Here is a 57671-nt window from a genome sequence, read left to right as displayed (position 1 = left end):
AGGCCATCGTGGAGGTCGGCAGGCACATCGAACCCGGCGTCACCACCGACCAGCTGGACCGGGTGGGCCATGAGTTCCTGCTGGACCACAACGCGTACCCCTCCACCCTCGGATACCGGGGCTTTCCGAAGTCCCTGTGTTCGTCCCTCAACGAGGTCATCTGCCACGGCATCCCGGACAGCACGGTGGTCCGGGACGGCGACATCCTCAACATCGACATCACGGCCTTCATTGGCGGCGTCCATGGCGACACCAACTACACCTTCCTGGTCGGCGACGTCGACGAGGAATCCCGCCTCCTCGTCGAGCGCACCCGGGAATCGCTTAACCGCGCCATCCGGGCCGTGGCTCCCGGACGCGAAATCAACGTGATCGGCAGGACCATCGAGTCCTACGCAAAGCGCTTCGGCTACGGGGTGGTCCGCGACTTTACCGGGCACGGAGTTGGCGAAGCCTTCCACACCGGGCTGATCATTCCGCACTATGACGCGGCGCCGGCATACAACACCACCATGGAAACCGGTATGGTGTTCACGATCGAGCCAATGCTGACCCTGGGCACCGTTGACTGGGACATGTGGGCCGATGACTGGACCGTCGTGACCCGCGACCGCAAGCGCACCGCCCAGTTCGAGCACACCCTGCTCGTGACGGAGTCCGGTGCCGAGGTCCTCACGCTGCCCTGACCGCCGGCTCCACACGCTAGTTCCCGGAACCACCCCGCTCTTTCACCACCGGCCTTGCCCGGTCACTACAGCCCGCCCCTGCCACGAACGGAACGACATTGGCCAAGAAGGACGAAAAGTCGAAGAAGAACGCCCCCCTGATCGGCATTGACATCGGTGGCACCGGAATCAAGGGCGGGATCGTGGACCTGAAGAAGGGGAAGCTGATCGGTGACCGCGTGCGCTTCCCGACGCCGCAGCCCTCCACCCCTGAGTCCGTGGCCGAAGTCGTCGCGCAGGTTGTCGCCGAGCTCTCTGCCCGTTCCGATGCCCCCGACGCCAGCAGCCCCGTGGGAGTCACCTTCCCCGGCATCATCCAGCACGGCGTGGTCCATTCGGCCGCGAATGTAGACAAGTCGTGGCTGGAAGCCGACATCGATGCCATGCTCACGGCGCGTCTCGGCCGCCCGGTGGAGGTCATCAACGACGCCGACGCGGCCGGACTCGCCGAGGCCCGCTTCGGTGCCGGCGAGGGAGTCGCCGGCACGGTGCTGGTGATCACCCTTGGCACCGGCATCGGTTCTGCGTTCATCTTCGACGGCAAGCTGGTTCCCAACGCCGAACTCGGACACCTGGAGATTGACGGCTTCGACGCCGAGACCAAGGCCTCAGCCGTGGCCCGTGAGCGCGAGGGCCTCAGCTGGGAACAGTACAGCGTCCTGCTGCAGCGCTACTTCTCCCATGTTGAATTCCTGTTCTCCCCCGAGCTCTTCATTGTAGGCGGCGGCATCTCCAAGCGTGCGGACGAGTACCTGCCGCGCTTGAAGCTGCGCACGCCGATCGTCCCGGCCGAGCTGAAGAACGACGCCGGGATCGTGGGCGCGGCCATCGAGATTGCCCTCAAGCACAAGCTGGCAAAATAAAGGCCCATCACGCCGCAAAAACCAATTGAGCTATCACTCCGGGTCGTTCTGAACGCTGGGAACGACCCGGAGTGATAGCTCAATTTCTTTGTGGAGCGGTTAAGTGGAGCCGGTGGTGGCTGCGGCTTCCCCTCCGCTGCCACCACCGGAGTCTGTGGTGGATCCCGGGACGCAGTCACCAGGACAATCAGGACATTTACGACGGCGCCTGGAGCGGCCGCTTGTCCGGGCTCTTGCCGTCCCGGCCCTTGGTCTCGGCCTCATGGCGAAGCAGGGAAATCGCCGATTCGAAGTCCTCGAGCGATTCGAAGGCCTGGTAGACGCTGGCGAACCGCAGGTAGGCGACCTCGTCGAGACGCTGCAGCGGCTCCAGGATCGCCAGCCCGACTTCGTGGGCCTCGATTTCGGCGGCGCCGGATCCCCGGATCGCCTCCTCGACTTCCTGCGCCAGCAGGGCGAGGTCGTCTTCGGTGACCGGGCGGCCCTGGCAGGCCTTGCGCACGCCGTTGATGACCTTGCTGCGGCTGAACGGCTCGCCGACCCCGGAGCGCTTGATGACGGTCAGGCTCGTGGTTTCCACGGTGGTGAACCGGCGGCCGCATTCGGGGCACTGCCGGCGGCGCCGGATGGCGGAGCCGTCATCGGCGATCCGGCTGTCCACGACGCGCGAATCAGGGTTACGGCAGAACGGGCAATACATGTCGGTTCCTCCCCTGTCGCAATCCGGTGTGACCTCAGTTTACGACTAGATGTAGCAGAATAACAAGCCTGTAATTACTACATGTAGTGGTCTGGGTCCTGAACTACCGGGCGGCGAACCGCACCGTGACGGCCTCGCCGTGCGCCGGCAGGTCCTCCGCGCCGGAGAGGCTGACGATGTGGCCGCTGACCTGCTCCAACGCGGACCGGGTGTAGTTGATGACCTGGATGGCACGCAGAAACGTGGTCACGTTCAGTCCGGAGGAGAAGGCAGCGGTGCCGCTGGTGGGCAGCACGTGGTTGGAGCCCGCGCAATAGTCCCCCAGGCTCACGGGGCTGTAGTCCCCCACGAAGATCGCACCGGCGCTGCGGATCCGGCGGGCCACCCGGGCGGCGTCGGCGGTCATGATTTCAAGGTGTTCCGCGGCGTACGCGTCGCAGGCGGCAATGCCCTGCTCCAGGTCCTCGACCAGCACCACCCCGGACTGCGGGCCCGAGAGTGCCTCGCGGACGCGGCTGGAGTGCTTGGTGGCAGCGGCCTGCCGCTCAAGCTCCACGCGGACCTCGGCGGCGAGGGCCTCGGAGTCGGTGAACAGCACCGATGCAGCCTTGGGGTCGTGCTCGGCCTGGCTGATGAGGTCCGCGGCCACGAGCGCCGGACTGGCGGTGGCGTCCGCGAGGATCGCGATCTCCGTGGTGCCGGCCTCGGAATCGATCCCGACAACGCCTTTGACCAGGCGCTTGGCGGTGGCCACGAAGATATTGCCCGGACCGGTGACGACATCCACGGGCTCGATCCCGGGGAGGTGGCCGCCGTCGGACGCGTCGGCCGGGATGCCGTAGGCGAAGGCCGCGATGGCCTGCGCCCCGCCGATCGCGTAGACCTCCTCGATGCCCAGCAGGCAGGCCGCAGCCAGGATCGTGGGGTGCGGGAGGCCGCCGAAGTTCTTTTGCGGCGGCGAGGCCAGGGCAATCGATTCGACGCCGGCGGCCAGGGCCGGGACCACGTTCATGATCACCGAGGACGGGTAGACCGCCAGGCCGCCGGGGACATAGAGCCCCACGCGCGCCACCGGCACCCAGTTCTGGCTGACGACGGCGCCCTCGCCGAGTTCGACGTCGATGTTCGCCGGGCGCTGGGCGTCGGCGAAGGCGCGGGCCCGCTTGATGGATTCTTCCAGGGCCGCGCGGACGGCGGGATCCAGGTTCTCAAGGGCTGCACGCAGCGCCTCGGCAGGGACGCGGGGATGCGCCTGCTCAACGCCGTCGAAAGCAAGTGCCAGCTCCTGCAGTGCGCCAAAGCCCCGGGCGCGGACGGCGGAGATGATATCCAGGACCTTGCCCTCGGCGTCGGCCATCGTCCCGGACTGTGCCCGGGGCACGGCTGCGCGGAGTCCGGCGAGAGACAGGTGCGCACCGCGCACGTCCACCGTGCGGAAGTTAAGGGCGGCGGTCATCGGGGTCACGGGGCTGTCAGGAGTTAGGCTCACCCGATCATTTTACGTGCCCCGCCGCGGCGGGGTTTGCCCCCGTTGCCCGGGAAGAGGCTGTTCAGGAAGATGGCCAGGGCGATCGCTGCCGGCCAGATGGCGAGGACCGCATAGGAGCGCAGGGAGAAGGCGACGCTGGCGCTGGCCGAAGTATCCGCCGGCGCTCCCCACCATTGGGCGCTGAGCACGCCGGTTCCCCACGCGATGAGCGCACCGGCTGCGCCGGCGAGGACCACGAGGACAACGGTGACGGGGCCGGGCTGCTGGTGCTTGTTGCCGGCGACGAACGACCCGGCAACGCACCCTGCGAGCAGGCACAGCCCCGCCAGCACAAGGTCCCTGGGCAGCCAGGTGGCGGTGTTGGTGCCGGCGGCGAGGTCAGGGTTTCCGGTCAGGATATTGAGGCCCGACGGCGCCAGAAGCCACCAGAGCAGCCCCACCGGGATGCCGGCGGCCGCGATGACCGTGGCCTTCCGCCATGTCCGCCCGGGACCTGGCTGCCCCTCGGGATGCCGCTCGGGCTGTGCGGGCTCCCCGGAGTGGTGGACGGGGCCGTCTACTGCGGACTGTGTCATGCAACAAACCGTAACAAGGATTGCCGCGGCGCATGACGCCGGCCGGCAGCACATGACGGGAGACGTAAAGAAAATGCCGCACTCGATTCCCCTGCGCAATACGCTGGCAGAGTATAAGTACGACACGCACGTGCAGCAGGGAGTTGGATCGCAGTGGCCACAGATGAAGGTATTTTCGAGGGAACATTCAGGGAAATGTTCCGCCGGCACGCGGCGGGCGTGGCCATCATCACGGCCAACCACAACGGCGTCCCGTTCGGATTCACGGCGACCTCTGTGGCCTCACTGTCCGCCAAGCCGCCGCGCTTTACATTCAACATGGCCAGGACCTCCAGCTCGTGGCCGGCCGTGGCGAACACGACCTACATTGGCGTGCACATGCTCGGGCTGGAAAACCAGGAGCTCGCCGACCGTTTCGCCCGGGCCGGCAACCGGTTCGACGGCGACCACTGGGAGCTCGGCCCCCACGAGGTGCCCGTGCTCAAGGGGGTCAGCGGCTGGCTGATCGGCAAGGTCCAGATGCGGCTCTCCTTCGAGAACAACGCCGTCGTGGTCGTCGAGGTGGTGGAGGGCCAGGTCGGCGACGACGGCGTTCCCCTGCTCTACCACTCCGGGGGCTACAGCCAGCCCGTTCCACTCGACTACGAGATCTAGCCGCCGGCCGGCCGGCCGTTCCAGTGCCCGGGGCCGGTAGCCCGCCCTAGTTATCCAGGCACGTCGGGCCGAGCAGCACCTTCAAGTCGCCGAACAGTGACGGGCTCGGGTTGACGCGCAGGTGCACCGGCAGCCCCATGACCTCCACCCGGGTGTCGCCCTGCAGGTGCAGGCGGACCTCCGAATTTCCGCGGTGGGTGCGCAGCACGTCGCCCAGTTCGGTGACCACGGCTTCGGTGGCCTTGTGCGTGGCCATGGTGATCACCACGGGCCCGTTCTGGCTGTCGCTGAGGTCCGGTACGGAGAGTTCCATGCAGTTCAAGGTGACGGCGCCGTCGTCGCGCCGCTGCAGCCGGCCCTTGACCACCACGATCAGGTCCTCCGCGAGCACCGAGGCGATGGGGCCGTAGACCTGGCCGAAGAACATGACCTCCATGGAACCGGCGAGGTCCTCGATTTCGGCCCGGGCGTAGGCGTTGCCGCTGGCCTTGGCGATCCGTCGGCTGAGCGAGGTGATCATGCCGGCGATGGTCACGATCGAGCCGTCCGGCGGGCCGTCTTCGGCGATGATCGAGGTGATCGACCGGTCGGCGTGCTGGCTCAGGAGCCCTTCCAGTCCTTGCAGCGGATGGTCGGAGACGTAGAGGCCGAGCATGTCGCGCTCGAACGCCAGTTTGTCCTTCTTCTCCCATTCCGGCAGGTCCGGGATCTCGGTGCTGAGCGACGCCTCGGGCTCCTGGTCCTCAAAGCCGGCGAAGAGGTCGAACTGGCCGATCGCCTCGTTGCGCTTGAGGGTGATGACGGAGTCGATCGCTTCTTCATGGATCATGGCCAGGGCCCGGCGGGGGTGGCCGAGCGAGTCGAAGGCGCCGGCCTTGATCAGGGATTCGATGGTGCGCTTGTTGCAGACCACTGCCGGGACCTTCAGGAGGTAGTCCTTGAAGGAGGTGTAGGCGCCTTCTTTTTCGCGCGCCGCCACCATGGCTTCGACGGCGTTCACGCCGACGTTGCGGATGGCGCCCATGCCGAAGCGGATGTCGGTGCCCACAGGGGTGAAGTTAAGGGCTGACTCGTTAACGTCCGGCGGCAGCACCGTGATGCCCATGCGCCGGCATTCGTTGAGGTAGATCGCCGACTTGTCCTTGTCGTCACCCACCGAGGTCAGCAGGGCAGCCATGTACTCCGGCGCGTAGTGCGCCTTCAGGTACGCGGTCCAGTAGGAGATCACGCCGTAGGCGGCCGAGTGCGCCTTGTTGAAGGCGTAGTCCGAGAACGGCAGGAGGATGTCCCAGAGGGTCTTGACCGCGGCCATGGAATAGCCGTTGTCCTGCATGCCCTGGGAGAAGCCGGCGAACTGCTTGTCCAGCTCGGATTTCTTCTTCTTGCCCATGGCGCGGCGCAGGATATCGGCCTGGCCCAGGGTATAGCCGGCGAGCTTCTGCGCCACGGCCATGACCTGCTCCTGGTACACGATCAGCCCGTAGGTCCCGCCGAGGATTTCGGACAGCGGTTCCTCGAGTTCCGGGTGGATCGGGATGACTTCCTGGATCTTGTTCTTGCGCAGCGCGTAGTCGGTGTGCGCGTTGGCGCCCATGGGTCCGGGCCGGTAGAGGGCCAGCACGGCGGAGATGTCTTCGAAGTTGTCGGGCTTCATCAGCTTGAGCAGGGACCGCATGGGTCCGCCGTCGAGCTGGAAGACGCCCAGTGTGTCTCCGCGGGCGAGCAGCTCGTAGGACGCCGTGTCATCCAGCTCGAGCGTTTCGAGGTCGAGCTCGATGCCGCGGTTCATTTTGATGTTTTCCAGGGCATCGGAAATGATCGTCAGGTTTCGCAGCCCGAGGAAGTCCATCTTGATCAGGCCGAGGCCTTCGGACGTCGGGTAGTCGAACTGGGTGATGACCTGGCCGTCCTGGAAGCGGCGCATGATCGGGATCACGTCGATGATGGGGTCCGAGGACATGATGACGCCGGCGGCGTGCACGCCCCATTGCCGCTTCAGGCCCTCGATGCCCAGCGCCGTCTCGAAGACCTTGGCGGCCTCCGGGTCGGTGCTGATGAGCTGGCGGAAGTCGCCGGCCTCGCTGTAGCGCTTGGACTGGGGGTTCTGAATGTCGGCCAGCGGGATGTCCTTGGCCATGACCGCCGGCGGCAGCGCCTTGGTCAGCTGTTCGCCCATGCTGAACGGGTAGCCCAGCACGCGCGAAGAGTCCTTGAGGGCCTGCTTGGTCTTGATGGTGCCGTAGGTGACGATCATCGCCACGCGTTCGTCGCCGTATTTGCGTGTGACGTAGTCGATCACTTCGGAACGGCGCCGGTCATCGAAGTCGACGTCGAAGTCAGGCATGGAGACGCGGTCCGGGTTGAGGAAGCGCTCGAAGATCAGGCCGTGGTGCAGCGGGTCCAGGTCGGTGATGCGCATGGCGTAGGCCACCATGGAGCCAGCACCGGAGCCACGCCCGGGACCGACCCGGATGCCGTTGTTCTTGGCCCAGTTGATGAAGTCGGCGACGACGAGGAAGTAGCCCGGGAAGCCCATCGAGGTGATGACTTCGAGCTCATAGTCGGCCTGCTTGCGGACCTTGTCCGGGATGCCTCCGGGATAACGGTAGTGGAGTCCCTTGTCGACCTCCTTGACCAGCCAGGACGTTTCGTCCTCCCCCTCCGGGCAGGGGAACCGGGGCATGTAGTTGGCGCCGGTGTTGAAGGAGACTTCGCAGCGTTCGGCGATCAGGAGCGTGTTGTCGCACGCCTCGGGGTGGTCGCGGAACAGTTCGCGCATTTCCTGCGGCGACTTCAGGTAGTAGCCGCTGCCGGAGAAGGCGAAGCGCGAGCCGCCGTTGTCGTAGGTCGGCTCCAGGAGGGTGGAACCGGACTGGATGGCCAGCAGGGCCTCATGCGCCTTGGCGTCGTGCTCGTGCGTGTAGTGCAGGTCGTTGGTGGCCACCAGCGGCAGGTTCAGGTCCTTGGCCAGGCGCAGGAGGTCACCGGTGACGCGCCGCTCGATGTCCAGGCCGTGGTCCATGAGCTCACAGAAGTAGTTCTCCGCACCGAAGATGTCGCGGAACTCCGCCGCGGCCTCCAGGGCTTCGCGGTACTGGCCGAGCCGCAGCCGGGTCTGGACCTCGCCGGACGGGCAGCCGGTGGTGGCGATGAGCCCTTCCGAGTAGGTGTTCAGCAGCTCACGGTCCAGCCGGGGCCATTTGCCGAAGACCGAGTCGAGCGAGGCGATCGAGGAGGCCCGGAAAAGGTTCCGCATGCCCACGTTGTTGTAGCTGAGCAGGGTCATGTGCGTGTACGAGCCGCCGCCGGAGATGTCGTCCTTGCGCTGGTGCTCCTCGCCCCAGCGCACACGGGTCTTGTCCGTGCGGGCGGTCCCGGGAGTCACATAGGCTTCGACGCCGATGATGGGCCTGATGCCCTGGTCTGTTGCGCGCTTCCAGAAGTCGAAGGCGCCGAACAGGTAGCCATGGTCGGTCGTGGCGAGGGCCGGCATGCCGAGCCGTTCGGTTTCGTCGAACAGCTCACCGAGCCGGGCGGCACCGTCCAGCATCGAGTACTCGGTGTGGTTGTGGAGATGGACAAACGAGTCGTTGCTGGAAGTCACCGCACCATTCTAGTGCCGTGCCACGACGGCGGCGTGCAGCCACGGCGGTTGGCACCGAACGGCGGCAGCGGGCGGCCCGGCAGAACCCCGTGGATTCAGGCCGCCCGTGCCGTGCGGCTCAGGCGTTTCCGGACTCCAGGACCGTCAGCGCGTACTGCAGGTCCTGCGGGTACTCGCTGGCGACGGTAACCCGCTCCCCTGTCCGCGGGTGGTCGAAGGACAGTTCCCGGGCGTGCAGCCACTGCCGGGTGAGGCCGAGGGTGGCGGCCAGCCTCGGGTCCGCACCGTAGGTGAGGTCACCGGCGCAGGGGTGGCGCAGGGCCGAGAAATGCACGCGGATCTGGTGGGTGCGGCCCGTCTCGAGGTGCACCTCCACGAGTGAGGCTTTCCCGAAAGCTTCCAGGACCTCATAGTGCGTCACCGAATCACGGCCGTCCTCGGTCACGGCAAACCGCCAGTCATGGCCCGGGTGCCGGCCGATGGGCGCGTCGATGGTGCCCGCCAGCGGATCGGGAAGGCCCTGGACGACGGCGTGATATACCTTGTCCACGGTGCGCTCCTTGAAGGCCCGCTTGAGCACGGTGTAGGCATTTTCGGTCTTGGCCACCACCATGACACCGGACGTGCCGACATCGAGCCGGTGGACGATGCCGGCGCGCTCCGGGGCGCCCGACGTCGAAATCCGGTAGCCGAGCCCGGCGAGGCCTCCCACCACCGTGGGTCCCACCCAGCCGGGCGAAGGGTGCGCGGCCACACCGACCGGTTTGTCGATGACCACAAATTCGTCATCGTCCAGCAGGATCAACAGGTCGTCCACTACTTCCTCCACGATTTCCAGGGGGTCCCTGCGGTCCGGCACCACGACCTCGAGCACTGTGCCCAGGGTGAGTTTGAGGGACTTTCCGACCTTCCCTGCGTTGCTGGTGACGTTGCCTTCGGCGATCAGGACTGCGGCCTGGGAGCGGGAGATGTCCATCAGCCTGGCCAGTCCGGCGTCCACGCGGGAACCGGCGAGGTCCTCCGTGACGGTGAAGCGGTGGTGCCCGGCGGGTGCGGTGCCGGCTTCGGCGGCCATATCGGCCGCCATGTCAGCGGCGTTTCCTGAGGCAGTGTCAGACATCGTTAGCCACCGTATCCTTCGTGTGGCGCGAGCCGTCCAGGGAGATTCCGCGGAGCGTGAGCAGGCAGATGATCACGACGGCGGAGACGACGGCGGAGTCGGCGATGTTGAAGATCGCGAAGTTTGGCAGCTGGATGAAGTCCACCACATGGCCCATCGCGAAGGACGGCTCGCGGAACAGCCGGTCCGTCAGGTTCCCGAGTGCGCCGCCGAGCAGCAGTCCCAGCGCCAGGGCCCACCAGAGCGAACCGAGCTTGCGCAGCTGCAGCAGGATCGCGACAGACACGGCCGCCATGATGATCGTGAACACCCAGGTGACGTTCTCGCCGATTGAGAACGCCGCCCCCGAGTTGCGGATGTAGAACCAGTGCAGCAGCGGGGGAAGCACGGGGATCCGCTCACCCTCGGTCATGGTGGTCGTGACCCAGAGCTTGGTGAGCTGGTCGAACACGTAGGCGAAGACCGCGAAGGCAGCGAAAAGGACAAACAGCTTTGCCCGCCGCGGCCGGGCGCGCACGGGCTGTGCCGCCTCGACAGGCTGCATGGCGTCTGGTGATGGTGCGTCAGTCATAGGGCTTTCGATCGGGAGCCAGTGCGGGGACCGGGTTCAGGTACCGGCAAGCGCCGGGCACCTGGGCCGGTGCCGGCACGTTGCGGGAAAAGGGAAAAGCCGGCGGCCGAGGAATCCTCAGCCACCGGCTTTCAGAATACTTGCTTTTTGCCCTAGCTGGCTTCGCCAACCTCGGGGGCCGCGACGGAGCCGCGGGCGTCCAGGTCGCGGAGCTGGCCTTCGATGTAGGCCTTCAGGCGTGAGCGGTAGTCGCGCTCGAAGCCGCGAAGCTGCTCGACCTTGCGTTCCAGGACGGAGCGCTGCTGCTCGAGGGCACCGAGGATCTTGCGGGACTTTTCCTGCGCATCGTTGACGAGGCTGCTGGCCTCGATCTGGGCTTCAGCGATGATCTTGTCCCGCTGCTGCTCGCCGTCTGCGACGTGCTTGTCGTGCATCTGCTGCGCCATGGCGAGCAGGCCGGCGGCGGACTCCGACGCGGGGGTGGCGGCGCTGCGTGCCGGCTCGACAACCTGGGCGGCCTTGGCGGCCTGCTCGGCTTCCTTCTTCTTGGCGGCTTCTGCGGCCGCCTTTGCCTTGGCCTCGGCCTCGGCCTTGGCGGTGTCTTCCTTCTCGGCCTTGACGGGTGCCGGGACCTTTTCCACCACGGGTGCGGCGGCTGCGGAGCTGGCAGGCGTGCCGGCGCCGGATTCGGCGAGCTTCTTGCGCAGCTCGTCGTTCTCCTGGTTCAGGCGCCGAAGTTCGACGACGATCTCGTCCAGGAAGTCGTCAACCTCGTCCTGGTCGTAGCCTTCGCGGAACTTGGTCGGCTGAAAGCGCTTGTTGACAACGTCTTCTGGCGTCAAAGCCATCTGGTCACCTCGTTGGTCTAGTTAGTCAGTAGGCCTTCCGGCCGTCAAACTACGGTACCTAAATATGGTCTGGTTCCTCTAATTCAACACCGCAGTGTCAAACCGGAGTTTACTTTCGGTTTGGGCCGGGGCCGGGCAGGTCGCTGCCCGGCTGCGGCCGCGGCCTATGCTGCGATCGGCTGGGCGTACACCAGGCCCTTGACGATCCACATCGCCACACTCACGGCCACGAACAGCAGCAGGAAGCCGATGTCAAGCGACATTCCGCCCAACCGCAGCGGCGGGATGAGCCGGCGGAGCAGTTTGAGGGGCTTGTCCGTGACCGAATACACAGCATGGGCGGTCACTAGTGCCAAACCGCGCGGCCGCCAGCTTCGGGCAAACATCTGCACCCAGTCGTAGACCAGGCGGATGATCAATGCCACGAAAAAAAGCAACAGAGCGATATAGACGAGCCCCAAAACAATTCCCATGAGCTAACTCATATCTCCATGTTCATTCCGGATACCGAAGTGTCCTAAGGAAAGTGTCACTTCTATTTCAACACGGATAATTCCGCACGGATGCCAGGCAGGTGTCCCCGCCTGGCATCAGTACCGAATATTCGGGCCTAGCTCTGGTTGAAGAAACTTGCCTGCGTCTCGCTGACCTTCTTGTCGTCGCCAATGACTTCGATGTACGACGGCGAGAGCAGGAAGACCTTGTTGGTCACCCGTTCGATGCTGCCGCGGAGGCCGAAAACAAGACCGGCGGAGAAGTCCACGAGGCGCTTGGCGTCAGCCTCGCCCATGTCGGTGACGTTCATGATGACGGGGATGCCGTCGCGGAAGCTTTCGCCGATGAGCTTGGCGTCGTTGTACGACCGCGGATGGATGGTCGTGATTTGCCGGAGTCCGGTGGTCTCTTCGCGGCTCGATGCCGCACGCTTGATGGGTGTCACAGGTGCGCGATATTCCTCTTCAGCGGCGTGGGGCTCTTCCCGGGGGACCTCGCGGACGGGCGCCGGAGCACGTCGTTCCTCGCGGTCCTGCTCCATGGATTCGTCCTCATCCTTGTGCGGTGTGGGGTGCTCAGACTCGTAGTGTTCGTCGCCGTCGGCGAGCCCAAGATAGATCATTGTCTTGCGCAGAGCGCCAGCCATGGTCGACTCCTAATCTTGTCCGTAAGCGGGCCGCTTAGTGACTAGACAGCCTTGGAATCCCCGCCATTACCTTCCAATATGTCGAACTTACCGCAGGGCCGGACGCGGACCGAGAATATCGGAGCCAATGCGCAGGTGTGTCGCCCCGAAGCGGACGGCCTCTTCGAGGTCCTGGCTCATGCCGGCGGATATTCCCGTGGCGTACGGAAATTGTTCGGCCAGCCGCCCGGAAATGCCCGCCAGCTTTTCGAAAGCAGCCCCCGGGTCCGCCCCGAGCGGGGCAACGGCCATGACGCCGGCGAGCCTCAGCCCGCCGGCACCGGCGACCTGTTCGGCCAGCGCGGGGACTTCGCCGGGCGCCGCGCCTCCGCGGTGTGCCCCTGCTGCATCGCCGGCCTGCTCGGCCAGGCTGACCTGGATGAAACAGTCCAGGGGCGGGCGTCCGGTGCGGTCGGTTTCGACGGCCATCGCCTTGGCCAGGGCCGAGGCGACGGCTTCCCGGTCCACGGAGTGCACGGACGCGGCGTACTTCACCACGGATTTGGCCTTCTTGCTTTGGAGCTGGCCGATAAAGTGCCAGCTCAGGCCAAGGTCCTGAAGCTGCGCCGCCTTTTCCGCGGCCTCCTGGTCCCGGTTCTCCCCGACGTCGGTGACCCCCAGCGACGCCAGCCGCCGGACGTCCTGCGCAGGATGGAACTTGGTGACGACGATCAGGCGCGGTGGCGCCGCCTGCCGGCCCGCGGCGGCCACGGCGGCGTCGATCCGGCGGCGGACGGCCCCGAGGTTCGCCTCCAGCTGGGCCAGTCGGGGGCCTTCCAGCGCGTCCGTTCGGTTCTCATGATTCTCCCCCGGCGCCGTGACGGGCTGGCCGGCGTGTGCGTCGGGGCGCTGCGCCGGTTCAGTCATGGCCCTGCGCCCTATTCCCGTCAGTCCCGTCAGTCCCGTGGATGCCGTCCGTCCAAGCGAGCCCGGCGAAGCGGCCGGCGTGGCTGTTCCGGCGGTAGGAGAAGAGGGTGTCGTCCTCGAGGGTGCATCCCCCGGAGTATTCGATCGCGACGCCCGCAGCTTCCAGCTGGCTCCGCACTCCGGCCGGCAGGTCCAGGCCAGGGGTGCCGGTAGAGGTGGTGCACCAGGTGGCAGGCACGGCCGCGGCAACGTCCGCGCGCAGGCTGTCGGGGACCTCATAGCAGCGCCCGCAGACCGAGGGGCCCACCCAGGCGCTGATGCGGTCCGCACCGAGCTCCCGGAGGCGGGCCACGGCGGCTGGCACAACCCCGGCGGCGACGCCTGGCCGTCCGGCGTGGACGACGCCCAGCACCGGCGCCCCGGCCGGATCCTCGCCGACCAGCACCACCGGCACGCAGTCCGCCACCAGGACGGCCAGCGGCTCAGCCAGGGAGACCATGGCATCGGCCGTGGGCGCGGCCGGACCTTCGCCAGCGGAGTCCGCGGCCGTGGACCCGACGATGGTGGCGACGTCACTGCCGTGGACCTGGTTCATGTACCGGAAGGAGCGCCCGCCGAGCCCGGCGGCCGCTTCGAGATCCGCGCGCCGGCGGCGCACCGCCACGGGGTCGTCACCGACATGCAGTGCCAGGTTCCCGGCTCCGGCGTCGGTGAAAGCCACCCATACGCCCGCCCGGACTTCAGCCCGCCAGCAAAACAATCACAACACCGCCATCAACATGTCCGGAATACCTGCGTTCATATAATCCACCGTAACCCGCCGCAATGCAGCATGGCACCGCCGGACGGCGGTGCCATGCAGGAGCGGAACTATTTACTTCAGGAAGTCCGGGACATCCAGGTCATCGGAGTGCCGGCCGGACAGGTCCGGCTCCACGACGGCCGGAAGGTCGACGTCGAAGCCCGAATCGGCCGGTACGGCAGAGGGACGCTGCTGGCCCCAGCCGCCGTAGCCGGAGGCGCCGACGGTGGCGTGCAGCGGCTGGACCGGGGCGGAGGCGGGTGCCTGCGCCGGGGCGGGGGCGGCGGACGCGGGACGCGGCGGCGCGGCCGGCAGGGACTGGTCCATGGACGGCGAGGTGGCCTTGACGTCGTCGAAGCCGGCGGCGATGACGGTGACGCGTGCCTCGTCGCCGAGGGCGTCGTCGATCACGGCGCCGAAGATGATGTTGGCCTCCGGGTGGGCGACTTCCTGGACCAGGCGGGCTGCCTCGTTGATTTCGAACAGGCCAAGGTCCGAGCCGCCCTGGATGGACAGCAGCACGCCGTGCGCGCCGTCGATCGATGCTTCCAGCAGCGGGGAGGCGATGGCCAGCTCCGCGGCCTTCACGGCGCGGTCTTCGCCGCGGGCAGAACCGATGCCCATCAGCGCGGAACCGGCACCCTGCATGACGGACTTGACGTCGGCGAAGTCGAGGTTGATCAGGCCGGGGGTGGTGATGAGGTCCGTGATCCCCTGGACACCGGAGAGCAGGACCTGGTCGGCGGAACGGAACGCGTCCAGGACCGAGACGTTGCGGTCGCTGATGGAGAGCAGGCGGTCGTTCGGGATCACGATCAGGGTGTCGACTTCATCGCGCAGGGCGTCGATGCCGGCCTCGGCGGAGCCGGCACGGCGGCGGCCTTCGAACGTGAAGGGGCGCGTCACGACGCCGATGGTCAGGGCGCCAAGGGACCGGGCGATCCGGGCGACGACGGGGGCGCCGCCGGTGCCGGTTCCGCCGCCTTCGCCGGCGGTGACGAAGACCATGTCTGCGCCCCGGATGACCTCTTCGATTTCATCGGCGTGGTCCTCGGCGGCCTGGCGGCCAACCTCAGGGTTCGCGCCAGCACCGAGACCACGGGTCAGCTCACGCCCGACGTCGAGTTTGACGTCGGCATCGCTCATCAACAATGCCTGGGCATCGGTGTTGATGGCGATGAATTCGACGCCGCGAAGACCGACCTCGATCATGCGGTTGACTGCGTTCACGCCACCGCCGCCGATGCCGACGACCTTGATGACGGCCAAGTAATTCTGCGGAGCTGCCACGTTACGTGTCCCTTGTTCGTGTACTAATGCGAAAACTGGTCGAGTCCTGCTTGAAGCTTTGAACCTTAACCTTCGACTTGAAGGTTATAGTTATGTCAAGTAACTCATGTCTGTGACGGTATTTCCTATGCCGGGGACATTCAATAACCGCCGCCGCGTGTCGCGGGAATACCGGGCAAATAGCCCCTGTAAAAAGTCCCGAGGGCAGCTGGACGTCCGCTGGACATCCGGGCTGCGGCGGATCTGATTGCCGGCTACCGCGTGACAGGGTGCCGGGGCACGCTGACATCGTAGACCTTCACCGGGTTTTTGGGGTCGGCCGGGACCTTCAGGAGGGCAGAAAGGACCCGTGCCTTCAGCTCTTTCTCCCCCGCGTTGCCCCAGACGATTGTCTGCCCGTCGACGAGTTTGAGTTCGACGGCGTCGGCCGACGCGGCAGAGGCGTTGGAGAGCCGCGCCAGCACATCCGCCGGCAGGGCCCCCAGCACCGCCGTGATGGCCTGGAACAGGTCCTTCGGCAGCGTTCCGCTGCCGCCGTCGATCACCGGCAGCGATACCGAGGCCGCATCGGCGGTGGTGCTGAGCTGGACACCGTCGACGTCCACCAGCTGGAATGTCTTGCCCTGCTTGACCATGGCCACGGGAATGCGCTCGATGACGTGCACCTGCAGGGTGTTGGGCGGCAGCGCCTTCGCGGTGACGTCCTTGACCTGGACCAGCGGCTTGAGCAGGGCTGTGACCTCCTCCTCGCTGATCTGCGGCAGCGGCTTGCCCTGAAGAGGCGCGAGGGCGGCCTGGACCTGATCCGGGTGCAGCATCTTTGTACCCTCCACCGTGACAGTGCGCAGGGCCAGCACCGGCGAGTAGACAGCGGCCGCGACGATCCCCGCCATCAGCACGGCCACGATCCCGATGGTGCTCAGCAGGATCCGCCGGCGACGCTTGCCCTTGGGCTCGGGGAAGGAGAGCACCTTGCCGGGCCCGTTGTCCGGGGTGCCCTGCGGGTTCTGCAGGTTCTGCGGATTGCGGGACCGACCGACGGCGGTGTCCGCGGCGGTCTTGGACGCAGAAATGACATCCGTGCCCGTTCCGGCGGACGGCGGCCGGGAGCCGGATCCGCCGGTGCCGGATCCGCCACGGTAGGTGGGGCGCCTGGTGCTAGGCACCGGCGGCCTCGGCCGTCAGGGCCTCGACAATCAGAGGCCCGTAGGCCGTGACGTCACCGGCGCCGGCGGTCAGCACGATGTCCCCGGGCCCTGCGGCCGTCAGCAGTGCCTGCACAGCTTCCCCGTCGGGTCCGACAAGGCGGCCGCCTGAGCCCAGGTGCTCGGCGATCAGCCCGCTGGTGACCCCTGGAATGGGATCCTCGCGGGCAGGATAGATGTCCAGGACCAGGGCCGTGTCCGCCGTGTTGAGCGCTTCGGCGAACTCGCGGGCAAATTCGCGGGTCCGGGAAAACAGGTGCGGCTGGAAGAGCACGTGCACCTTGTGCTGCCCGGCGACGGCCCGTGCCGCGGACAGGGCGGCGCGGACTTCCGTGGGGTGGTGGGCATAGTCGTCGTAGACGCGGACGCCCCGGCCCTCCCCCTTGAACTCGAAACGGCGCGAGGCGCCGGAGAAGTGGGCCAGTGCCGCCGCAGCGGTGTCGGGCGCGACGCCGAGTTCGATCGCCACGGCGAAGGCGGCGGCAGCGTTGAGTGCGTTGTGCCGGCCCGGAACCTGGAGTTCGACGCCGAATGTGCCCGCCGTCGTCGAGATCCCCATCCGGCCAGGTCCCGCGTCGTGCAGCCGGATGGCGGCGTCGTCGGCGGTTCCGTAAAGCACCACGCGGGTGTTGCCGCGGGCCAGGGTGCGCTCCGCCAGTGCCCTGGCCCCGGGGTCGTCAGCGCACGCCACCAGGACGCCGTCCGCCGGGAGCAGGGCCGTGAAGCTGTCGAAGGAGGCATAGACGGCCTCGGCGGTGCCGTAGAAGTCCAAGTGGTCCGGCTCGACGTTGGTCACCACGGCGATCCTGGGGCGGTAGTTCAGGAAGGAGCCGTCCGACTCGTCGGCCTCGGCGACGAAGATGCCCGCCGTGCCGTGTGCCGCATTGACTCCGAGCGCCGGGACGTTGGCGCCGATCGCGAAGGACGGGTCCAGCCCGGCGCCCTGCAGCAGCACCGTGATCATGGAGGTCGTGGTGGACTTGCCGTGCGTTCCGGCGACTGCCACCACAGTGTCATCCGCCATCGTGGCGGCCAGCGCCTCGGAGCGGTGCAGCACCGGGAGTCCGGCGGCACGGGCCGCTGCGAGCTCGGGGTTGTCGGCCCGGATCGCGGAGCCGGCGACCACCGTCTGGGCGTCTCCCAGGTTGCCGGGAGCATAGCCGACGGCGATCCGCGCCCCGGCGGCCGCGAGGTCCGCCATGACGGGCAGCGACTTGGCGTCGGAGCCGCTCACCGGGATGCCGCGGGCCACCATGATGCGGGCAACGGCGGACATGCCGACGCCGCCGATGCCGATGAAGTGGACGCGGCCGAGGGATTCCAGGGCATGCGTGCCGTGTTGGGGCTGGGTCATTGCTCTACTGCTTCCTGCCGTGCTGGTTCGGGCCCTGCTGTTTCGGACGCTGCCGGTTCCCGCTGTGCTCGTTCGAAGACGCGACGTCGAGGATGAGATCGGCCATGCGCCGGTCGGCGTCGCGGATGCCGAGCTGTTCGGCGCTGGCTGCCATCCGGGCCAGCCTGTCCGTGTCCAGCAGCAGGGGAATGATGTTCCCGCTGATCCAGTCGGCGGAGAAGGCCTTGTCATCGACGATCAATGCGCCTCCCGCGGCGACCAGGCCCGCGGCGTTCAGCGCCTGCTCGCCGTTGCCGATGGGCAGGGGCACGAAAACGGCAGGCACGCCCACGGCGGCCACCTCGCAGACCGTGGCGGCTCCGGCACGGGCCAGCAGCAGGTCCGCCGCGGCATAGACGGTTTCCATGCCGTCGACGTACTCCACCTGCCGATAGCCTGGCGCGGCGAGCGGTTTGCCGTCGGCGTCGTGGACGGACTTGCCGCGGCCGGTGATGTGCAGGGTCTGCACGCCGGCGTCGGCGAGGGCCCCTACGGCCGCAGCGAGGGACCGGTTGATGCTCTGGGCGCCCGAGGACCCGCCCGTGACGATGAGCGTCGGCCGGTCCGCGTCCAGGCCGAGCGCCTGCCGTGCACCGGCCCGGGCGGCCGCGCGGTCGAGGCCGGAAATTTCGGGGCGCATGGGCATGCCTACGTGCCGGGCGGCGCGGCCCAGTTTGGTCGCGGCGAAGGCCACTGCCACGTGGGCGCCGAGGCCTGCGCCAACGCGGTTAGCCAGGCCGGGACGGGTGTTGGCCTCGTGGACCACGATCGGGATCTTCCGGCGCCGGGCAGCGAGGTACATCGGTGTGCACACGTACCCGCCGACCCCCACCAGGACGTCGGCGCCTGCCTCGTCCAGGATTGAACCCGCCTGCTTCACCGCACCGGCCATCCGGCCCGGCAGCCGGAGCAGGTCCGCGGAAGGCCTGCGCGGAAGCGGGACACGGCTGATGGTGGCAAGGTCCAGGCCGGCCGCCGGGACGAGCCGCGCTTCCATTCCGCCGGGGGTCCCGACAGCCAGGAGCTGCACTCCGGGCCGGGACTTCCGGAGGGCGCCGGCGATTGCCAGCAGCGGGCTGATATGGCCGGCGGTTCCGCCGCCGGCAAGGACTACGGACAAGGGCGACTCGGTGTTCATGAAGGGCTGTTTACGCTTTCGTACGGTTCTTGGCGGCGGGGCTCTTGGCGGGGCTCTTGGTGGCGGGGCTCTTGGCGGGGCTCTTGCCTGCGGGGGCCTTGGGTCGGGCTGCCGTGCGGGCGGCGGACCGGCTGGAGGCCGTGCTGGCGGCGGACCGGCTGGCGGCAGTCCTTGCAGCCCGGGCAGCGCGGGCCCTCCGGACGGAATTAGCGAAGGCGGCCGGGCCGAACCTGAGCATCTTCTTCGGCTGCATGCCGGGGTCCATCTGGGCCCGGGCCAGGGACAGGACGACGCCGATTGCGCACAGCGACATCAGCAGGGCCGAGCCGCCATAGGAAATGAAGGGCAATGGGACACCGATCACCGGTGCCAGCCCGGTGACCACGGCCATGTTGACGCTGGCCTGGCCCAGCAGCCAGACCATGATCGTGCCGGCCAGGACGCGGTGGAAGACATCGTGCTGGGCGACGACCACGCGGTAGATGGCGGTGCCGAGGATGGCGAACAGGACCAGGACGACGATCGTGCCGACCAGTCCGAGTTCCTCGCCGATGATCGCGAAAATGAAGTCGTTGTGTGCTTCCGGGATCCAGCTGTACTTCTGCCGGCTCTGGCCCAGTCCGACACCGAACCAGCCGCCGGATGCGAGCCCGTACAGGCCGTTGGTGGACTGGTAGTTCAGGTCGGAGCCGTCGGCGCAGGTCTGGCCCGTCCATGACAGGATGCGGCACATCCGGTTCGGGCTCGTGACGGCGAGGATCGTCGCGCCAAGGGCCAGGACCGCCCCGGCGAAGCCGAAAAGGTACAGCCGCACGCCGGCGAAGAACAGCGCGGCGGCCACGATGATCATCACGATCATGGCCGTCCCGAGGTCGTTTCCGGCCAGGATGAGGCCCAGGACCGCAATGGCGCCCGGGAGCACGACCGGAATGAGCGCGTGGCGCCATTCGTGGAGGAGCTTGGCCTTGCGGTCAAGCACGGTGGCCATCCAGAGCGCGAGGGCAAGCTTGGCGGCTTCGGAGGGCTGGAACGTGAACGGACCGACGTCGATCCAGTTCTGGTTGCCCAGCGCGCTGCGTCCCACGAGGAGAACAAGGCCCAACAGCGCAATGGCCAGGAAGATGAGCGGCCAGGCAAAGCGCCGTAGCCAGACGACGTTCACGCGGGAGAGGACAAGCATCGCGAAGACGCCAATCGCGGCGAATCCGCCCTGTTTGAGGGCGGCCGAGTACGGCGACTCCCCCGCGGCGATGGCTTCCACGCTGGAGGCCGAGAGGACCATCATGATCCCGATCGCCGTCAGCGCCAGGGTGGAGCCAAGGATCAGGTAGTACGTGGATCCGTTGCGGGACTTGCCGGTGCCTTCCAGCGCGGACCAGAATCCGCGGCTCCAGGCACGCACCCGGGCAGCGGGGGTGACGGCGGGGCCGCCGGCCGTTGGCCGTGCCGCCGAAGGGGCCGGACGGCCGGCGGGCGTGCCACTACTGGCCCCGCCTGCGGCGGATCGTGTCGTCGTCGTACGTGTGGGCGTGCTGACCATTGTTACTCCTCGCTGGTCTGAGCCTGCCCTTCCACGAGCTCGTGGACAGCTTCGATGAAGGCATCGCCACGGTGAGCATAGGAAGAGAACTGGTCCATGGAAGCAGCCGCCGGGGCCAGCAGCACAGTGTCCCCGGAGGCGGCCAGCTGCGCCGCCGAGGCAACGGCCTGGGCCATCACAGTCTCGCCGAAAATCGGCGAAGGGCCTGCGTCGGCTTTGGCCGTACCGGCAGTCTGCACGTCTTCAGTCTCGCCCTTGCCCTGCCCGATCACGGGGACATCCGGCGCGTGTCGCTTCAGGGCGGCCTGCAGGTCGCTGGAGTCCGCGCCGATCAGGACCACGGCCTTGAGCCGGCTGCCCTGTTCCTGGATCAGGGAGTCGTAATTCACGCCCTTGGACAAGCCTCCCGCGATCCACACCACATTCTGGAACGCGGACAACGAGGCGGCGGCGGCGTGGGGGTTGGTGGCTTTGGAATCGTTGATCCACAGCACACCCTCATGCCGGGCCACCAGCTGGATCCGGTGGTCTCCCGGAAGGTAGTTCAGCAGGCCCTGGCGCACAGCCGATGGCTCCACCCCGTAGGCCCTGACCAGGGCAGCGGCTGCCAGCGCGTTGGCCACCATGTGGCGCGGCGCCACCGGTCCCAGGTCGGCGATCGAGGCGAGTTCGGCCGCGCTGTCCTTGCGTTCGGCGATGAACGCCCGGTCAACCAGCAGCCCTTCCACGACGCCGAGCATGCTGATGGCCGGGGTCAGTGTGGTGAATCCCACGGCCCGGCAGCCTTCCACCACGTCCGCGTCCTCGACCATGCGTTCGGTCTCGATCTGCTCGGCGTTGTAGATGCACGCCTTCTGCGTGTTCGCGTAGACCTTGGCTTTGTCGGCCAGGTAGGAGGCGTAGGAGCCATGCCAGTCCACGTGGTCTTCAGCGACGTTGAGGCACACGCTGGCCACCGGCGACACCGAGTGGCTCCAGTGCAGCTGGAAGCTGGACAGTTCCACCGCGAAGGCGTCGTAGTCCACGGGATCGCGCAGGGCGTCCAGGATCGGGGTTCCGACGTTGCCTACGGCGATCGCTTTCAGGCCGGCGGCCTGAAGCATGGATTCGGTCAGGCCGACCGTGGTGGTCTTGCCGTTGGTGCCGGTGATGGCCAGCCAGTCGGCGGTCTTGCGTCCCTCGCGTTCGCGGAGCCGCCAGGCGAGCTCGACGTCGCCCCACACCGGAATGTGCGCCCGCGCCGCTGCGGCGAGCAGGGCCTGGTCCGGGCGCCAGCCCGGGGAAGTGACCACCAGGTCCGGCTTCTGCCCGTCGATCTTCGGAACGGACTCCACCGCTTCCTCGCCCAGCAGGACGTCCACGGCGCCGACGATCCGGAGCGTGTCGGCCTGGGCCAGCGCCTTGGCGCTGGTGGCGGCGTCCACCACCACCACCCGGGCGCCGAGTTCAATGAGGGTGTCGGCGGCGGCGAATCCGGAGACGCCGATGCCGGTGACCACGACGCGCAGGCCGGCCCAGTCGGAATCCCAGGTGGTGAGTCCCTGCAGCCGGGGCGAGGTGGTGAGCGGGGCGGGGATGGGACTGGTCACAGCAGCACCACCCATTCGGCGTAGAAGATGCCCAGGCCGGCGGCGACAAACAACCCGGACAGGATCCAGAACCGGACCACCACCGTGACTTCGGCCCAGCCCTTGAGTTCGAAGTGGTGCTGGAGCGGTGCCATCTTGAAGAACCGTTTGCCCTTGGTGATTTTGAAGTAGCCCACCTGGATGATGACCGAGAGCGTGATGAGGACGAAGAGCCCGCCGATGAAGGCCAGCAGCAGTTCAGTGCGGGACAGGATCGCGAAGGCTGCGACGGCGCCGCCGATGGCTAGAGAGCCGGTGTCGCCCATGAAGATCTTTGCTGGCGAGGTGTTCCACCACAGGAACCCGACCATCGCCGCGCTCAGGATGGCGGCCAGCAGGGCCAGGTCCAGAGGGTCGCGGACCGAGTAGCAGCCGCTGCCGGCCTGCCTCGGGGATCCGCAGGCCTGATTGCTTTGCCAGATGCCCATGAGCGTGTAGGCCCCGAACACCATGACGGAAGCGCCGGCGGCCAGGCCGTCGAGGCCGTCGGTGAGGTTCACGCCATTGGTCGCGGCCGTGACGATCAGGTTGGACCACAGCACGAACAAGATGGCGCCGAGCACGGTTCCGGCGAACGCGAGGTTAAGCCACGGAATATCGCGCACCAGCGAGATCTGGGTGGACGCCGGGGTCAGGCCCGCGGCATTCGGGAAGTTCAGCGCCAGCACGGCAAAGATGATGCCAACGGCGCCCTGGAGGATCAGCTTGGCCTTGGCGTCCAGGCCCAGGCTGCGCTGTTTGGAGATCTTGATGAAGTCATCCAGGAATCCGACCAGCCCCATGCCCACCATGAGGAAGAGCAGGAGAAGCCCGGAGGCGCTTGGCCCCGGTGAGTGCGGGTTCATCATCCACATGATCAGGTGCGTGAGCCCGTAACTGACCAGGACCGCCACGACCACCACGGTACCGCCCATTGTGGGTGTGCCCCGCTTGGTGTGGTGGGAGGTGGGTCCGTCGTCCCGGATGAATTGTCCGTAGCCCTTGCGGACCAGGAACCGGATGAACAGCGGGGTGCCCACAAACGCGAGGAGCAGCGCCATTCCGGCGCCCATCAGCAGTGCAATCACAGCTGTGCACTCCCTTCTGTGGCGGTGGCAGCAGTTCCCTCAGCAGGTCGCTCGGGAGAGTCTTGGGTGGCATGTGGGGGTAATGCTATCCGATCCCCCAAGTGGCGCAGCCCGATGCCGTTCGATGACTTGAACAGGACCAGGTCGCCGGGCTGGAGCTCGGCTTGGAGAAGCTCGTAGGCCTCGTCCGCCGTCTCGGCGAAAACGCATTCGTCGCCCCAGGAGCCTTCGTTGACGGCGGAGACATACAGCGACCGCGCCTCCCGGCCCACCACGACGAGCCGCGAGATGTTCAGCCGCACCACCTGGGTGCCGACTGCCATGTGCTCGCGGATGGAATCCGGGCCCAGTTCCAGCATGGCGCCCAGGACCGCCCAGGTGCGGCGGCCGCGGCCCAGTTCGGCCAGCGTCCGCAGTGCTGCCCGCATGGACTCCGGGTTGGCGTTGTAGGCATCGTTGATGACAGTCACGCCGTCGGGACGCTCCGTGCGCTCCATCCGCCAGCGGCTGGCGGCGGTCTGCGCGCTGAGCGAGGCCGCGATCTGCGCGCCGGGGATGCCGGCCGCGTGCGCCGCGGCCGCGGCCGCGAGGAGGTTGGCCATGTGATGGGCGCCGATCAGCTTGGCGGCGACGTGGTGCCGGGTTGGTCCTTGCTGTGCCGTCACCTCGGCGGGCAGGTAGAGCTCAAATTCCGGGTGGCCGTCGGCGTTCAGTTCCACATCCGCGGCTCTCACCACATCGGCTTGGGCCACGTCGGCCTGGATGGTGTTGTCCGGGCCGGTGCCGGCCGCGCGTGAGGTGTAGCCGAGCACGCGGGCCCGGGTCCGGGTGGCCATCGCGGCGACGCGGGAGTCGTCCAGGTTCAGCACGGCGGTGCCCCCGGCCGGGAGCGCCTCCACGAGTTCGCCCTTGGCGACAGCGATGTTCTCGACGCCGCCGAACTCGCCGGCGTGGGCGGAGCCGACGCCGAGGACGACGCCGATCTCCGGCCGGACCATGTCCGCGAGGTATTGGATGTGGCCGATGCCCGTGGCGCCCATCTCGATGACGAGGTAGCGGGTGTCGAAGTCGGCTTTGAAGACTGTGAGCGGCACGCCGATCTCGCCGTTGTAGGACCCTTGCGGTGCAACTGTGGCACCTTCGGCGCCGGCGGCCGTGAAGATTCCGGCGAGCAGGTCCTTCGTGGTGGTCTTGCCGGCGGAGCCGGTGATGCCGACCACGGTGAAAGCGGCGCCGGCCGCGGCGCGGCTGGTGCGGATCCGGCGGACGGCTTCGGCGGCCAGCGCGCCCATGGCGAGGACAGCGTCCTCAACGACGACGGCGGGATAGTCCGTTCCGGCGGCGTCGGCCACTTCGCGCTCCACGAGCGCCAATACGGCACCCCGGTCAAAGGCTGCGCCGACGAAGTCGTGTCCGTCGGCGTTCTCCCCCGGTTTGGCCACATAGAGGGAACCCGCCGTGGCCTCGCGGGAGTCGGTCACCACGGAGGCGGGGGTAATTCCCGGTTCCGCGGCGAGCCGGCCGTTGGTTATGTCGGCGATTTCCGCCGCTGTAAATGCAATCATCTCGGTTTAGGACTCTATCCGGTGGTCTTCGAGAACGGTGAATCCCCGTGCTGTCAAGGCGTTCCGAAGCTCCACCCGGTCATCCAGTGCCAGGTTGACTCCCTTGACTTCCTGCCAGACCTCGTGCCCGCGCCCGGCTACGAGGATGGTGTCCCCGGCTCCGGCGAGCTCTACGGCCTTCAGGATGGCGGCGTCGCGCGGGAAGACCTCCAGGACTGTGCAGTCCAGGCCTTCGTCATCCTTGGCCGCCAGGGCCCCGGCAAGGACGTCCGCGCGGATGGCCGCCGCGTCCTCGTCGTGGGGATCGTCGTCGCTGACAATCACGGTGTCCGCCAGCCGCGCCGCGATGGCCCCCATCGCGGGGCGTTTGCCCTGGTCCCGCTGTCCGGTGGCGCCGAAAACGATGATCACTTTGGATCCGGGTTCCGGGGACCGGACGGCTTCGAGGGCACGGGCCAGCGCGTCGGGGTTGTGCGCGAAGTCCACCACGGCGGCCGGGGCCGTGGACACGAGCTGCATCCGGCCCGGCACCGCAACGGTGAAGGGATCCGCGGCGTCGAGGGCGGCCTGCACCGCGGCCGGCTCGTGGCCGCCGGCGAGGACCATCACTGTGGCCAGCGCTGCATTGGCGACATTGAAGCCGCCCGGCAGGCCCGTGTGAACGCGCAGCTCGGCGCCGTCGCGGTGCCGGAGGACGAAGTCGGAGCCGAGGCCCCGCGGAGCAGTCCGGGCAACGGTCCAGTCCGCGGTCCCGTCGGCGTCAGCCGGCCCGGCGCCGTCGGCCCCGGCCGTGACCAGGGTCGTGACCGGGATTTCGGCGGCGGCCGCGAGCTTGCGGCCCCAGTCATCATCGATGGTCACGACGGCGGCGCGGGCGCGTTCCGGCGTGAACAGCCGGGCTTTGGTCTGGAAGTATTCCTCCATGGTCCCGTGCAGGTCCAGGTGGTCCTGGGTGAGGTTCGTGAAGCCGGCGACGTCGAACACCACGGCGTCGACGCGGTGGAAGGACACGGCGTGCGAGGAAACCTCCATGGAGGCGGCATCGAGCCCGCGTTCGCGCATGAGCGCCAGCAGCGCGTGCACATCCGTGGATTCGGGCGTGGTCAGCAGGCTCGGTATCGGCTCCCCGCCGGCCAGGATCTCAATCGTCCCGATCAGCCCGGTCCGCTTGCCCAGCGCCCGCAGCAGGGCATTGATGAAATAGGTGGTGGTGGTCTTGCCGTTGGTGCCTGTCACCCCGAAGAGGGCCGGCGCCCCGGCGCCGTCGGGCCTGCTCTGGTAGATGAGCGCGGACAGCCGGCCGACCACGCTGCGCGGCTCGTGGGCCAGCAGCACCGGGACGGCGATGTCATGGCCCAGGGCCAGCAGGCGCGCCCCGGCGTCGTCTGTCAGGACCGCCACGGCGCCAGCGTCGACGGCCTGGGACACGAAGTCGGCCCCGTGCCGTGTGGCGCCCGGCAGGGCCACGTACAGGTCTCCCGGGCGGACGGACCGGGAGTTCAGGGAGATCCCGATGACCTGGACGGAGCCGGACGCACCGGGAACGGCGACGCCAATCGCCGCGCCAATGGCTGCCAGCGGCACTGCGGCAACCGCAGTGGGCCGGAAGCCCTGGGTGGAGTCATGGCCGGACGGCGCGGAAGCATCGGGGTCGGTGAGCTCTGACAAAGTGGATCTCCGTTGTGGTGCTAGTGGATCGGGCACTGAACTAATCGGGCACTGAAAAAAATCGGGCACTGAAAAAAATCGGGCACTGAATGAATCGGCACTGGTAGATCGGGACCTGCGCACGCGGAAATGCTCCGGCGCGCAGGCAATGGGTGTGGCGTCGGCTGGTGACTTCCGGGTGCCAGGTGGAACAGGCGCTACTTGGCGTACTGCGGCAGCCGCGCGGGTTCGCCGGTGGAGGGCTGGACGTTGAATGTGCGCAGCGTCTGGCTCATCACCGAACGGAACACCGGTCCGTTGGTGATTCCGAAGATGCTTCCCTTGGGCCGTTGCAGGACCACCTCAACAATAAACCGCGGATCGTCCATGGGCGCCATTCCGATGATGGAGGCTGTATAGCCGCAGAACCCTGATTTGCCGTCGTCGCAGGGCGATTCGGATGTGCCGGTCTTGGCACCCACCCGGTACCCGTCGATGGCAGCCTCTTTGATCTCACCCTCGGTTACGGCGCTCTCAAGGATGTCGCGGACCTGTTTGGCCGTCTCCTTGGAGACGACCTGCTGCGGAGCCTTGGCCGGGACTTTTTCCTCGGCACCGTCCGGGTTGATGTAGCTGTCGATCAACCGGGGCTGGAGCATCACGCCGTCGTTGGCGATGCTCTGGTAGGCCCGGACGGTCTGGAGGGTGGTTTGGGCGACGCCCTGGCCGAAGAGCACGGTGTACTGCTGGCGCCCGTCCCACTGGTCGGCCGGGGTCAGGATGCCCTTGGATTCGGCCGGCAGACCGATGTCGGGGGCCTCTCCGATGCCGAACTTCCGCAGCCACTCATAACGCTGTTCCTTGCTCAGCCGCTGGCCCACCATGACTGTGCCCGTATTCATGGAGTAGCCGACAATGCCCGCCAGCGTCCGCTGCTCGGTGCCGTGTTCGAACGCGTCGCTGAAGGTCTGGCCGTCCACGGTGTAGGTCGGTGGAATGGTGAACCTGTCCAGAGGGCTGGACTTCCCTTCCTGGATCGCCGCTGCGGCCGTGATCATCTTCTCCACCGAGCCGGGCTCGTAGGCGGCGGTGACTGCCCGGACCCCGCGGTCCTCGGCGGCAACCTTGCCGGGGTCGTTCGGATCCGGGGAGTCGGTATCGGCCATGGCGACGATGTTTCCGGTCTTGGCGTCCTGGACCACAATCACACCCCACTCGGCGCTGAGCTTGTCCTTCTGGCTTTGGATCGCCTGCTGGGAAAAGTACTGCAGGTCCGAGTTCAGCGTGAGTTTGATGTCCTTGCCGTTCACCGCCGGCGTCAATTGGTCCACGCCCACCGGTATGCGCAGTCCGTCGGCGCCGATTTCAAACAGCCGCTTGCCCGGTGTGCCTTTGAGTACCTCGTCCTGGGTCTGTTCGAGGCCCGCCTGTCCGGTGCTGCCGTCCTTGAGGAAACCCACAATTCCGCCGGCCACGGAGCCGTTGGGATACACCCGCTTGCTGGTGCCTTCGGTGACGACGCCGGGAATCTGCAGCTTGGACACCTTATCCTCGACGTCCGGCTTCAGGTCCTTGGCCACGATGTAGTAGCGCTGGGTTCCTGTCAGGGCATCGCGGAGGGTGCCGCGGTCCATGCCGAGCACGGCGGCGAGTTCGGAGATGCCCTGGTCCCGGGTGACCTTGACGAGTTCGTCCTTGCCGTTGATGGTCTCGAACCGGCGGAAGGATTCGGTCTTGGTATTGACTGTCTGGTCCACCACGACGTTGTAGCGGATGACGCTGCTGGCCAGGACCGCGCCGGAGGAATCAAGGATGCTGCCGCGCTCCGCGGGCAGCACGGTGGGCGTGAGCCGGTTGTTGAGGGCGGCCTCAGCCAGTCCCCCGATGTCCAGGCCCTGGACCATGAACAGCTTGCCGCCGACCACCAGCAGGAGCGCCAGCATGATGCCCAGCCCCACGCGGAGCCGCCGGGTGGGGTTTGGGGCTTTCGCCTTGCTTGCCCTGCCGGAGTTCTTCGCCACGGTGAGTCCTTGCTGCTTGCCTTGCTGGTGGTCAGTGAACGTTACTGCCCCGGCGTCTTCTGTGCGGGGGCGGGAACCGAGCCGCCGTGGAGCTCCACGGCGGGGGCGGCGGGTTTCGGTACGGGCTTCACAGCTGCCGGCGCCTTGTCTGTGTCCGCCGGTTTGGTGTCTGCCGGCTTGGTGTCCGCCGCCTTGCGCTGGGCGAGAGGCTCGTTCTCCGTGGCCGGCGGGACCACCGTGAGCTGCCCGGCGACGGCCGGTGCAGCGATGACGGCGCCCGGGGCATCACCCTTGACGGCCGGCTTGGCCTTGCCGGTGACGTTGAGGGTGGAGAGGTCGATCTGGCCCTTGGCGACCGAAGCCACCATGCCCAGCTCCGTGGCCTTGGCCGCCAGGTTCTGCGGGGCGTCGAAGTTCTGCACCTGCTGGGTGAGGTCCTGGTTCTGCTTGGTCAGTGTGGTCTGTTCACTGCGGAGCTGGACCAGCTGGTACTGGGCGGAGGAAACGGAGATGTTCAGGACCAGCACGGCCATAAGGGCAATCGCCAGGAGTCCGAAGCAGAGCACCACGAACGGTGCGCGGCGCTTGCGCGGCACGGATCGGACCACCGACAGCGGGGTGCGTGCCTTGCGGGGCTGGTCAAGGCCGGGGCGGAGGCCGGGCAGGGCACGGGCAGTGGCGTCCTGGGCAACGGGGTAGCTGTTGACGGCGGCGGTGCTCATGCGGCTCTCCTGGCTTTGATGCGTTCGACGGCGCGCAGCCGGGCGGAAGCTGCGCGGGGGTTTTCGGCGATTTCAGCGGCGGTGGGTACCTCGGTGCCCTTTGTCAGGGTTTTGAGTTCGGCTTTGTGCTCTTCGAGTTCGACCGGGAAGCCGAGCGGCGCCGAGGACTTCGATCCGGCCTGGAAGAAGCCCTTGACGATCTTGTCTTCCAGGGAGTGGTAGGACATGACCACCACGCGGCCGCCGAGGGCGATGGCCTCGATCGCTGCCGGGATGGCGCGCTCGAGGACGTCCAGTTCCTCGTTGACCTCGATCCGGAGCGCCTGGAAAGTGCGCTTCGCGGGGTGGCCGCCGGATTTGGCGGCACCGGCTGGCACCACGGCCCGGATCTGGTCGACCAGTTCGCCGGTGGTGGTGAAGGGCTTTTCGGCGCGCGCGGCCACGATCCTGTTCGCGATGCGGCCGGCGAACTTCTCTTCGCCCCACTTCCGGATGATCCGGACGAGTTCTTCTTCGCTGTAGTTATTGACGACGTCGGCGGCCGTCTGGCCCCGGCTGGTGTCCATCCGCATGTCCAGGGGCGCGTCGAAGGAGTAGGCGAAGCCGCGCTCCCGCTCGTCCAGCTGGAGCGACGATACGCCGAGGTCCATGAGCACACCGTGGACTTCGGTGAAGCCCAGGTCTTCGAGGACGTCCGGGATTTCGTCGTAGACGGCGTGAACGAGGTCGGTCCGGTTCTCGAAGGGCGCCAGCCGGGCCCCCGCCAGTGCCAGGGCCTCCTCGTCGCGGTCGATGCCGATCAGGTGAAGGTCCGGGAAGCGCTCCAGGAGGGCCTCGGAGTGTCCGCCCATGCCGAGCGTCGCGTCGATCACCACGGGGGTCTCGCCGCGGCTCCGTGCGGCGTCGATGCCGGGGGCCAACAAATTGATGCACCGGTCCTTGAGGACCGGTACATGGCGTTCGGACGTCGGCTTCGCCTGGTCGGGATCCGTCATGCCTTCGTCCTTTCGTTGGCCTTGTTTGTTTTTGAGCTTGGCTTGTTGAGCTTTGCTGGTTGCGGATTGCTTGGTACTGCTCTTACGCAACGTTCCTTGGTCCAGATCCCCATCCGCGCCTATCCTGCGCCGGCCTGGCTCCGGGGAAGTGAGCCAGGACAACAACCGGATGGGCGGCTGGAGATCTCGATCAAGGAACGTTGTTTGCTGGTGGATCAGTGGGGGTTCAGAGAATCCCCGGGATGGCGTCGTCTGTTTCCGAGAAGGCGGTTTCCTTTTCGGCCAGGTACTCATTCCAGGCTTGGGCGTCCCAGATCTCTGCCCGGGATCCTGCGCCAATGACGGCGAGTTCCCGGCCAAGACCTGCATACTCCCGGAGCGCCGGCGGAATCGTCACGCGCCCCTGCTTGTCAGGTACCTCGTCCGAGGCTCCAGAGAGGAAAACACGGATGTAGTCACGTGCCTGCTTGGAGGAAATTGGAGCCTCCCGCATCTGCTCGTGAACCCGGCCGAATTCCGCCTCACTGAAGACGTAGATGCAACGCTCCTGGCCCCTTGTGAGAACCAGCCCGCTGGCAAGTTCCTCTCGGAACTTCGCGGGGAGGATAATTCGACCTTTTTCATCCAGACGCGGCGAATGTGTGCCGAGAAACACGGCCCACCGCCTGTCTGTTTTAGGAAGTCCAACGTCCCCTGTGCTGCCACTACCCTCTTACGTCCTCCACATTACTCCACATCGCTCCACAGTCAACGACACGCCCGGGATGTTTAGACAATTCTGCGGATGTTTATCCCCCTTCTTCCCAGCATTTGCAGGGAATCGGGACTGGCGGGGGAAAGTGGAGCGATTTTTCCCTGCTTGCCTCCCACCCCGCACCGATTGACGCGGCGCACCGGCGCGGGAGCGAATAATTCGGCGCGGTTGTCCCTTATTACGGCGCCATCGAAGCCAAATTCCAGCAATGCTGCAGCAAAGGTGCCGGAAATTACCGCCTTAAATGGCGAAAGACCCGCCGAAGCGGGTCTCGCGCCGCTCCCCGGCGGACCGGTGGCGGGAAGTGGAGGACTTTACGGGGCCGTCACTGAGCGGTTTAGGACTCGCCCCCGTGCCGTTCGTCCCAGCGCTGCTCGAGGTTGCTCATGAACGAACTCCGGGGCTTGCCCTGCTTGCGTCCGCCGGCTGCCCTGGACTTGCCCACCGCAGAACTGCGCATCGTGGCGAAATAGACTCCGGCGCCCATCACAACAAAGCCGAGGACCCCGACAAAGATGTTCTGCATCGACACCCCGACCAACAACAGCAGGACGCCCGCGAGAGTCGCGAGCACGCCGATGACTAGGTGGCGGGTGGACCATGAGCGTCCGGGGACCGATCCCATTGAGCTTGCAAACTTTGGGTCGTCCTCATGCAGCTGCTTCTCAAGTTGCTCCAGCAACTTCTGTTCGTGTTCCGAGAGCGGCATCACGACCTCCTCAAGTCTGCCAACGTCCGGGCATGACGTGGCCATTGCCCTAATTCCCTAACGCCCGGGATTCCGAAGTGGTTCCCCCGTCACCGCCATTGGTGAAAAGGGGGGCAATTCAGCTCTCCCGCGCCGGTCTTAGCTGGCCAGGTCGCCCGAACGGTCGATCCAGTAGTCCTAAACCTAGGTATTAATAAGGATAGATTGTCGCGGCCTGTTCTGAAAGACAGTCTTAAGGCCCTTTCGCCGCCGGAACACTTGGGAACGGGCGGCCCGCCGGGGTTCCGGCCGGGCTTACTCGGGGGCGCCCCCGGAATCCAGGAGCCGGGCCGGAAGGACTGACTTGTTGCCGAACTTCCGGGTGACAGCATCGAGGGCTTGTTCGGCGGCCCGCCAGTTGTCGTCCCGGCGGTCAAGACTGAGCTGAAGCGGGGCATCGGCGGCCTCTTCCAGCTGCTCGGCGCGGATGCCGACCAGCCGGACCGTCATGGGCCGCTCACCCACCGATTCCAGGAGCTGCACCGCCACCGCGTACAGGAGTTGGGCGCTGTCGATCGGTGTGCTCACGGTGCGGCTGCGGGTAATAGTGGAAAAGTCGGCGTAGCGCAGCTTGAGAGCCACGGTGCGGGCGTGCATGCCGGCACTGCGGAGGCGCTCCGCCGTCCGGTGCGAAAGCCGCAGCAGCTCCCTGTGAAGCAGCGCGTCATCCGCGGTGTCGGTGGCGAACGTCTCCTCGGCACCAATGCTCTTTTCCAGGCGGACCGGCGTCACGGGCCGTGGATCGATGCCCCAGGAGAGCCGGTAGACATGCTCCCCCGATGCGCCCAGCAGCTTGCGCAGGGAAGGCAGCGGCGACGCGGCCACGTCCGCCACCGTCCTGATGCCCCGGCGGGCCAGCACCTCCACGGTCTTGCCGCCGACTCCCCAGAGCGCACTGACGGGAAGGCTGTGCAGGTAGGGAACGGTTTCCTCCGGCCTGATCAGCAGCAGTCCGTCCGGTTTGCAGCGGGTGGACGCGATCTTGGCCACAAACTTGCTGGCGGCGATGCCCACTGATGCCGTAATGCCCAGCTCCCGGAACACGCGTGCCCTGATGAGTTCGCCAATCTCCCGTGGCGGCCCGAGCCTCCGGATGGCTCCCCCGACGTCCAGGAACGCCTCATCAACGCTGAGCGGCTCGACGAGGTCGGTGATGGAACCAAAGATTGCCATGATCTGGCCGGACACTTCGTAGTACAGCTTGTGGCGGGGCTCGATGATGACAGCAGAGGGGCACATCCGCGCCGCCACCACCATGGGCATCGCTGATCTGACGCCGAAGGCGCGGGCCTCATAGGATGCGGAGAGCACCACGGAGCGGTCTGCCGGGTAGCCCACAATCACGGGCTTTCCCTTCAGCTCGGGCCGGCTGCGCAACTCCACGGAGACGAAGAAGGCGTCCATGTCCACGTGCATGATGCTGCTGCGCCGCAGTTCCAGCAGGGAGTCCCCTCCCAGGCTGCCGGCGGGCTGGACCTGGGGCTGTGCATTCGAGGGCCCGTTGGGGTGCATATTCGTCTGCACTGTCTGCTGATTCTCTGCGTCCGGCCCCACGTCTTCAATCCTATGCCCGGGGACTGACTAAACTGGAGGCTGATTCCGCTTCAACCCCAGGAGGAAAGTCCCTGTGAAGGTATTTGGACAGCGCAAACGTGCCGCAGCCGCCATCGCGGCGGCTGGCGCGCTATTGGCCTTGGCCGCATGCACGCCTGCCGGCACCGGGAGCCCGGCGGCGTCGCCGGCGTCGACCCCGGACGCCTCTGCGCAGTCCTCCACCACGGCTCCCCCCAGCCCTTCCGCGGCGCCCGGCACGTCAGCCACAGTCGGCGCCCTCGTGCCCGGCTTCCCGCAGAAACTCCTGCCGCTGATGCCCGGGGCACAGGTGGTCTCCAGCAGCTTCGACAAAACCACGGTGCCGGCAACCGCGGCACTGGTCGGCAGCATCACCGCCCCCGCCGCCGATGTCCTGGCTTTCTACGCCAAGGGGCTGCAGGCGCAGGGCTTCAAGCCCGTACCCGGGGAAACCGTCGGTGCCCTGCCGTCCAAGGACTTCCTGCGCGGGGACAACGAAACCGTGAACATCTCCGTCATGCAGACAACTGGGGTGTCCACGTTCACGATCGGTGCGAACGTCGCTGCCGAGTCCGTCAAGTGAGTCTCGCCGAACAGCTGCGGCTCGAGCAGGCGGATTACGTGGCCGCCGTCGCCGGCAAGCTCACCGAGTTCCTGACCAGCCGCCAGGCAGTTATGGCCTCGATCTCCCAGGACATCGATCCGCTCATGGGCTCGATCTCAAACCTGGTCACGGGCGGAAAGCGCCTGCGGGCGCTCATGTGCTACTGGGGGTGGCGCGGCGCGGGCGGAGAAGCCGGCGCGGCCGAGGTGGTCACGGCCGGCTCGGCCCTGGAGCTGTTTCAGGCCGCGGCCCTGATCCACGATGACATCATTGACCGCTCGGACACCCGCCGGGGCGGACCCAGCGTCCACCGCAGGTTCATTGAACTGCATGAGGCCCAGGGCTGGGCGCTGGACAGCGAGCGGTTCGGCCACGCGGCAGCGATCCTGACCGGGGATCTGTGCCTGTCCTTCAGCGAGGAATCGTTCACGGAGATCGGACACCGGGCAGCCTCCGGCAGCCCGGCACGGCTGATCTTCAACCTCATGCGCGCAGAAGTCATGGCCGGGCAGTACCTCGACATCCTGGAAGAGGTCGCCGGGCCCCGGCGGGACCGCGCCGGGGCAGTCAGCCGGGCCCAGTCCATCATCCGGTTCAAGTCGGCCAAATATTCCACCGAGCACCCGCTCGCCCTCGGCGGCGCCCTGGCCGGCGCCGGCGACGAGCTGCTGCGCGGCTATTCCGCCTTCGCGCTGCCGCTCGGCGAGGCGTTCCAACTGCGGGACGATGTCCTTGGCGTCTTCGGTGACCCCGTCACCACCGGCAAACCTGCCGGGGACGATCTCCGTGAGGGCAAGCGCACGGTCCTGGTGGCCTTCGCCCTGGACCAGGCCTCGGCGGCTGAATCAGAGTTCATCGACGCCAAGCTGGGCAGCCCCGATCTCGGCGATGCGGACATCGAGGAGATCCGGCGGATCATCGTGGACTGCGGTGCACTCCAGGCCACGGAAGTGCTCATCGAGGAGTTCGGCAAGGCCGCCTTCGCCGCCCTGGACCTGCTGCCGCTTCAGGAGCTGCCCAAAACCGCGCTCCGGAGGCTGGCAGAAGCCACGGTCAGCCGCGCCGCTTAGCCCGGCCCCTCACGGCAGTACCGCCTTTTATAGGGTGCCTGGAAACGCCGCGGGCCGTGCACGGTGCAAGAGCAGTGCACGGCCCGTCAGGCACGTCCGGGGGATGCTGCCGGCGCAGTTGCTGCCGGTGTGCTTTTACCAGGCCAGTGATTGTGCCCTGCGGCGAATTTCGGTCTTGCGCCCTTCCCGCAGGGCGTCAATGGGCCGGCCGCGGAGGGAATCGTCCGGCGTAAAGAGCCAGTTGATCAGTTCCTCATCCGAGTATCCGGCGTCTGAGAGAACAACGATGGTGCCTTTCAGGCTCTCCACCGCATGCCCGTCCTGGATGAAAGCCGCAGGCACGGACCGGATGCGCCGGTCGCCGATTCTCACGGCCGCCAGCGCACGCTCGTCCAGCAATGCATGGACCTTGGTGATAGATACGTTCAGAAGCTGTGCGACATCGGGCAGGGGCAGCCATTCGCCCACGAGGCTTTCTACATTACTCACGCATAAAGATTGCCATGGCCGGTGCCCCGCCGCCTAGTCGGCATCCGCAGAATTCACCCTGCGGCCATGGCCGGTCCCGCCCAGCCGGAATGCCGCCCGGCAACACCGAGGGACTCCACTGGAACGACTTTCGGGCGACACTCCACCGGAATCCGGTTTGCGGAATGTCAAACGGTTCTTGTGCTAATTGCCAATTCATGAGAGATTCACATAGATCACATTTGTAACAGAAATAACTTTTGTCACACTGGTAACACCAGTTCTACCGGCCTGACCGCAGCGTTGCCGCTGAGAAGAGGATCTTTCCAATGACAACCTCACGTTCGCCACAGCTCCGTCCGGGGCGCAGCCTGCCGCTTATCGCGGCGACGACGGCGGCGCTTCCCGCCGTCGTGCTTTCCTCCCTGGCGATCGCCCAGCCTGCCGCAGCCGAATCGCGGGTGCGGTCGGTCCCGGCAACGCTCGCGGCAGCCATGCGTGCCCAGGCGAAGGCTGACGCGGCGACATCCCTGAAGGCGGCAGTGATCCCGGCTGCCTCCGTCCCGGTGACGCTGCCGAGCGCCTTGCGGCCCGCGCAGGCGGCTGCTCCGGCCGTCTACACGATCGCCCGCGGCGACACCATCAGTGCCATTGCCGGCCGCTACGGCCTGGACACGTTTGCCGTGCTCAAGCTGAACAACCTGCAGGCGAACACCATCATCTACCCGGGGCAGAAGATCAAGCTCACGGGCTCGTCGCCGGCGCCGGCAGCGCCCAAGCCGTCCGCACCGGCGAAGTCGACGCCGACAACGCCCGCCTCGGGCGGCAGCGTGTACGTCGTTAAGTCCGGCGACACCCTGAGCGCCATCGCCACCCGCCACGGCGTTGGGCTTTCCGAGATCTTCAAGTGGAACGGGCTCGGGATGAGCTCCGTGATCTATCCCGGCCAGAAGGTCAAGGTCGGCGGCGGTTCCAGCGCGCCGGCCCCCTCCGCACCGGTGACGGCCGCCGCACCCAAGCCGTCGGCGCCCGCGCCGGCCAGTTCCGGCTCCTACACCATCAAGGCCGGCGACACCCTCTCGGGCATCGCGGCCCGCAACGGTGTCAGGCTCTCGGACGTCCTGTCGGCCAACCGGCTGACAATGTCGAGCATCATCTACCCCGGCCAGAAGCTCGTCATCCCCGGCGCGTCGACCATCGCACCGGCATCGAGCACGCCTGCCACCACCACGCCCCTCGTGCCCAGCACGTTCCTCGGGTTCAGCTACCCGGCCGCGGTGGTCAGCTCGGCCAACCAGAACAAGGCGCTGCTCAATGCCTCTCCGGTGCCCACCCGCCAGCAGATGAAGTCGATCGTGGCGGACACGGCCCGGCGCATGGGCGTGGACGCCAGCCTTGCACTGGCTTTTGCCTTCCAGGAATCCGGCTTCGACCAGCGTGCCGTGTCACCGGCCAATGCGATCGGCACCATGCAGGTCATCCCGTCCTCCGGCGAATGGGCTTCCGATCTGGTGGGCCGCAAGTTGAACCTGCTCGATCCGTACGACAACGCCACGGCAGGCATCGCGATCATCCGCCAGTTGGTCCGCACGAGCCCGGATGTGGACACCGCAATTGCCGGCTACTACCAGGGCCAGTACTCGGTGAGCCAGAACGGCATGTTCGAGGACACCAAGGGCTACGTCGCCGCCATCAAGGCCAACCGGCAGCTGTTCGGCTAAACCCGGCCGTTCGGCCAACTACAGACTCCAGCACAGGCTCCCTTTCGGCGGAGCGTGACGCTACGGGCCCGGATCGCATGTTGATTCGGGCCCGTTTCTGTCCAGCGACTACGATTGTAAGGTGCAGGAATACGTGTCGGATGCTCTCGTAGGGAACCTGGTGGACAACCGCTACCAGGTTCAATCCAGGCTTGCCCGCGGCGGGATGTCCACCGTGTACCTCGCCACGGACCAGCGCCTTGAGCGTGATGTCGCGCTGAAGGTGCTCCATCCCCATCTGGCCGACGACCCGCAGTTCCTTGACCGGCTGGGCCGCGAAGCCAAGGCTGCCGCCCGGCTCTCCCACCCGCACGTCGTGGGCGTCCTGGACCAGGGCGAAGACGGCCGGCTCGCATATCTGGTGATGGAATTCATCAAGGGCCACACGCTGCGGGATGTCCTCAATGACAAGGGCGCCCTGTCGCCGCGGCTGGCCCTGGCGCTGATCGATCCGGTCGTCGAAGGCCTCGGCGCCGCGCACGCCGCCGGAATGATCCACCGGGACATCAAGCCCGAAAATGTCCTGATCGCCGACGACGGGCGGATCAAGCTTGGCGACTTCGGCCTGGCACGCGCTATCTCGACGTCGACGAGCACGGGCGCCCTGATCGGGACTGTCGCCTACATCTCCCCCGAACTTGTCCTGGGCAAACAGGCAGATGCCCGCAGCGACATCTATTCGGTCGGGATCATGCTCTACGAAATGATCACGGGCCGGCAGCCGTTCGAAGGCGACGTGCCCATCCAGGTCGCCTACCAGCACGTCAATTCCACCGTCGCAGCGCCTTCGCTGGAGGTGCCCGGGCTGGCCGCGGAGATCGACGAACTCGTCCAGTGGTGCACGGACCGGGACCCGGACAAGCGCCCCGTCGACGGCAGCGCCCTGTTGTCGGAACTGCGGCACATCAGGACCAACCTCAGCGACGCCGAACTCGACCTCCAGCCGCCGGCGGCCCGCAGCACCCTGCCGGCCGTGGCAGCACCGCCAACCCGGCCTCCGGGCGGTACCGGTCCGGCGTCGGACGCGCAGGCAACGGCCCACGTGCTGCCGCCCGCCGAAAGGCCCACGGAATTGCAGACTGAGGTATACGGCAGCCTCGCCCGGCCCACCGAGATGATTTCCCGCACCAGCGGCAACCCGACCACCGTGATGTCCGGTGCCCCGCGGCGTCCGGCCTACGGACCGTTGTCCACCCCGGACGAGGCGGCCTACGAAGGCGCCGGGTATGACGGCCCGGCGGAGAGCGCGGTTGCCCCCAGCAAACGCGCCCAGCGCAAGCTGGACCGGGACGAGGAGAAGGCGCGCCAGCGCGCGGCCGCCACGCCCACCAGGACCCTGCACGAGGGCAACCCCCGGCGCCGCGGCTTGCTGTGGATCGTCCTGCTCGTCGTCGCGGCGCTGCTCGCCGCCGTCGCCGGCTGGTTCTTCGGCATGGGTCCGGGGTCGCCGGGAACGATTCCCCCGGTGGCGAACAAGACCGTTGCCGAGGCCCAGGACCTGCTCCGCACCGCCGGCTTCCAATCCACCGTGAAGGATGTCTTCGACGACGACGTCTCGCCCGGGCTCGTGGTCGGCTCGGAGCCGACCGCCGGCGAGGTCATCCGCAAGTTCCAGCCGGTGTCGCTGGCCGTGTCCAAGGGCCCGGAGCTGTTCCCGCTGCCGGAACTGGCCGGCAAGAGCCTGGAGGAGGCCAAGACCACGCTCAACGGCGCCCAGATGGCTTTGGGCCCGATTACCGAGACCTTCGACGAGAAGGCACCTGCCGGAACCGTCCTTGCCCAGGCTCCGCGCAGCGGCAACCCGGTCAGGCACGGGACGCCAGTGGGCCTGACCGTCTCGAAGGGCCCGCAGCCCATCCCGGTCCCGGATGTCCGCGGGCAGGGGCAGGACGCCGCCGTTAAGTCCCTTGAGGATGCAGGCCTGAAGGCCGTGGTGGCCCCGGAAGCAGTGAACGACAGGAATGTCCCCGAGGGCGCGGTGCTGGCGCAGGACCCGGCCTCCGGCAACCTGACCAAGGGCGGCACCGTCACCTTGACCATCTCGAAGGGCCCGAAGCTCGTCGAGGTGCCCAGCTTCATCGGCAAGCAGGCCTCGGAGGCCCAGGAAGCCCTTGAGAAACTCGGCTTCAAGGTCCAGGTCGATAACATCCTCGGCGGTTTCTTCGGCACGGTCCGGGACCAGAATCCGGTGGACACGAAGGCCCCGGAAGGCTCGACCGTCACGCTCACCGTCGTCTGACTGGCACCCCGCTCCGGCCCCTGCTGCTCGCACAAGAAAGCTCCGCCCGGCTGCTGTAGCCGGGCGGAGCTTTTTGTCAGAATGCGTTCTGTGGGAAACGTTCTGCCGGAATGCGTTCTGCCGGACGCGTTCTGTCCATCAGTGCGTCAGCGCTTGGAGAGCGCTCCGGCCACCAGGAACGCCATCTCGAGCGACTGCATGTGGTTCAGGCGCGGATCGCAGACGGACTCGTAGCGGTCCAGGAAGGCTTCCTGGTCGATCGGGTCGGCTCCGCCGAGGCACTCGGCGACGTCGTCACCCGTCATCTCCACGTGCAGGCCGCCGGGAACGGTGCCGAGCGCGTGGTGGACTTCGAAGAATCCGCGCACTTCGTCAATGACGTCGTCGAAATTGCGGGTCTTGTAGCCGTTGGGCGAGGTGACCGTGTTCCCGTGCATGGGGTCGGTGACCCAAAGGACCTGGGCTCCGGAGGCGGTGACGCGCTCGACGATCGCCGGCAGCTTCTCGCGGATGTTGCCCGCACCCATGCGGGTGATGAAGGTGAGCCGGCCGGGCTCCCGGTTCGGATCCAGCTTGTCGATCAGGCGCAGGGCGTCGTCGCCGCTGGTCGACGGGCCGAGCTTGACGCCGATCGGGTTGCGGACGCGGGAGAGGAAGTCGACGTGTGCGTGGTCCAGCTCGCGGGTCCGCTCCCCGATCCAGAGGAAGTGCGCGGAGGTGTCGTAGGGCAGCCCCGTGCGCGAGTCGATGCGGGTCAGGGCGCGCTCGTAGTCCAGCAGCAGGGCCTCGTGGCTCGCGTAGAATTCCACCCGCTTCAGGGCCTCGAAATCGGCACCGCAGGAGGCCATGAACTTGATGGCGCGGTCGATGTCCCGGGCCAGGGACTCGTAGCGGGCGTGGGCCGGGTTCTCGGTGAAGCCCTTGTTCCACTGGTGCACCAGGCGCAGGTCCGCGAAACCGCCCTGGGTGAAGGCGCGGATCAGGTTCAGCGTCGAAGCGGAGGTGTGGTAGGCCTTGAGCATCCGGCCGGCGTCGTGGGCGCGGGACTCGGGCGTGAAATCGTAGCCGTTGACGATGTCGCCCCGGTAGGCCGGCAGGGTGACGCCGTCGCGCGTTTCATCGTTGGAGGAGCGGGGCTTGGCGAACTGGCCAGCCATGCGGCCCATCTTGATGACGGGCATGGCCGCGCCGTAGGTCAGGACAACGGCCATCTGCAGGATGGTCCGGACGCGGGCGCTGATCTTGTCCGCCGTCGCGGCTTCGAAGGTCTCGGCGCAGTCGCCGCCCTGGAGCAGGAACGCCTTGCCCTGCGCGGCGGCGGCGAGCCGCTCGCGAAGAATGTCCACTTCGCCGGCGAACACAAGGGGCGGGAGGACGGAAAGTTCCTTGACGGACGCCTCGAACACAGCCGGGTCCGACCAGGTGGGCTGCTGCGAGGCCGGGAGCTCCCGCCAGTTGTCCAGTCCGGGATAGTTGGCGGCTCCGCTCTGGGCGGTGCTGGTCAGCGGGGAAACTGGTTTCTCAGATAGCTCGGTCACTATCTAAGGATAGTAGTCCCATCAAGGTTCGGGGGCCCTGCCTGTCATTGACAGCCCGGCTGCCGTCATATGGCGCCCGTGGCCCGCTCATGCGGGGCCGGGAACCTCCGGCCCCGCGTCCCCGGCAGCGGTTTCATTCGGGGTTTCCGGTGGGGCCGTGTTTGGGGCTTCGTTCGGGGTATTGCCGGCGGCCGCATCCTGCACCGCGTCAGGGCCGGCAAGGGTTTTGTCCGGGGCCGCGTCCTGCGCTTTGCCCGCCAGGCGGAGCTTTACGACGGCGGCGTACTCATCCACGTATTCCTGGCCGGAGAGGCGCATGAGTTCGTACATGATCTCGTCGGTCACTGAACGCTGGATCAGCCGGTCATCCTCCATGCCGTAGTAGCGGCTGAAGTCGAGCGGTTCGCCAAAGATCATGCCGATGCGGCGGATGTTGGGCACGCGCTTGCCGATCGGCTGGACTTTGTCCGTTCCGATCATTGCCACCGGGATGACCGGAACACGGGCCTGCAGCGCAAGGCGCGCAACCCCCACCTTGCCGCGGTAGAGGCGCCCGTCGGGGCTGCGGGTCCCCTCGGGGTAGATGCCCAGGAGGGAACCCTTCTTGAGCACGTCCATGCCGGCGTTCAGCGACTGCGCGGACGCGGCGCCCCCGGACCGGTCCATGGGGAGCTGGTTGGTGAGCCGGAAGAAGGCTGCGGTCAGCCTGCCCTTGATCCCGGTGCCGGTGAAGTATTCGGATTTCGCCAGGAACGCGACCGGCCGCGGCACCATGACCGGCATGAAGATGGAATCCGAGAAGGAGAGGTGGTTCGAGGCAAGGATCGCGGCGCCCTCGGCAGGGGCGTTGTCAAGGCCCTTGACCCAGGGCCGGAACAGCAGCCTGAGCACCGGCCCCAGGACAAACGTCTTCATGAACCAATAAAACACTCGGTGACCTCTCCGGAAGGCGTCTGGCCTGCGGCCCGAACCGGTCCGGCCAGGCTTCAATGGACACCTTACTCTAGTGAGTTTTGGCGCTAAGGGTGACACGATGGGCTCATGACTGAAAGCAGCACTTCCCCTGCGCCCGCCGCTTTCAGCTACCCCGGCCACGGCCCGAACGCCCGGACCGGTGTGGCCATCTGCCACGGCTTCACAGGCAGCCCGCTCAGCGTCCTGCCGTGGGCCCGCCACCTCGCCGCCCAGGGCTTCGCCGTATCGGTACCGCTTCTGCCCGGGCACGGCACCCACTGGCGGGACCTCGCCCGGCAGGGCTGGCAGGACTGGTACAGGAGCTTTGAAACGGCGTACCTGGACCTGGCCGCCCGGACTGATGACTGCTATGTCGCGGGACTGTCCATGGGCGGCACGATCGCCCTGCGTACCGCGGCCCGCCACAGCGTGGCCGGCGTGGCCGCCGTCAACCCCGGCCTGAGCTTCTATGACCGCAGGGTCCGGATCGTGGGACTGCTCAAGTACTTCCAGCGCACGACCACGCCCATCCAGGAGGAGAATTCCACGGCGGCCACCACTGACGACGGTGACTACTCCCTGACGCCGCTGGCCGCCGTCCACCAGTTGCGCCGGCTGTTCGCCGCGACCCTCCGGGACCTGCCGTCCGTCTCCGCCCCGGCCCTGGTGTTCAAGTCGGACACCGACGCCGTGGTCCCGCCGTCGTCCCTGGCGCTGCTGCGCAGGCGGCTCGGGTCCCGGGAACTCACGGTGGTTCCCCTTCCGCACAGCGGGCACGTTGCCACCCTGGACGCCGATGCGCCGCTACTCTTTGAAGAATCAGTGCGTTTTTTCCTGCAGCACGCCCACGCCATTTCGCCGCCCCGCGCCCCCTCGGAGACCCCATGAGCATCCTCCCGGACCACTCGCCGTTCAGCAGCCCGTTCACGGGAACCATCCCCCGGACCGGCGTCGTGGTCTCGCACGGCTTCACCGGTAGCCCGCACGGTGTGCGGGACTGGGCGTTGTCCCTGGCCGGTGCCGGGTTCGCCGTCCGGCTGCCCCTGCTGCCGGGGCACGGAACGAGCTGGCAGGAGCTGGCCAAGACCCGGTGGCAGGACTGGCATGCTGCCTTGGACGCGGCCTACCTGGAGCTTGCGGAAGAATGCGACGTCGTGGTCGTGGCGGGGCTGTCCATGGGCGGCGCCCTCGCGTTGCGGATCGCGGCCACCCGCCCCGTGGCGGGGGTGGTGGTGGTCAACCCCGGCCTGGTTATCGATGATCCCCGCGCCCCGCTGGCGGGCGTCTTGAAGTTTGTTCTCAAGAGCACCCCGGCGATCGCCAATGACATTCTCAAACCGGGCATGGATGAGTGCGCCTACCCGCGCACTCCGGTGGCCGCCGCGCACGAGCTCAACAAGATGTTCAAGGACACCGTGCGGCTGCTGCCCCGCGTCACGGCTCCGGTCCGGGTCTACCGTTCCACAGTGGACCATGTGGTGTCCGAGTCCAGCATGGAGGCCCTGCGCCGCGGGTTGACCAACGCCCCGCTCGAGGTGGTCCGGCTGGAAAACAGCTACCACGTCGCTACCATGGACAACGACGCGCCCGAGATCTTCCGTGGCACGGCCGAATTTGTCCGGTCCGTTGCAGCCGCCGCCGGTCCGGGCGCCGCCCGCGCCAGCCGGAAGGACACGGCCAATGACTAAACCGGACCCCGGCGTCCCGGACCCCGAGACCCCTGACCCCGACGACGCCCGGTCGCCTGGCGCTGACGCATCCGGCCTCCAGCGTCCGGGCACTACCCCGCCCCCTGAGGCGCAGGACCCGGCCGCCGCGGACGCACCGCTTGCCGATGACGACGCCGTGTGGCTGGATCTCGTCGCCAGGCTGGAAGGGGTCGGGGCAGCCGGGGACGAGGCAGTCGGGGGAACTGACGGCCCGGCCGGCGGAACGGACAGCGCCGCCGGCACCGGCGCTGGATCCGGCGCCGGCACCGGTGCGAACAGGTCGTTCAGCGATTTCGACCCGCTGGGCCTCGCCGGCGTCGCGCCGATCGAACTTTCCGCCAGGGAGCGGCTCGCCTCCGCCCCGGGGAACCCGGCCGCGGGCAGCAGTGAGGCACCGGACACCGCATCCGGCCCCCGGGACTACGAGGCCGACGACGACGATGGCGTGTTCGTCCCGGAGGAGCCGCCCAGCCTGGCCGGTGCAGATCCGATGACCGTCCTTGCCTGGATTGGCGCGGTGGGTGGCCCGATTGCGCTCGTGTTCTCGGCGATGTTCTGGCGGTCGGCCCCGACGCTGGCGATCGTGGGCATGGTGGCCGCGTTCGCGGCCTCCGTGGTGTTCCTGATCATGAAGCTGCCGGGCGAGAAGGACGAGCACGACGACGGGGCTCGCATCTAATCCACCCAGTCAGGACGCCAACCCGCGCACTGGTTGGTTCAGGGCGTAGGAAGGCACGCTACTGGGTGTGCATGCGGCTGCTGACCCGGGAGAGGTCTGCGGCGCCGATCAGCCCGGCGTTGGGTCCCAGGGCCGCCAGTTCGATCTCCGCCGCGGGGCGGAAGCCGCGGCCGGTGAGGTTCCGCGCGAAGGCCTTCCGGGCCGGCGCGACGAGCAGCTCGCCGGCGTCGCACAGTCCGCCGCCGATCACGAACTTGCCTGGGTCCAGTGCCGCTGCGAGGTTCGCCAGGCCAAGGCCCAGCCATTCCCCGACGTCTTCGAGGAGTTCGCGGGAGGTCTGGTCCCCGGCCTTGGCCAGCTCCGTCACGATCACGCCCGTAATGCGTCCCACGTCGCCGTCCACGGCCTTGAGCAGTTCCTGGGCAACCGGGGAATTCGCGGCGGCCAGTTCCCTGGCCTCGCGGCCGAGCGCATTGCCCGAGGCGTATTGTTCCCAGCAGCCGCGGTTGCCGCACTCGCAGCGGTGTCCGCCCGGCATGATGATCTGGTGGCCGAACTCCCCCGCCACACCGAAGCGGCCGCGTTCGAGCCGTCCGTCCATGACCATGGCCCCGCCGATTCCCGTTCCCAGGGTGATGCAGACCAGACGGTCCTGTCCCTGCCCGGCGCCGAAGCGCCATTCCGCCCAGGCGGCGGCGTCGGCGTCGTTGGTCAGCAGGACGGGGCGGCGCAGCAGCCGCTGCAGGTTCTCGCGCAGCGGTTCATTGCGCCAGGCCAGGTGCGGGCTGAAGAGGACAGTGCCGCCGTCGAGGTCCATCCAGCCGGCGGCGCCGATTCCGACCGACCAGATCCGGTGTCCGGCGCCCAGCTCTCCGACCAGTTCGACAATGACCTGTTCCACGGCGCGCGGGTCGTTGCCCGGGGTGGAGCGTTTGGCCTGGCTGAGGATCCTGCCCTCGGCGTCCACCACGCCGGCAGCAACCTTGGTTCCCCCGATGTCGACGCCGATCGCCAGGCCCTTGCGGCCCAGCCGCAGGTGTGAGCGGAGGTCGTGCCCGGCAGTGGCGGCCGCGGCGCCGGCCAGGGTCCTGCTTCGCCAGGCGGCGGTCCGACGGCGCAGGCCGGACTGCCGGCCGGGTGATGGTGTCTGCATGGTGCCCCATTCTATTCGCCGGGGCCGCAACGGCAGCGAAGGCCCGGCCGCATGACGCGGCAGCAGAGCGCCGCCCACGTGCCCGCAGCATCCCCGACTGGCGGAACGGCGGTCCCGACCGTAAAGTTACTGGCCAGTAGGTGTCGCAGAACACACCTTCGGGGGGCCGCATACTAGGCTTAGCGGTACCCCTTGCGGGCCTATGGATACCAAAGGAGCTGTCGTGCGAGAAATCATTGTCCCGCCCCTGGTGAATGTCGATCCGGACACCAATGTCACCGATCTAGTGGTGCGCCAGGCGGCCAAGGCCTCCAACCCTGCGCTGTTCTCGCGGCTCGACGCAGCCGGCCAGTGGCAGGACGTCCGCGCCACCGAATTCCTGGCCGACGTCTCGGCCCTCGCCAAGGGCCTCATGGCCAGCGGTGTGGCCGCCGGCGACCGGGTGGGCATCATGTCCCGCACCCGGTATGAATGGGCCCTGATCGACTTCGCCATCTGGTTCGCCGGCGCCGTCTCGGTCCCGATCTATGAAACCTCCTCCCCCTCCCAAGTGGCCTGGAACCTTGGCGACTCCGGCGCCGTGGCCGCATTTGGCGAATCGGCGCACCACGAGGACATCATCCGGCAGGCGGCCACCTCCGAGGGCCTCACCGCCCTGGGGCATGTCTGGCAACTCGAGGGCGACAGCCTGGACGAGGTCCGTGCGGCCGGAGCCGGCGTCAGCGATGCCGAGCTCGAAGCACGCCGCAGCCAGGCGTCCCTGAACGATGTCGCCACGATCATCTACACCTCGGGCACCACCGGCCGGCCCAAGGGCTGCGAGCTGACGCACGGCAACTTCGTGGAACTGTCCGAGAACGCGCTGGTCACGTCGCTGGGCACGATCGTCCACGAGCAGGCGCGGACCATCATGTTCCTGCCCATGGCCCACGTCTTCGCACGCTTCATCTCTGTGCTGGCAGTCGCGGCCGGCGTCACGGTGGCGCACACCCCGGATATCAAGAACCTGCTGCCGGATCTGCAGAGCTACAAACCGACCTTTATCCTCGCCGTCCCGCGCGTTTTCGAGAAGGTCTACAACTCGGCCCTGACCAAGGCCGAGGACGGCGGCAAGGGCGCCATCTTCCACCGCGCCGCGGACACCGCCATCGAATTCTCCCGGGCCCGGCAGGCCGGCAAGGTCGGGCTCGTACTGAAGCTCAAGCACGCCGTGTTCGACAAGCTCGTGTACAGCAAGCTCCGGGCCGCAATGGGCGGGAACGTCTCCCATGCCGTTTCCGGCGGCGGCCCGCTCGGTGAACGGCTGGGCCACTTCTTCCAGGGCATCGGCATGCAGATCCTGGAAGGGTACGGGCTGACTGAAACCACGGCCCCGGTCACGGTCAACACCCCCGACCTGATCAAGATCGGCACCGTCGGCGCCCCGATTCCGGGCAACTCCGTCAGGATCGCGGACGACGGCGAGATCCTCGCCAAGGGCGTGTGCGTCATGCGCGGCTACTACAAGCGCGATGACCTGTCCGCCGCGACCTTCGACGACGACGGCTGGTTCCGCACGGGAGACATCGGCCAGCTGGACGAGGCTGGATTCCTGACCATCACCGGGCGCAAGAAGGAAATCATCGTCACGGCCGGCGGAAAGAACGTGGTCCCTGCCCTGCTGGAAGACCAGATCCGGGCGGACGCGCTCGTCTCGCAGGTGCTCGTGGTGGGCGACAACCGCCCGTTCATCGGCGCCCTTGTGACCCTGGACGAGGAAGCCCTCCCCGGCTGGCTGGGCCGCCACGGGCTCCCGGCCTCGACCCCTCTCGCCGAGGCTGCCGTCAACCCCGCCGTCAAGGCCGCGGTCCAGGAGCTCATCAACCACGCCAACCAGTCTGTGTCCCAGGCCGAGGCGATCAAGTCCTTCCGGATCGTGCCGGCCGACTTCACCGAGGCCTCCGGACATCTGACCCCCTCCATGAAGGTCAAGCGGGCCCAGGTGCTCAAGGACTTCGAGAACGTGATCGAGGAAATGTACAGCGCCAAGCGACCCACTCTCGCCTAGGCTGCAACCGCGACCGCCCCGCACCAGAGCAACCCCCGCACCAGAGCAACGCGGGAGGCAGTGCTCGGCAGAAACACAAGGGTCCTTCCGGCGGAAGCCGGAAGGACCCTTCAGTGTTAATGGGGTGCGGGTTGCCGCGCTGCCGCTATTCGACGACCAGCAGCAGATCCCCGCCCTGGACCTGTTCGATCCCGGCGACGGCGAGCCGCGCGACGGTGCCGGCCACCGGCGTCGTGATGGACGCCTCCATCTTCATGGCCTCGATCGTGGCCACCGTGTCGCCGGCCTTGACGGTGTCCCCGGCCTTGACGGTGAGCGTGACGGCACCGGCGAACGGCGAGGCGACCTGGCCCGGCTGGGACGTGTCGGCGCGTTCGGCGGCCTTGACGTTGCTCACCACTGAACGGTCGCGGACCACCACCGGCCGGGACTGGCCGTTGAGCGTGCACATTACCGTGCGCATGCCCTTCTCGTCCGGCTCGGAGACGGCCTCGAGCGAGGCGATCAGCCGGACGCCCTTCTCGAGCTCGATCTCGTGCTCCGCGCCGCGCTGCAGCCCGAAGAGGTAGTCCCGCGTGTCCAGCACCGAAAGGTTGCCGTAGGACTCCACGCTCTTCTGGTAGTCCTTGGTGGGACCGGCGAAGAGCAGGCGGTTGAGCGTGCCCCGCCGGGTCTTGGAATCGCCGTTGAGCGCGGCGCTGTCCTCGGCGCTGATCTCGACGTCGCGGACCTTGACGGTGCGCCCCTGCAGCGCCTTGGTCCGGAAGGGCTCGGGCCAGCCGCCGGGCGGGTCACCGAGCTCGCCGGAGAGGAAGCCGATCACGGAATCCGGGACGTCGTACTTTTGCGGGTTCTCGTTGAAGTCTTCCGGGTCGGCGTTGAGGCCCACCAGGTGCAGGGCGAGGTCGCCCACCACCTTGGACGACGGGGTCACCTTGACCAGGCGGCCGAGGATCCGGTCCGCCGCGGTGTACATGTCCTCGATCGCCTCGAAACGCTCGCCCAGGCCCAGCGCCATCGCCTGCTGGCGCAGGTTGGAGAGCTGGCCGCCCGGAATTTCGTGCTGGTATACCCGGCCTGTAGGCCCCGGCAGTCCGGACTCGAACGGCGCGTAGACCCGGCGGACGGCCTCCCAGTAAGGCTCGAGGGCGCAGACGTTCGCCAGGCTAAGGCCGGTGTCGCGCGGCGTGTGGGCCAGTGCGGCGACGAGGGCCGAGGCCGAGGGCTGGCTGGTGGTTCCGGCCAGGGAGGCAGAGGCCACGTCTACGGCGTCCACGCCGGCATCCACGGCCGCGAGGAGCGTGGCCAGCTGGCCGCCGGCGGTGTCGTGGGTGTGCAGGTGGACGGGGAGGTCGAACCGCTCCCGCAGCGCCGAGACCAGGCGCGCCGCGGCAGCCGGACGAAGCAGTCCGGCCATGTCCTTGATCGCCAGGATGTGCGCCCCGGCGTCGACGATTTTCTGCGCCAGTTCCAGGTAGTAATCCAGGGTGTAGAGCGTTTCCTCCGGGTCCAGCATGTCCGCGGTGTAGCAGAGGGCAACCTCGGCGACGGCGGTACCAGTCTCGCGGACGGCCCGGATGGCCGGAGCCATCTGGTTGACGTCGTTGAGGGCGTCGAAGATCCGGAAAATGTCGATGCCCGTGGCGGCGGCCTCGTTGACGAACGCCACCGTGACCTCTTCCGGGTAGGGCGTGTAGCCGACGGTGTTGCGGCCGCGGAGCAGCATCTGCAGGCACAGGTTCGGCATGGCCTTGCGCAGGGCGGCAAGCCGGTCCCAGGGATCTTCGCCGAGGAAGCGCAGGGCGACGTCGTAGGTCGCCCCGCCCCAGGCCTCGACCGAGAGCAGCTCGGGGAGCAGCTTGGATTCTGCGGGACCGGCCGCCACGAGGTCCCGGGTGCGCACCCGGGTGGCGAGCAGGGACTGGTGCGCGTCGCGGAACGTGGTGTCTGTGACGGCCACGGCGTCCTGCGCGCGCAGGGCACGGGCAAACCCTTCGGGGCCGAGTTCCTGGAGACGCTGGCGGGACCCCGGCCGGGCCGCGGCGTCATCCAGGGCCGGTAGCTTGTCCGCCGGGTCCGTGTGGACCTTGAGTTCGCCGTTGGGCTTGTTGACCGTGACGTCGGCAAGCCAGGTCAGCAACTTGGTGCCGCGGTCGGCCGAAACCCGTGCCTTCAGCAGCTGGGGCCGTTCGTCAATGAACGAGGTGGCCACATCCCCGGCGACGAAGTCGGGATCGTCCAGGACAGCCTGCAGGAAGGAGATGTTGGTGGACACGCCGCGGATGCGGAACTCGGCGAGGGCGCGGCGTGCCCGGGCGACGGCGGCCGGGTAGTTGCGTCCGCGGCAGGTCAGCTTGACCAGCATGGAGTCGAAGTGCGGGCTGATCTCCGCGCCCGAGTAGACGGTGCCGCCGTCGAGCCGGACGCCGGCACCGCCGGCCGAGCGGTAGCCGGTGATCTTGCCGACGTCGGGCCGGAAGCCGTTGGCCGGGTCCTCCGTGGTGATGCGGCACTGCAGGGCGGCACCCTTGAGCTGGACGCTCTCCTGGGACAGGCCCAGGTCCGCGAGGCTCTCACCGGCGGCGATGCGCAGCTGCGCCTGGACGAGGTCGACGTCGGTGACTTCCTCGGTCACCGTGTGCTCGACCTGGATCCGGGGGTTCATTTCGATGAACACGTGCTGGCCGGCCCGCTCACCCACCGTGTCGACAAGGAATTCGACGGTACCGGCGTTGACGTAGTTCAGCGCCTTCGCGAACTTCACGGCGTCGCGGTACAGCGCCTGCCGGATGCCTTCGTCGAGATTCGGGGCGGGGGCGATCTCGATGACCTTCTGGTGGCGGCGCTGGATGGAACAGTCACGCTCGAAGAGGTGCATCACGTTGCCCTCCGCGTCGGCCAGGATCTGGACCTCGATGTGGCGCGGGCGCAGGACGGCCTGCTCCAGGAACATGGTGGGGTCGCCGAACGCGGCGTCGGCTTCGCGCATGGCGGCCTGCAGAGCCTCCGGAAGCGCCTCGCGGGTGTCCACGCGGCGCATGCCGCGCCCGCCGCCGCCGGCGACAGCCTTCGCAAAAATGGGGAAGCCGATTTCATCCGCGGCGGCGATCAGTTCGTCCAGGTCCTTCGACGGCTGGCTGGACTTGAGGACCGGGACGCCGGCCTTGCGCGCGGCCTCGAGGGCGGCAACCTTATTACCGGCGAGTTCCAGAACCTCGGCCGGCGGCCCGACGAAGGTGATGCCGGCCTCCTTCGCGGCCCGCGCCAGGCGCGGGTTCTCGGAGAGGAAACCGTAACCGGGGTAAATGGCGTCCGCCCCGGACTCCTTGGCGACGCGCACCACCTCATCAACGTCCAGGTAGGCCCGGACCGGGTGCCCCTCCTCGCCGATCAGATACGCCTCATCGGCCTTCTGGCGGTGAATGGAGTTGCGGTCCTCATGGGGAAACACAGCGACAGTCTTGGCACCCAGCTCGTAGCTCGCGCGGAAGGCGCGAATCGCGATTTCGCCGCGGTTGGCCACCAGAATCTTAGAAAACATACTTCTCCTGCTTCATCGCGGGCGTATCGGTAAGTGCTCACAGTGTCTAGGACCTGTGCGGGCAAACACAAATCATTGTGGCGACTGTCACAGCATTATCCGTCACGGACGCCGCGATGGGCAGGGCCTTGGCCTTAGAGCTTTCCCCGTCCGTCCGATTGGCGAGGTTCTGGCGCCCCACGCCGGATGAAACGGGTTTCGCCGGAGCATCAACATATGATGAGTGGGTGGGTGGCGCATGCACGCCCCGGCTCCGAAGAACGCAGGAGCCGGCACGACCCCGTCTCGGCAACCGGCGTTAGGTATTGGTTTTTCAAGTGCAAGTAGTGAGCATCAGCAGCCTCAAAGGCGGTGTCGGGAAGACATCCGTGACCACCGGACTGGCGTCGGCGGCATTGGCCGCCGGCATCCCCACCCTCGTCGTCGACCTTGATCCGCATGCTGACGCCAGCACGGCCCTGGGCGTGAGTCCGGACGATCAGCTCGATATCGGCAGGATGCTGAGGTCGCCGCGGCGGGCACATCTGGCGGACAACGTGGTCCCCAGCGGCTGGGTGGAACACGCCCGGATCAACGGCCGCGGCAACGCCAACGGCAGTGCGAAAGGCAGGATTCAGTCCGGCGCGGCAACCTCCGTCCTGGACGTGGCCGTCGGCTCCGCCTATACCGGCATCTACGACCGCCCCGACCTGGGCCGCCGCGACCTTCGCCGGCTTTCCACGGTCCTGGCCGGCGCCACGAACTACGCACTCGTCCTGGTCGACTGCCCCCCGTCACTGAACGGCCTGACCCGGATGGCGTGGTCCGCAAGCGACAAGGTGACCCTGGTGGCCGAGCCCGGGCTTTTCTCGGTGGCCGGCACAGAACGCACCATGCGCGCCATCCAGCTGTTCCGGCAGGAATTCGCCCCCAAGCTGTCCCCCGCCGGCATCGTGGCCAACAGGGTGCGCAGCAGTTCGGCCGAGCACACGTTCCGGCTCTCGGAGATGGAATCCATGTTCGGCCAGCTGCTGTTGAGCCCGCATATCCCGGAGCAGGCCAACTGGCAACAGATCCAAGGCGCGGCCCACTCCATCCACCACTGGCCCGGCGACTCGGCCAAGAATGCGGCCGGGCTCTTCGATGCCCTGCTGCAGAACCTGTTGAACCAGGGCAGCGTGGCCCCGGCCGGCGCTGTCCGCGACCGCAGCCTTCGGTAGCCCCGGACTGCCGTACACAGCCCAACAAAATGAGGCCGCCTTCCCTGTCCGGGAGGCGGCCTCAGTCGTTTCTGTGCTCAGTCGTGTCAGTACGCAGTCATGCCTGCAGCTGTGGGAGCTAGCCGATCTTGCGGGCCGCTCGGCGTTTGCTCAGCTCGTCGTCGGGAAAGGACTGGTCCGCGGCGTGTTCGCTGGGAAGGGCTGCGAGGCTTCCCTCAACTTCGCGCCATACGCGGCCGACGGCGATGCCGAACACCCCCTGGCCGCCCTGGACGAGATCGATGACTTCATCTGCCGACGTGCACTCGTAGACACTGGCGCCGTCGCTCATGAGCGTGATTTGGGCGAGGTCCTCGACGCCGCGCTCCCGCAGGTGTTCCACGGCGGTGCGGATCTGTTGCAGGGAGACGCCCGTGTCCAGGAGCCGTTTGACCACCTTGAGAACCAGAATGTCGCGGAAGCCGTAGAGCCGCTGCGAGCCGGAGCCGGCCGCGCCGCGGACGGCGGGCTCAACGAGTCCGGTGCGCGCCCAATAATCGAGTTGGCGGTAGGTAATGCCGGCCGCCTTGCAGGCGGTGGGTCCGCGGTAGCCCGCGTCCTCGTCCAGAACGGGGAGATCCTCGGTGAACAGCAGGCCTTGGGCACCGCTGGCGGGCACAGCAACGCCGGCCGTTGAGGCCTGCTTCAGCTCGCCTGCTTCGCCTTTCGGACTCACGTGGACCCTCCTTGTCGTGGGTTCCCATGGGATTGTTGCATCGGCAGCAATAGATGTGAACAGCTGCATGACACCGGATGAATACTTCATCCGTGTAATTCAGCCGGGCTGCACCTTCCAGTGTGACTTGCGCGGCTACCGTATGCAATGGGAACTTGTACCTCCGACGTTAGGCCTGCCAAGGCCCAAGGTCAAAGACGTTGGGGCTATTCCAAGGGCGTGTCGAAAGTTTCATCCTCGGCTTTAACGTTTGGTGCCGCCACAGCTGTCACGCACGTATCAGAAACACCAGCAGTCACAGGCACGCCCGCAATCGGGCAGGTTCCCTGGCGCCGGTTGCCTCGGCCGGCTCAGCCGCCGAAGTCTTCGGGTTCGACGTCGTCGAGGAACTCGCGGAAGCGCCGCAGTTCGCCTTCCTCGTCCACGGCGGGTCCGGGGTGCGTGTCCTCGCCCTCGTCGTGTTCGGTGATCCGGACGCCGGCCTCGTCCATGACGGCGTCGGCGCACCAGATCCGGCACTTGGCGCGCAGGGCAACGGCCAACCCATCGGAGGCCCGGGAGCTCACGGTGGTGCCGTTCTCGAACTGCAGCTGCCCGTAGAAGATGTTGTCCTCCACCGCCACGATGTTGACGCTGACGATGGTGTGGCCCAGGGCCTCGACAACGTCCACCAGGAGGTCGTGGGTCATCGGCCGGGGCGGGATGACCCCCTGCTGGGCCAGGGCGATGGCGCTGGCCTCCGGGGTCCCGATCCAGATGGGCACGTGGCGCTCACCATGGATTTCCTTGAGCAGGACAAGCGGCTGGTTGGACGGCAACTCGATCCGCACGCCGACAATCTCCACCTCAATCATCAGATGTCCATCCTTGAGATGCGGTCGTGGACCAGCGCCTGGTGCAAGGACAGGCAGAGGTCGCTGATTTCCCGGGCCGCCTCGGCGGCGCGGGCGTGGGAGGCTGCGTCCTTGCGGGAGGTCAGGGTGGCCACAGCACGCTCCACGAGCCCGAATTCGCGGTCGGCAGCGGCCTGGAAGGGCCGCAGGTGGCGGGGTTCCAGGCCATGGCTCTCCAGCTGGACGCAGGCCCGCGCGACCTGCAGCGCGTGTTCGTCGAATTTGCCGTTGACGTGCCCGATCAGGCCGTAGCTCAGGAGCGATTCCAGCAACGGGACGCTCGCCCCGGATTCCGCGCGCAGCTGCTCCTCGCTGAGCCTGCGTGCCCGGCTGTGCAGCTCGGAGGCGAGCTCCTCGGAGACAATCCGCGGGGACAACGTGACGCCTGCCGGCAGGTTCTCCGGCCGTTCGCCCCGGTCGATCGCATCAAGGTAGTCCTTGATGACCTTCAGCGGCAGGTACTGGTCACGCTGGAGTGAGAGGACGAAGCGCAGCCGTTCGACGTCGTTCTCGGAGTACTGACGGTAGCCGGCAGGTGTCCGCTGCGGGTTGATGAGTCCCTTTTCTTCAAGGAACCGGATTTTTGACGCAGTCATGCTGGGGAAGTCGTCGCTCAGTTGAGCCAGGACTTCCCCGATGTTCAGAACCTGGGGTCCGCGCCGATCCGCATGTGCCGTGGCCACAGGCAACTACCCCGGAATCAGACGTTGCCTGCTGCGCGGGCAGGGCTGAGGTAGAAGGTGAGGCGGAATTTGCCGATCTGGACCTCGTTGCCGGACTTCAGTTCCACCGAGTCCACGCGGTCGTGGTTGACGTAGGTGCCGTTCAGGCTCCCGGTGTCCACAACCTCAAAGCTGCGCGCGGTGCGGCGGAATTCAACGTGCCTGCGCGAGACAGTGACGTCGTCGAGGAAGATGTCGGCGTCCGGGTGGCGGCCCGCCGTGGTGACGTCGGAGTCCAGCAGGAACCGTGCACCGGCGTTGGGGCCGCTGTGCGCCACGAGCAGGGCCGATCCGAAGGGAAGGGCCTCAACCGCTGCCCGTTCCTCAGTCGAAAGCTTCGGCGTGAAATTGGGTTCGTCGCGCACCGGAGTGAGGTTGATCGACGTGGTCTCCGAAGCCTTCACTCCACCCGTGCCGTAACCGTCACCGGTGTCGTTCCGTTCGTGCCCAAACATTGAGTCCTCCTCATTCGTTGCAGGTGTCCCCCCTGCAAACAACGCATGCCGTCCGGAAAAGCCGTGCAGTCCCGGTAATGAGGCCCTTCGGCGGGGCGCGGCTTTGTTTTGTTATCCCAACAACACTCGCCGGCGGCCCCGGCCCGAATGACCTCTGTCTTTAGCCTACCTGCTGTTCATACTCGGATGCACTGAGCAAGGACTCGACCGCGTCGGCTTCTGCGAGCTTGATTTCGATCAGCCAGCCTTCACCGTACGGATCGGAGTTGATAAGGGCGGAATCGGTGTCCAGCGACTCGTTCCTGGCGACCACCTCGCCCGTCACCGGGGCGTAAATGTCGCTGACGCTCTTGGTGGATTCGACCTCTCCGACGACGTCGTTGGCCTTGATGGTGGTCCCGACCTCGGGCATCTGGGCGTAGACGACATCCCCGAGGGCGTCCTGGGCAAAATCAGTGATGCCGACGCGCACAACCCCGTCGGCGTTGGGGGCCGAAACCCATTCGTGTTCTGCGGTGTAGGACAGGTCTTCGGGAATGATGCTCATGACGGGCCTTTCATCGGGTCAATCACCTGGCGGCGGCAGTCGTTTGTTCTAGCCGCCGCTGAAAGTATAGGCATATCGGGCAGGGGCCGGGGAGGGATCTGCGAAGATGGTGCCATGGCAGAACTTGCTCCGCTGAAGGGCGGGAATGTGAACAACCGGGGCGCCGGGACCGTCCGGACACGCCAGGGTTAGGCCATGCCTGAGCTCCCTGAAGTTGCGGCCCTGACGGACTTTCTGGACGAGCACCTGCGCGGAGCAATGGTGCGGAAAATCCAGCCGGTCTCCTTCGCCGTGCTCAAGACGGCAGACCCTCCCTACTCCGATCTCCAGGGCAAGGCCGTCAGCGGCGTGAAAAGGTTCGGCAAGTTTGTCAGCGTGGAAGCGGACGGGCTGCATTTTGTCTTCCACCTCGCCCGGGCCGGCTGGGTCCGCTTCACGGACTCCCCTACCGACGCCCAGCTGAAAATGGGCAAGGGCCATATCGCGCTGCGGCTGACGTTCTCGGGCGATTCCGGCCCGGTGGGCATGGACCTGACCGAGGCGGGCACGAAAAAGAGCCTGGCGGTCTATGTGGTCCGGGATCCGCACGACGTGCCCGGCATCGCGGCGCTCGGACCGGATCCGTTCAGTCCGGACTTCGACGTCGATGCACTGGCCGGGATTCTCGGCTCCAGTTCCCAGCAGATCAAGGGCGTCCTCAGGAGCCAGGGCATCATCGCCGGGATTGGGAATGCGTACAGTGACGAGATCCTGCACGCCGCGAGGACTTCGCCGTTCGCGATCGCCAAGTCGCTGGACCGGACGGACGTGCAGCGCCTCTACGACGCCATCCACACCATTCTGGGAACGGCGGTGGCGGAGGCCAAGGGCAAGCCGCCCAACGAGCTCAAGGACACCAAGCGGAGCCACATGCGGGTCCATGGCCGGACCGGCGAACCGTGCCCGGTATGCGGGGACACGGTCCGGGAGGTTTCCTTTGCCGATTCCGCCCTGCAGTACTGCCCGACGTGCCAGACCAAAGGAAAGATTCTGGCCGACCGCCGGACGTCCCGCTTCCTGAAATAGCGGGCGCGAGTCAGCCGTCGGCCCGGGTTCCCCGCCTCCGGACAACTGCGGAACGGATCGGGCGGGCAACCCAGACCAGGGCGCCGGCCAACAAGGCTCCGCCGATTGTGAGGACGAACGGCAGCGGGCCCATGGATCCCGCGGTCGAAGCCTGCGATTCTGGCGTAGCGACCGGTTGGGATGGCGCTGCGCTCGGTCCGGGAGCCGCCATGGTGGCCGGAACAGCGGCTGTCGACGGTGCAGCGGTCGGCCCGGCGTCGGGAGTCATCGGTGCATCCACCGGCATCGCCACCTCGACCCGGGACTTGACGGCGGGATAAGGCCCGGCCGCCCCGGGGGTCAAGTCGAACTGAACGCCGGTCATCGGGGCTTGGACCGAGGCCTGCGATTCGAGGTTTCCCTTGGTGGCCGTCGCTGTAGCCGTTGCAGGCGCCGACGGGGTCGGAGACACGGCGGCCGTAGCCGTTGCAGGCGCCGACGGGGTCGGAGACACGGTGGCCGTAGCCGTCGCAGGCGCCGACGGGCTCGGAGACACGGTGGCCGTAGCCGTCGCAGGCGCCGACGGGCTCGGAGACACGGTGGCCGTAGCCGTCGCAGGCGCCGACGGGCTCGGAGACACGGTGGCCGTGGCGACCGGCGCCGCACTAAAGGTGCCAGGTTGCACCACCGCTGTGGGGGCCGATCTCCGGACAACGTAGGAGTAACCAAGCCTGATCCCGGTGACCCTGACAGTCAGCGTCTTGCCAGCGTCCGACCCCGTCACAACATAGCTGGATCCGTAGGCCCGACCGGCACCGGACCACGCGTACTTCAGGACCAACGGGGACGGGCCCCACATGCCGGGGTTCACGGTCAGGGTCGACCCGACCCTGGGGGTGCCGGTGATCGTGGGCGTGGACCTGACCAGCGCTCCCTTGATGACCGCCGCCGTCGGAAGGGACGTCCTCGAGTCAGGGGCGTGACCGGTCCGGGACGCGGTCACCTGGACCGTGAAGGTCGCGTACAGGTCGGAGGCGACCGGAACATAGGC

Annotated in this window: 51 protein-coding genes (1 of these 51 running past the window's edge); 15 read left to right on the top strand and 36 right to left on the bottom strand. The window is 67.3% G+C overall.

Translation table 11 applies throughout. From position 1 onward, the window contains the following. Positions 1–686, top strand: partial view of a type I methionyl aminopeptidase gene (gene map / locus AC1DRO_RS19010; protein ID WP_028275863.1) — the 3' portion only. The gene continues 193 nt to the left of window position 1, outside the view; the window shows 686 of its 879 coding nt (coding positions 194–879); the start codon falls outside the window, past its left edge; the stop codon is at positions 684–686. 98 nt (positions 687–784) lie between these two features. After that, complete coding sequence (gene ppgK, locus AC1DRO_RS19005) at positions 785–1588, top strand: polyphosphate--glucose phosphotransferase (RefSeq protein ID WP_476952016.1); 804 nt, start codon at positions 785–787, stop codon at positions 1586–1588. Between the two features lie 196 nt (positions 1589–1784). On the opposite strand, the gene nrdR is transcribed toward ppgK, so the two are convergent. From nrdR to AC1DRO_RS18990, 3 genes are all read right to left on the bottom strand, one after another. Beyond that, the gene (nrdR, locus tag AC1DRO_RS19000) at positions 1785–2288 is read right to left on the bottom strand and encodes a transcriptional regulator NrdR (protein ID WP_028275865.1); all 504 of its coding nucleotides are present in this window, start codon (positions 2286–2288) and stop codon (positions 1785–1787) included. A 103-nt stretch (positions 2289–2391) separates the two neighbouring features. Further along, positions 2392–3744 (bottom strand): histidinol dehydrogenase, encoded by a 1353-nt coding sequence (gene hisD, locus AC1DRO_RS18995; protein ID WP_476952027.1) that lies wholly within the window; start codon positions 3742–3744, stop codon positions 2392–2394. Positions 3745–3773: 29 nt separating this feature from the next. Next, positions 3774–4352, bottom strand: coding sequence for a hypothetical protein (locus AC1DRO_RS18990; RefSeq protein WP_476952015.1), 579 nt, complete (start codon positions 4350–4352; stop codon positions 3774–3776). A 195-nt stretch (positions 4353–4547) separates the two neighbouring features. Between AC1DRO_RS18990 and AC1DRO_RS18985 the strand changes: the two genes are divergently transcribed. Further along, entirely contained in the window at positions 4548–5006 is a 459-nt protein-coding gene (locus tag AC1DRO_RS18985; RefSeq protein WP_476952026.1) for a flavin reductase family protein, read from the top strand. 46 nt (positions 5007–5052) lie between these two features. On the opposite strand, the gene dnaE is transcribed toward AC1DRO_RS18985, so the two are convergent. From dnaE to dinB, 23 genes are all read right to left on the bottom strand, one after another. Further along, positions 5053–8610 carry a DNA polymerase III subunit alpha gene (dnaE, locus tag AC1DRO_RS18980; RefSeq protein WP_476952014.1) on the bottom strand — a complete coding sequence of 1186 codons (3558 nt, stop codon included), beginning with the start codon at positions 8608–8610 and terminating at the stop codon, positions 5053–5055. A gap of 118 nt (positions 8611–8728) precedes the next feature. Then, on the bottom strand, positions 8729–9697 hold the full coding sequence (locus tag AC1DRO_RS18975; protein ID WP_028275872.1) for an RluA family pseudouridine synthase: 969 nt from the start codon (positions 9695–9697) through the stop codon (positions 8729–8731). A 25-nt stretch (positions 9698–9722) separates the two neighbouring features. After that, a complete protein-coding gene (gene lspA, locus AC1DRO_RS18970) occupies positions 9723–10301 on the bottom strand; it encodes a signal peptidase II (protein WP_223916639.1) in 579 nt (192 codons plus the stop codon). A 152-nt stretch (positions 10302–10453) separates the two neighbouring features. Then, on the bottom strand, positions 10454–11149 hold the full coding sequence (locus AC1DRO_RS18965) for a DivIVA domain-containing protein (RefSeq protein ID WP_028275874.1): 696 nt from the start codon (positions 11147–11149) through the stop codon (positions 10454–10456). Positions 11150–11313: 164 nt separating this feature from the next. Next, positions 11314–11622, bottom strand: coding sequence for a YggT family protein (locus tag AC1DRO_RS18960; protein ID WP_028275875.1), 309 nt, complete (start codon positions 11620–11622; stop codon positions 11314–11316). A gap of 137 nt (positions 11623–11759) precedes the next feature. Then, complete coding sequence (locus AC1DRO_RS18955; protein WP_026266243.1) at positions 11760–12290, bottom strand: cell division protein SepF; 531 nt, start codon at positions 12288–12290, stop codon at positions 11760–11762. Positions 12291–12377: 87 nt separating this feature from the next. Continuing rightward, positions 12378–13196, bottom strand: a complete 819-nt coding sequence (locus AC1DRO_RS18950) for a YggS family pyridoxal phosphate-dependent enzyme (protein ID WP_476952013.1) — start codon at positions 13194–13196, stop codon at positions 12378–12380. Beyond that, the gene (locus tag AC1DRO_RS18945; RefSeq protein ID WP_476952012.1) at positions 13189–13956 is read right to left on the bottom strand and encodes a purine nucleoside phosphorylase YfiH/LACC1 family protein; all 768 of its coding nucleotides are present in this window, start codon (positions 13954–13956) and stop codon (positions 13189–13191) included. Before AC1DRO_RS18945 ends, AC1DRO_RS18950 begins: the two co-directional genes overlap by 8 nt. 114 nt (positions 13957–14070) lie before the next feature. After that, the gene (ftsZ, locus tag AC1DRO_RS18940) at positions 14071–15288 is read right to left on the bottom strand and encodes a cell division protein FtsZ (protein WP_476952011.1); all 1218 of its coding nucleotides are present in this window, start codon (positions 15286–15288) and stop codon (positions 14071–14073) included. 254 nt (positions 15289–15542) lie between these two features. Further along, positions 15543–16454, bottom strand: a complete 912-nt coding sequence (locus AC1DRO_RS18935) for a cell division protein FtsQ/DivIB (protein ID WP_476952010.1) — start codon at positions 16452–16454, stop codon at positions 15543–15545. Continuing rightward, the gene (gene murC, locus AC1DRO_RS18930) at positions 16447–17847 is read right to left on the bottom strand and encodes a UDP-N-acetylmuramate--L-alanine ligase (RefSeq protein WP_476952009.1); all 1401 of its coding nucleotides are present in this window, start codon (positions 17845–17847) and stop codon (positions 16447–16449) included. Before murC ends, AC1DRO_RS18935 begins: the two co-directional genes overlap by 8 nt. A gap of 4 nt (positions 17848–17851) precedes the next feature. Then, positions 17852–19024, bottom strand: a complete 1173-nt coding sequence (gene murG, locus AC1DRO_RS18925) for an undecaprenyldiphospho-muramoylpentapeptide beta-N-acetylglucosaminyltransferase (RefSeq protein WP_476952008.1) — start codon at positions 19022–19024, stop codon at positions 17852–17854. A gap of 10 nt (positions 19025–19034) precedes the next feature. Next, positions 19035–20564, bottom strand: coding sequence for a putative lipid II flippase FtsW (gene ftsW, locus AC1DRO_RS18920; protein ID WP_476952007.1), 1530 nt, complete (start codon positions 20562–20564; stop codon positions 19035–19037). A 2-nt stretch (positions 20565–20566) separates the two neighbouring features. Further along, positions 20567–22168 (bottom strand): UDP-N-acetylmuramoyl-L-alanine--D-glutamate ligase, encoded by a 1602-nt coding sequence (gene murD, locus AC1DRO_RS18915; RefSeq protein WP_476952006.1) that lies wholly within the window; start codon positions 22166–22168, stop codon positions 20567–20569. Continuing rightward, positions 22150–23259: a phospho-N-acetylmuramoyl-pentapeptide-transferase gene (gene mraY / locus AC1DRO_RS18910; protein ID WP_028275881.1), complete on the bottom strand. Its 1110-nt coding sequence runs from the start codon at positions 23257–23259 to the stop codon at positions 22150–22152. The genes murD and mraY overlap by 19 nt, the downstream gene beginning before the upstream one ends. After that, positions 23256–24824 carry a UDP-N-acetylmuramoyl-tripeptide--D-alanyl-D-alanine ligase gene (locus tag AC1DRO_RS18905; RefSeq protein ID WP_476952005.1) on the bottom strand — a complete coding sequence of 523 codons (1569 nt, stop codon included), beginning with the start codon at positions 24822–24824 and terminating at the stop codon, positions 23256–23258. Before AC1DRO_RS18905 ends, mraY begins: the two co-directional genes overlap by 4 nt. 6 nt (positions 24825–24830) lie before the next feature. Continuing rightward, positions 24831–26492 (bottom strand): UDP-N-acetylmuramoyl-L-alanyl-D-glutamate--2,6-diaminopimelate ligase, encoded by a 1662-nt coding sequence (locus AC1DRO_RS18900; protein WP_476952004.1) that lies wholly within the window; start codon positions 26490–26492, stop codon positions 24831–24833. Between the two features lie 197 nt (positions 26493–26689). Beyond that, on the bottom strand, positions 26690–28492 hold the full coding sequence (locus AC1DRO_RS18895) for a peptidoglycan D,D-transpeptidase FtsI family protein (protein ID WP_476952003.1): 1803 nt from the start codon (positions 28490–28492) through the stop codon (positions 26690–26692). A gap of 41 nt (positions 28493–28533) precedes the next feature. Then, complete coding sequence (gene ftsL, locus AC1DRO_RS18890; protein WP_476952002.1) at positions 28534–29214, bottom strand: cell division protein FtsL; 681 nt, start codon at positions 29212–29214, stop codon at positions 28534–28536. Further along, entirely contained in the window at positions 29211–30209 is a 999-nt protein-coding gene (gene rsmH / locus AC1DRO_RS18885; RefSeq protein ID WP_476952001.1) for a 16S rRNA (cytosine(1402)-N(4))-methyltransferase RsmH, read from the bottom strand. Before rsmH ends, ftsL begins: the two co-directional genes overlap by 4 nt. 226 nt (positions 30210–30435) lie before the next feature. After that, complete coding sequence (gene mraZ / locus AC1DRO_RS18880; protein ID WP_028275887.1) at positions 30436–30864, bottom strand: division/cell wall cluster transcriptional repressor MraZ; 429 nt, start codon at positions 30862–30864, stop codon at positions 30436–30438. A 436-nt stretch (positions 30865–31300) separates the two neighbouring features. Next, the gene (locus AC1DRO_RS18875) at positions 31301–31672 is read right to left on the bottom strand and encodes a DUF3040 domain-containing protein (protein ID WP_476952000.1); all 372 of its coding nucleotides are present in this window, start codon (positions 31670–31672) and stop codon (positions 31301–31303) included. 294 nt (positions 31673–31966) lie between these two features. After that, positions 31967–33223, bottom strand: a complete 1257-nt coding sequence (gene dinB / locus AC1DRO_RS18870) for a DNA polymerase IV (RefSeq protein WP_476952025.1) — start codon at positions 33221–33223, stop codon at positions 31967–31969. Between the two features lie 115 nt (positions 33224–33338). Between dinB and AC1DRO_RS18865 the strand changes: the two genes are divergently transcribed. Beyond that, positions 33339–33866 carry a hypothetical protein gene (locus AC1DRO_RS18865; RefSeq protein WP_476951999.1) on the top strand — a complete coding sequence of 176 codons (528 nt, stop codon included), beginning with the start codon at positions 33339–33341 and terminating at the stop codon, positions 33864–33866. Further along, positions 33863–34957: a polyprenyl synthetase family protein gene (locus tag AC1DRO_RS18860; protein WP_079553917.1), complete on the top strand. Its 1095-nt coding sequence runs from the start codon at positions 33863–33865 to the stop codon at positions 34955–34957. Before AC1DRO_RS18865 ends, AC1DRO_RS18860 begins: the two co-directional genes overlap by 4 nt. A gap of 135 nt (positions 34958–35092) precedes the next feature. On the opposite strand, the gene AC1DRO_RS18855 is transcribed toward AC1DRO_RS18860, so the two are convergent. Continuing rightward, positions 35093–35446, bottom strand: coding sequence for an Rv2175c family DNA-binding protein (locus AC1DRO_RS18855; RefSeq protein WP_026266238.1), 354 nt, complete (start codon positions 35444–35446; stop codon positions 35093–35095). A 308-nt stretch (positions 35447–35754) separates the two neighbouring features. Here AC1DRO_RS18855 and AC1DRO_RS18850 point away from each other — a divergent pair, with 308 nt between their 5' ends. Both AC1DRO_RS18850 and AC1DRO_RS18845 read left to right on the top strand, forming a co-directional pair. After that, a complete protein-coding gene (locus AC1DRO_RS18850) occupies positions 35755–37146 on the top strand; it encodes a lytic transglycosylase (protein ID WP_476951998.1) in 1392 nt (463 codons plus the stop codon). Positions 37147–37267: 121 nt separating this feature from the next. After that, positions 37268–39424, top strand: coding sequence for a Stk1 family PASTA domain-containing Ser/Thr kinase (locus AC1DRO_RS18845; protein ID WP_476951997.1), 2157 nt, complete (start codon positions 37268–37270; stop codon positions 39422–39424). 146 nt (positions 39425–39570) lie between these two features. Here AC1DRO_RS18845 and AC1DRO_RS18840 read toward each other — a convergent pair whose 3' ends face one another. Both AC1DRO_RS18840 and AC1DRO_RS18835 read right to left on the bottom strand, forming a co-directional pair. Next, positions 39571–40965: a class II 3-deoxy-7-phosphoheptulonate synthase gene (locus tag AC1DRO_RS18840; protein WP_223916664.1), complete on the bottom strand. Its 1395-nt coding sequence runs from the start codon at positions 40963–40965 to the stop codon at positions 39571–39573. An 84-nt stretch (positions 40966–41049) separates the two neighbouring features. Then, positions 41050–41892 carry a lysophospholipid acyltransferase family protein gene (locus tag AC1DRO_RS18835; RefSeq protein ID WP_476951996.1) on the bottom strand — a complete coding sequence of 281 codons (843 nt, stop codon included), beginning with the start codon at positions 41890–41892 and terminating at the stop codon, positions 41050–41052. A 111-nt stretch (positions 41893–42003) separates the two neighbouring features. On the opposite strand from AC1DRO_RS18835, the gene AC1DRO_RS18830 reads away from it, so the two are divergent. The 3 genes from AC1DRO_RS18830 to AC1DRO_RS18820 are packed head-to-tail and all read left to right on the top strand — an operon-like array spanning position 42004 to position 44304. After that, positions 42004–42804 (top strand): alpha/beta hydrolase, encoded by an 801-nt coding sequence (locus AC1DRO_RS18830; RefSeq protein WP_476951995.1) that lies wholly within the window; start codon positions 42004–42006, stop codon positions 42802–42804. Continuing rightward, positions 42801–43604 carry an alpha/beta hydrolase gene (locus AC1DRO_RS18825; RefSeq protein WP_476857719.1) on the top strand — a complete coding sequence of 268 codons (804 nt, stop codon included), beginning with the start codon at positions 42801–42803 and terminating at the stop codon, positions 43602–43604. Before AC1DRO_RS18830 ends, AC1DRO_RS18825 begins: the two co-directional genes overlap by 4 nt. Beyond that, positions 43597–44304, top strand: a complete 708-nt coding sequence (locus tag AC1DRO_RS18820) for a hypothetical protein (protein ID WP_476951994.1) — start codon at positions 43597–43599, stop codon at positions 44302–44304. The genes AC1DRO_RS18825 and AC1DRO_RS18820 overlap by 8 nt, the downstream gene beginning before the upstream one ends. Positions 44305–44362: 58 nt before the next feature. Here the strand turns inward: AC1DRO_RS18820 and AC1DRO_RS18815 are convergent, their stop codons facing one another. Then, on the bottom strand, positions 44363–45457 hold the full coding sequence (locus tag AC1DRO_RS18815) for an ROK family glucokinase (protein WP_476951993.1): 1095 nt from the start codon (positions 45455–45457) through the stop codon (positions 44363–44365). Between the two features lie 223 nt (positions 45458–45680). Here AC1DRO_RS18815 and AC1DRO_RS18810 point away from each other — a divergent pair, with 223 nt between their 5' ends. After that, entirely contained in the window at positions 45681–47504 is a 1824-nt protein-coding gene (locus AC1DRO_RS18810) for an AMP-dependent synthetase/ligase (RefSeq protein ID WP_243179542.1), read from the top strand. 145 nt (positions 47505–47649) lie between these two features. Here AC1DRO_RS18810 and AC1DRO_RS18805 read toward each other — a convergent pair whose 3' ends face one another. Further along, a complete protein-coding gene (locus tag AC1DRO_RS18805) occupies positions 47650–51045 on the bottom strand; it encodes a pyruvate carboxylase (protein WP_028275901.1) in 3396 nt (1131 codons plus the stop codon). A 317-nt stretch (positions 51046–51362) separates the two neighbouring features. Between AC1DRO_RS18805 and AC1DRO_RS18800 the strand changes: the two genes are divergently transcribed. Beyond that, positions 51363–52244 carry a ParA family protein gene (locus AC1DRO_RS18800; protein ID WP_476951992.1) on the top strand — a complete coding sequence of 294 codons (882 nt, stop codon included), beginning with the start codon at positions 51363–51365 and terminating at the stop codon, positions 52242–52244. Between the two features lie 118 nt (positions 52245–52362). Here the strand turns inward: AC1DRO_RS18800 and AC1DRO_RS18795 are convergent, their stop codons facing one another. The 5 genes from AC1DRO_RS18795 to gcvH form a co-directional block, all read right to left on the bottom strand. Next, a complete protein-coding gene (locus tag AC1DRO_RS18795; protein WP_028275903.1) occupies positions 52363–52959 on the bottom strand; it encodes a MerR family transcriptional regulator in 597 nt (198 codons plus the stop codon). Positions 52960–53309: 350 nt separating this feature from the next. Next, on the bottom strand, positions 53310–53813 hold the full coding sequence (locus AC1DRO_RS18790; RefSeq protein WP_028275904.1) for a bifunctional nuclease family protein: 504 nt from the start codon (positions 53811–53813) through the stop codon (positions 53310–53312). Beyond that, a complete protein-coding gene (gene ftsR / locus AC1DRO_RS18785) occupies positions 53813–54535 on the bottom strand; it encodes a transcriptional regulator FtsR (protein WP_028275905.1) in 723 nt (240 codons plus the stop codon). Before ftsR ends, AC1DRO_RS18790 begins: the two co-directional genes overlap by 1 nt. Positions 54536–54552: 17 nt before the next feature. After that, positions 54553–55029 (bottom strand): FHA domain-containing protein, encoded by a 477-nt coding sequence (locus AC1DRO_RS18780; RefSeq protein ID WP_028275906.1) that lies wholly within the window; start codon positions 55027–55029, stop codon positions 54553–54555. 160 nt (positions 55030–55189) lie between these two features. Beyond that, a complete protein-coding gene (gene gcvH, locus AC1DRO_RS18775; protein ID WP_079553886.1) occupies positions 55190–55576 on the bottom strand; it encodes a glycine cleavage system protein GcvH in 387 nt (128 codons plus the stop codon). A 195-nt stretch (positions 55577–55771) separates the two neighbouring features. Here gcvH and AC1DRO_RS18770 point away from each other — a divergent pair, with 195 nt between their 5' ends. From AC1DRO_RS18770 to AC1DRO_RS18760, 3 genes are all read left to right on the top strand, one after another. Then, positions 55772–56641 (top strand): Fpg/Nei family DNA glycosylase, encoded by an 870-nt coding sequence (locus AC1DRO_RS18770; protein WP_476951991.1) that lies wholly within the window; start codon positions 55772–55774, stop codon positions 56639–56641. Positions 56642–57045: 404 nt separating this feature from the next. Continuing rightward, positions 57046–57339, top strand: coding sequence for a hypothetical protein (locus AC1DRO_RS18765; protein WP_476951990.1), 294 nt, complete (start codon positions 57046–57048; stop codon positions 57337–57339). 138 nt (positions 57340–57477) lie between these two features. After that, on the top strand, positions 57478–57603 hold the full coding sequence (locus tag AC1DRO_RS18760) for a hypothetical protein (RefSeq protein WP_476951989.1): 126 nt from the start codon (positions 57478–57480) through the stop codon (positions 57601–57603). Positions 57604–57671 lie beyond the last annotated feature (68 nt).

This window comes from Arthrobacter sp. P4_F11 (assembly GCF_056401395.1).
Note: the sequence above shows the minus strand (reverse complement) of the source record. Positions and strands in the feature narration are given on the sequence as shown.

Bases quoted from the DNA above. Each gene is read 5' to 3' on its own strand.
- AC1DRO_RS18950 (WP_476952013.1), bottom strand. From the start codon at position 13,196: ATGACTGAACCGGCGCAGCGCCCCGACGCACACGCCGGCCAGCCCGTC.
- AC1DRO_RS18760 (WP_476951989.1), top strand. From the start codon at position 57,478: ATGCCGGGGTTCACGGTCAGGGTCGACCCGACCCTGGGGGTGCCGGTG.
- AC1DRO_RS18805 (WP_028275901.1), bottom strand. From the start codon at position 51,045: ATGTTTTCTAAGATTCTGGTGGCCAACCGCGGCGAAATCGCGATTCGC.
- AC1DRO_RS18975 (WP_028275872.1), bottom strand. From the start codon at position 9,697: ATGGCGGCCGATATGGCCGCCGAAGCCGGCACCGCACCCGCCGGGCAC.
- AC1DRO_RS18875 (WP_476952000.1), bottom strand. From the start codon at position 31,672: ATGCCGCTCTCGGAACACGAACAGAAGTTGCTGGAGCAACTTGAGAAG.
- AC1DRO_RS18820 (WP_476951994.1), top strand. From the start codon at position 43,597: ATGACTAAACCGGACCCCGGCGTCCCGGACCCCGAGACCCCTGACCCC.
- ftsL (WP_476952002.1), bottom strand. From the start codon at position 29,214: ATGAGCACCGCCGCCGTCAACAGCTACCCCGTTGCCCAGGACGCCACT.
- ftsW (WP_476952007.1), bottom strand. From the start codon at position 20,564: ATGGTCAGCACGCCCACACGTACGACGACGACACGATCCGCCGCAGGC.
- hisD (WP_476952027.1), bottom strand. From the start codon at position 3,744: ATGACCGCCGCCCTTAACTTCCGCACGGTGGACGTGCGCGGTGCGCAC.
- rsmH (WP_476952001.1), bottom strand. From the start codon at position 30,209: ATGACGGATCCCGACCAGGCGAAGCCGACGTCCGAACGCCATGTACCG.
- AC1DRO_RS18960 (WP_028275875.1), bottom strand. From the start codon at position 11,622: ATGGGAATTGTTTTGGGGCTCGTCTATATCGCTCTGTTGCTTTTTTTC.
- AC1DRO_RS18965 (WP_028275874.1), bottom strand. From the start codon at position 11,149: ATGGCTTTGACGCCAGAAGACGTTGTCAACAAGCGCTTTCAGCCGACC.
- AC1DRO_RS18830 (WP_476951995.1), top strand. From the start codon at position 42,004: ATGACTGAAAGCAGCACTTCCCCTGCGCCCGCCGCTTTCAGCTACCCC.
- AC1DRO_RS18815 (WP_476951993.1), bottom strand. From the start codon at position 45,457: ATGCAGACACCATCACCCGGCCGGCAGTCCGGCCTGCGCCGTCGGACC.
- gcvH (WP_079553886.1), bottom strand. From the start codon at position 55,576: ATGAGCATCATTCCCGAAGACCTGTCCTACACCGCAGAACACGAATGG.
- AC1DRO_RS18790 (WP_028275904.1), bottom strand. From the start codon at position 53,813: ATGATTGAGGTGGAGATTGTCGGCGTGCGGATCGAGTTGCCGTCCAAC.
- AC1DRO_RS18905 (WP_476952005.1), bottom strand. From the start codon at position 24,824: ATGATTGCATTTACAGCGGCGGAAATCGCCGACATAACCAACGGCCGG.
- lspA (WP_223916639.1), bottom strand. From the start codon at position 10,301: ATGACTGACGCACCATCACCAGACGCCATGCAGCCTGTCGAGGCGGCA.
- AC1DRO_RS18990 (WP_476952015.1), bottom strand. From the start codon at position 4,352: ATGACACAGTCCGCAGTAGACGGCCCCGTCCACCACTCCGGGGAGCCC.
- AC1DRO_RS18780 (WP_028275906.1), bottom strand. From the start codon at position 55,029: ATGTTTGGGCACGAACGGAACGACACCGGTGACGGTTACGGCACGGGT.
- murC (WP_476952009.1), bottom strand. From the start codon at position 17,847: ATGACCCAGCCCCAACACGGCACGCATGCCCTGGAATCCCTCGGCCGC.
- AC1DRO_RS18985 (WP_476952026.1), top strand. From the start codon at position 4,548: ATGTTCCGCCGGCACGCGGCGGGCGTGGCCATCATCACGGCCAACCAC.
- AC1DRO_RS18770 (WP_476951991.1), top strand. From the start codon at position 55,772: ATGCCTGAGCTCCCTGAAGTTGCGGCCCTGACGGACTTTCTGGACGAG.
- AC1DRO_RS18850 (WP_476951998.1), top strand. From the start codon at position 35,755: ATGACAACCTCACGTTCGCCACAGCTCCGTCCGGGGCGCAGCCTGCCG.
- murD (WP_476952006.1), bottom strand. From the start codon at position 22,168: ATGGGTGGTGCTGCTGTGACCAGTCCCATCCCCGCCCCGCTCACCACC.
- nrdR (WP_028275865.1), bottom strand. From the start codon at position 2,288: ATGTATTGCCCGTTCTGCCGTAACCCTGATTCGCGCGTCGTGGACAGC.
- murG (WP_476952008.1), bottom strand. From the start codon at position 19,024: ATGAACACCGAGTCGCCCTTGTCCGTAGTCCTTGCCGGCGGCGGAACC.
- AC1DRO_RS18955 (WP_026266243.1), bottom strand. From the start codon at position 12,290: ATGGCTGGCGCTCTGCGCAAGACAATGATCTATCTTGGGCTCGCCGAC.
- dinB (WP_476952025.1), bottom strand. From the start codon at position 33,223: ATGCACCCCAACGGGCCCTCGAATGCACAGCCCCAGGTCCAGCCCGCC.
- AC1DRO_RS18825 (WP_476857719.1), top strand. From the start codon at position 42,801: ATGAGCATCCTCCCGGACCACTCGCCGTTCAGCAGCCCGTTCACGGGA.